Origin of the sequence: Streptomyces sp. MH60, from assembly GCF_002939385.1 — a bacterium.
GTDB lineage: Bacteria > Actinomycetota > Actinomycetes > Streptomycetales > Streptomycetaceae > Streptomyces.
This window is the reverse complement of sequence record NZ_MULI01000041.1, coordinates 1-56,080: the sequence shown is the minus strand read 5'-3', so window position 1 is coordinate 56,080 and position 56,080 is coordinate 1. Positions and strand designations below refer to the sequence as shown.

Genomic DNA, 56,080 nt, shown 5'->3' with positions numbered 1-56,080 from the left:
GAGACGGCCGGGTCGATCCAGCCCCACTTGACGCCGAGCAGCAGCTGGAGCAGCAGGCCGGTGACGAAGGTGGGGACGGAGATGACGACGAGGGTCAGGAGCAGCACCCCGGTGTCGACGGGGCGGCCGCGGCGCAGGCCGGTGACGACGCCGAGGATGATCCCCACGATGATCTCGAAGAGGATCGCGACGATGGTGAGCCGGATGGTGACCGGGAACGCCGTGCCCATCAGCTCGGTGACCGGCTGGCCGTTGAAGGCGGTGCCGAAGTCGCCGGTGAAGACGTTGCCCATGTAGGTGACGTACTGCCGCCACACGGGCTGGTCGAGGCCGAACTCGTGCCGCAGCTGCGCGGCCGTCGCCGGGTCGCACTCCCGGTCGCCGCACAGGCCCGCGATGGGGTCGCCCATCACGTTGACCATCAGGAAGATCAGCAGCGTGGCCCCGATGAAGACCGGGATCATCTGGAGCAGCCGCCGGACGACATAGCGTCCCATGGCGCCCCCTCAGCCGACCTTGATCTCGTTGTAGACCGGGACGCTGAACGGGTTGAGCGCCACGTCGGAGAGCCGGTCCGAGTAGCCCGCGCTGCCGTTCTGGTACCAGAGCGGGATGGCCGCCATGTTGTCCCGGACGACCCCCTCGGCCTGCTGGAAGGTCTTGACGGCCGCGGCGGTGTCGGTCTGGCCGTTGGCCTTGTCGACGAGCCCGTCGAACTCCTTGTTGGACCACTTGCCGTCGTTGGAGGAGGCGTTGGTGTAGTAGAGCGGCTGGAGGAAGTTCTGGATGAGCGGGTAGTCCATCTGCCAGCCGGCGCGGAAGGGACCGCTCATCTTCTTGCCGGTGATCTGGTTGCGGAAGTCGGCGAAGGTGCCGACCGGGTTGCCGGCGCAGGCGCGGTCGTTGTCCAGGGCGTTGTTGATGGAGTTGCAGACCGCGTCGACCCACTGCTTGTGGGAGCCGGTGTCGGCGTTGTACGTGATCTTGACCTGGCCGCCGGGGAGTCCGCCGCCCTCCTTGATCAGCTTCTTGGCCTGGTCGGCGTTGTACTCGCAGGCGTCCCCGCACAGGCCCGGCTTGTAGCCGCCGTCCTCGCCGAGGACCGGTGAGGTCCAGTCGGTGGCCGGGGTGCGGGTCTTCTGGAAGATCGTGTCGGTGATCTGCTTGCGGTCGATCGCCATGGACAGGCCGGTGCGGACCTTGTCGGAGCCGGACTTGTTCCAGTCGTCGTCGTAGAACGGGAAGGCGAGGGTCTGGATGATGCCGGCCGGGGTGTTGATGTACCGGTCGCCGAGGTCGTTCTTGACGTTCTTGAGCTGGGAGGCCGGGACGTCGTCGACGAGGTCGAGGTTGCCCGCGATCAGGTCGGTGTAGGCGGTGTTGTTGTCGGTGTAGACCTTGAGGTCCACGCCGCCGTTCTGCGCCTTGTCGGGCCCGGGGTAGTCGTCCCACTTGCGCAGGGACATCTGGGAGCCGCGGGTGTAGTTGTCGACCTGGTAGGGGCCGTTGCCGACCGGCTTCTTCAGCCAGGCGTCGTGGTCGTCGAAGAATGCCTTGGGCAGCGGCGCGAAGGCGTTGTAGCCGAGGGTGTCGGGGAAGCTGGAGAACTTCTGGCCGAGCTTGACGGTGAAGGTGCGCGGTCCTGTCACCTTCAGCCCGGAGAGCGTGTCGGCGCTCTGTGAGCCGCTCTCGGGGTGCACCTTGTCGTAGCCGTCGATGTACGCGAAGAAGTACGCGTTGCGCTGGTTGTTCTTCAGGCTCGCGCCGTAGTTCCAGGCGTCCACGAAGGACTGGGCGGTGACCTTCTCGCCGTTGCTGAAGGTCCAGCCGTCCTTGACGGTGACCGTGTAGTTCTGCGAGTCGGAGGTGTCGATCTTCTCGGCGAGCATGTCCTTCGCCTCGCCGGTCTTCGGGTCGTACTTCTTCAGCCCCCGGAAGATCATGTCGAGCACCTTGCCGCCCTGCACCTCGTTGGTGTTGGCCGGCTCCAGCGGGTTCTGGGGGTCGCCCCAGGAGGAGCTGAGCACGCCGCCGCCGTTCCCGCCGCCGCCCCCGTCCCCGCCTCCGCCGCCGCAGGCCGTCGCCGCGAGGGCTGCCGCCGCCGCGCAAGCGGCCCATTTGGCGTGCCTGGCTCCGCGCATGGAGTGCCTCCTCGTGCCCTGACTCGTCCGCTGGTCCGTTCCGGTCCAGCCTCAGGGGGCGTACTCGGGGGCGCACACCCGTCCGGTCCATACGGGTTGCCGGTGTCCTCCGGACGGGTGCGGGAGGTCCGGCGGCATGCGGAAGGGCGGCGGCGGGAGTCCTCCTCCCGCCGCCGCCCTTCCCCGACCGCCTCTGGGTGCCGGTCAGCCCTTGGAGACCGCCGCGCCGCCGTCGGCGTCGTCCTCCAACGCCTTCAGGCCCGGGTCCAGGACGATGTCCTCGGCCCTGGCCTCCGTCGAGCCCTCCTCCGGGAAGTGGCAGGCCGTCAGGTGGCCCTCACGGCTGCCGGAGAGCTGCACGAGCGGCGGCTCCTCGGTGGCGCACTTGTCCTGCGCCTTCCAGCACCGGGTGCGGAACCGGCAGCCGGAGGGCGGCGAGATCGGCGAGGGAACGTCGCCTTCGAGCCGGATGCGCTCCTTCTTCTCGGCGTCGAGGTCGACCTCCGGCACCGCGGACAGCAGGGCGTGCGTGTACGGGTGGCGGGGGCGGTTGTAGAGCGAGTCGCGGTCCGCGATCTCCACGACCTTGCCCAGGTACATCACCGCGATGCGCTGCGAGAAGTGCCGCACGATCGCCAGGTCGTGGGCGATGAAGACGAACGCGATCCCCATCTCCCGCTGCACCTCCTGCAGCAGGTTCACCACCTGGGCCTGGATCGACACGTCGAGGGCCGAGACGGGCTCGTCGGCGACGATCAGCTTCGGCTCCAGGGCGACGGCGCGCGCGACACCGATGCGCTGGCGCTGGCCGCCGGAGAACTCGTGCGGGAAGCGGTTGTAGTGCTCCGGGTTGAGACCGACGATCTCCAGGAGTTCCCGGACGCGCCTCTCGCGGCCGCCGGGCGGGTTGATCCCGTTGATCTCCATCGGGCCCGAGATGATCGTGCCGACGGTCTGCCGCGGGTTCAGCGACGCGTACGGGTCCTGGAAGATCATCTGGATCTCGGACCTGATCGGCGCCAGCTGTCGCCGGTTGGCGCGGCTGATGTCCTGACCCTTGTACTCGATGGTCCCGTGGGTGGGTTCGTACAGGCGGGTCAGCAGCCGGCCGGTGGTCGACTTGCCGCAGCCGGACTCGCCGACGAGGCCGAGGCTCTCGCCCGGGTAGACCTCCAGGTCGACGCCGTCGACGGCCTTGACATGGCCGACGGTGCGCTTGATCGGGAAGCCGCCCTTGATCGGGAAGTGCTTCGCCAGACCGCGGACCTTGAGGAGCGGCCCGGTGTCACCGTCCCGCTGCTGCGGGAAGGTGTCGGCCACCGCTGTCTTCGTCTTGCTGTTGTCGCTCATGGTGATGCCCCAGTCGCCGGTTTCCGCTCAGCCCAGCCGGGGCTGAATCTTGTCGATGAACACCTGTTGCCGCTGGTCCCCCGTCAGGTGACAGGCGGCCGAGCGTCCCTGGCCGAGCATCGGGCGCTCGCCCGAGCAACGGCTGCCGGAGACCAGGTCGGTGAAGCCGCACCGCGGGTGGAAGGCGCATCCCGAGGGCGGGTTCATCAGCGAGGGCGGCGACCCCGGGATCGGCACCAGCGGCTCGTCGACGTCCGAGGTGAGGTTCGGCATCGAGCTCAGCAGGCCCCAGGTGTACGGGTGCTGCGGCGTCTTGAGCACCTCGCGCACCGTGCCGCGCTCGACGGCCCGGCCCGCGTACATGACCAGGATGTCGTCGGCCATGTTGCCGACCACGCCCAGGTCGTGGGTGATCATGATGATCGCGGAGCCGAACTCCTGCTGGAGGTCCTTGAGCAGGTCGAGGATCTGCGCCTGGACGGTCACGTCGAGCGCCGTGGTGGGCTCGTCCGCGATGAGCAGGTCGGGGTTGCACGAGAGGGCCATCGCGATCATGGCGCGCTGACGCATACCGCCGGAGAACTGGTGCGGGTAGTCGTCGACCCGCTGCTGCGGGTGCGGGATGCCGACCTTCTGCAGCAGGTCGATGGCGCGCACCCGGGCGTCCTTCTTGGACGCGCCGTTGTGCTTCATGAACGGCTCCGCGATCTGGCGGCCGACCGTGTAGTACGGCGACAGCGCGGTCAGCGCGTCCTGGAAGATCATCGCCATCTTCTTGCCGCGCAGCCTCTCCAGCTGCTTCTCACTGGCGTCGGTCAGCTCCTGGCCGTCCAGCGTGATCGATCCGTCGATCGCGGTCTTGCGGCGGTCGTGCAGGCCGAGGACGGCCAGGTTGGTCACCGACTTGCCGGAGCCGGACTCGCCCACGATGCCGAGGGTCTTGCCCCGCTCCAGGTCGAAGGAGAGCCCGTCCACCGCCTTGACGACGCCGCCCTCGGTGGAGAAGTGGACCTTGAGGTCGCGCACCGAGAGGAACGAGTCTCCCGCGGCGGCGGCCGGGGCCTCTTCGGGCTTGGTCTGAGTGGTCACGGTGGTTCTCCTAGGACAGGCGCACGCGCGGGTCGATGACGGCGTACAGGGCGTCCACGATCAGGTTGAAGACGATGATGAGTGCGGCACTGACCAGCATGACGCCCATCAGCATCGGCAGGTCCTTGTCAGTGACGGACTTCAGTGCGAGCCGGCCGATCCCGGCCAGGCCGAACGTCATCTCGGTCACCATGCCGCCGCCCATGAGGGCGGACAGGTCGATGCCGAGGATGGTCACGATGGGCACGAGGGAGCCGCGCCAGGCGTAGCGGAAGAACGTGTAGTTGCCCGACATGCCCTTGGCGCGGGCCGCCCTCACATGTTCTTCCTGGAGCTGCTCGATCATCGAGGAGCGGCTCATCCGGGTGTAGTTGGCGGTGAAGATGGTCGCCATCACGACCCAGGGGATCAGCAGGCCCATGAACCAGCCGCCGAGGTCCTCGGAGAAGGGCACGTACTTCGGCTTGTCCAGCCAGCCCGTCGAGTACACCAGCGGGATCATCACCAGCGGGCCGAGGAAGTAGATCTGCAGCGAGCTGATGACCAGCGAACCGGAGCTGAACGTCTTGTCGATCCAGGTGCCGCGGAACTTGGCGGCCAGGAGACCGGCGCCGAGGCCGAGGGTGAGGAAGACCAGCAGGCTGCCGAGGGTCAGCGAGATGGTCACCGGGAAGCGGTCGAGGATCGTGTCCCAGACGTTCTGGTTGTTGGCGAAGGAGACGCCGAAGCAGGGAGCGCTGCAGTGGCCGACGGCGAAGTCACGGCCGGCGAAGATGCCGATCAGGAAGTTCCAGTACTGCACCGGGACCGGCTTGTCGAGGCCCAGGTTCTGGTGAATGATCGCCAGCGCGTCCGGAGTGCAGTTCTTGCCACAGGCCAGCATGGCCGGGTCCTGCGGGATCGCGAAGAACATGAAGAAGGTGAAGGCACTGATCAACACCAGGATCAGCGCTGCGCCGAAGGTCCGGCGAATCAGGAATTGAAGCATGGCAGACAGCTGCTCTCAGGACTGCGGCAGTCGGATGGGGAGGTCTGGAGGGGATCAGGGCCCGGTGGGGGCGCTCCGCCGCGCGCCCCCACCGGTTTCCCGACCGAGCGGACTACTTCTTGAGGAAGATCCGGGTCACGTCCACGTAGCTCGAGTCCGAGCTGTAGCGGATGCCGCCGATGTTCGAACCGAAGATCTGGAAGACCTTGGTGTAGTAGATCGGGGCGGCCGGGTTGACTTCCTTGGAGATGTACTCGCTCAGCTCGGCCCAGGCCTTGGTGGCCTCCGCCGTGTCCGTGATCGTCTCGATGCGCTTGATCTCGGAGTTCACGTGCTCGTCGTTGATGTGCGAGTAGTTCGACGCGCCGTCCTGGATCTGCGTGCCGTCGTACGACGGCGGGATGACCGTGGAGGCGGACGGCCAGTCCTGGCCCCAGCCGGTCATGTACAGGTCGTAGCCGTTCTTGACCTTGCCGACCTGCTCGTACCAGGTGGCGGAGTCGATCTCCTTCTTCTGGACGTCCAGACCGATCTTCTCCAGGGCGTCGGCGATCAGGACGGCCTGCTTCTGGCGGGTCGGCGTGTTGCCGTAGGCGTAGACGAGGCTCTTGCCCTCGAAGCCACCCTCCTTGATCAGCTTCTTGGCGGCCGCGATGTCACCGTTCGGCTTCTTGAGCCGGTTGAACGGGTCGAACTTGTCGTTGTAGCCCGGGGTCGTGGGCGACATCAGCGAGTTGGCGACCTCACCGCCGTAGGCACCACCGTCGGCCTTGAAGACCGAGTCGGAGGGCAGCGCCAGGGTGATCGCGTCACGGAGCTTCTTGTCCTTGATGCGGTCCATGTTGAAGTTCAGCTGCCACACGTACGGGGCGTAGCCCTGGATCGTGCGGTTCTTCATCGCGTCCTTGTCGCCCACCACCTTCTGCAGCTGCGTGGTGGCGACCTGACCCGTGAACATCATGGCGTTCTTGGCCTCGCCCTGGTCGGCGAGGAGGGTCTTGGTCTGGTCCTCGTCGTCGTGGTTCATCGAGATGTTGAACCCGTCGACGTACTGGTGGCGCACCGAGTCGGACTTCGGGTCCCACTGGGTGTTCTTGACCAGCTTCATGGACTTGCCCGGCTTGAAGTCGGCGATCTTGTACGGGCCGACGGCGACGGGGGCGTTGTCGTACTTCTCCTTGGTGTCCGTCTCCTCGGGCACGACGCTGTAACCGGGCATGGTCAGCATCTGCGGGACGTCGGGACGCGCCTTCTTGAAGTGCATGACGATCGTCTTGTCGTCCGGCGTCTCCAGGACGGAGTCGGGCAGGTGCTTGCCCTTGTCCGGGCCCGCGTAGGCGTCGCGGTAGGTGGTGCCGTCACCGGACAGCCACTGCTGCAGGTAGGTCGGGCCGTCGGTGATGTAGTTGGCGTACAGGCGCTCGATCGTGTGGCGGATGTCCGCCGAGTTGATCGGGTTGCCGTTCGCGTCCTTCAGGTTGTCCTTGAGGGTGTACGTCCAGGTCTTGCCGCCGTCGGACGCCTTGCCCGCGTCGGTGGCGAGGTCGCCCACGACGGTCAGGTTGCCGTTCTCGTCCTCGTCGTACTGGGTCAGACCGCGGAAGATGAGGCGGCTGAGCAGCTTGCCGTCCGAGACGTAGATCTGCCCCGGGTCCAGGTGGGAGAAGTCCGCCTCCTGGTACACGGTCGCGACGCCGCCCGGCTTGGCGCCGGGGACCTCGGGGGCCGGGCCGGTGGACGCCTGCGCGTCACCGATCTGCACCGGCTTCGACTGCGACTTGGCGTCTTCCTTCTTCTTGCTGTTGTCCTTGGCGGAGCTGCCGCCGTCGCCGCCGCCGCAGGCGGTGAGGGTGAGGGCGCCGGCTGCGACCGCGACTATGGCGGCCGTGGCGGTGCGGTTGCGGAGAATGCTCATAGGGACGAATCCACCTGCCTGTGAGTAGTGAGCACTGCTGGTACGTGGCCGGGGCCGGGCTGAGCGGCACCGAACCGGCCGGGCGAGGATGTGGGGGGTTCCCCTGGCCTCAGCGGTTTCCCTTGGGGTCGAAGGCGTCCCGGATCGAGTCACCGAGGAGGTTGAAGGCCACCATGAAGACCACCATGGCGACGCCGGGGAAGAGCATGTAGTAGGGGTCCTGCTCGACGATGTCCGCGCCGATGGCGAACATCCGCCCCCAGTCCGGCGTGGGCTCGACGTACCCCACGCCCACGAAGGACAGGAACGCGATGCTGAGGATGGTGCTCGGCAGCGTGAGCGTCGCCTGTACCAGCGTCGGAGTGACGATGTTGGGCAGCAGTTCCTTGCGGAGGATGCGCCAGGGCGAGGCCCCGGAGATGCGGGCCGCCTCGATGAACTCCCGGTCGCGCAGGGACATCGTGGCGCCCCGGACGATCCGGGCCATGCTCATCCAGCCCAGGAAGGACAGCACGATGATGATCGCGGAGGCGCGCACATAGGTGGGCGTCTCCTTGTCCGGGGCGACGAACACCGTGGTGATGACGGGCATCGCGGCGACGAAGAAGAGCTGGCTGGGCAGCGCCATGAAGAAGTCGGTGACCCGGCCGAGCCAGTAGTCGATCTTCCCGCCGAAGTAGCCGCCGGCCAGGCCGATCAGGACGCCCAGCACCGTCATGATGAGGGTCGCCGCCAGCGCGGTGGCCATCGAGTTGCGCATGCCGTACAGCAGCTGGGTGAACACGTCGCGGCCCAGGCCCGGTTCGATGCCGAACCAGAAGTCGCCGTCGATGCCGCCGAAGGGCGCGGCGGGCATGGTGAACATGTCCAGGAGGTCGGGGTTCTCCTGCCCGTACAGGGTATACGGGTCCTTGCCGTAGACCTTCGAGATCAGTGGCGCCGCCGCGGCGACCACGAAGAAGAACAGGACGATGCAGGCAGAGATCACACCGGCCCGGTCGCGCTTGAAGCGCGCCCACATCAACTGGCCGGGCTTGCGCCCTTCCGGCTCCTTGGGCTTCGGGGCGTCGCCCTGCGGCGCGCTCTCTTTGTCCAAGACGGAAGAGGCTTCAGCACCCTCAATCTCGATTGGACTCGTCATGATTCGTCCATTTCACAGGTAGGAGGTCGTCGGGAGTGCACGCGGCCGACGGCCTTCGCACGGCGTACGTCTTCCGCAGCGCGCGAGGGGAACAACGACGGAGGGGCGACACCGCCCCGGGAGAACCCTGGCTCGCGGTCGGCGGCTGCCGACCGACGGCACACGACGTCAAGGAAGTTCGCGACGCCGGGCCGCTGCCGCATCAACCGTGACGGCACTGAACGCACCCGCGGGGCCTACACCTGCCATCGGGGACGACGCGACCCATATGGCGCTTGTGGCACCTCGCATGGGTTCCTCCTCATGAATCCGCTGGTTCACCGCAAAGAGGAGCACACGACACATTCCGGCCATCGGCCGGTGATGAGATCGCCTGGCACCCTCACGCTCGCGAGCCTGCGCCCCGTCAGCGCGTGACCCGTTTATCCGAGCTCTACGCGCCTAACTATCTGCCATCCTCCGGGGAACGAACCACAGGTTCGAGGTCTCGGTTCGATCACAGATAGGGGCCAGATCTTTCAAAATCCGGACAAAGGGTTTGGTGCGAGATCGCTGCGAAACGGACTTGTTACACATCTAACGGTGGTGACCGTCCGTATAACGGACGTCCGCGCGGCAGAAATTGATTGCGCGTAACGTGCGGTGGGTGCAAGCTGACCCGCAGGTATGTCCCGCGCCCGGCACGTCCGTCGGCGCCGGCCGCCGGACCCCCGGACGGGACCGCCCGCCGGCACTCCGGGCGGAGTGCTTCCGCGCAGGTTAGTGCGGGCCTGCCCACGCTGCCCTGCCCCGCCGGGAAATCGAGGGTTTTCCCTACCCCCGCGCCCCACCCGCGTCGGCATCACGCCAAACGGCACCGGACCCCACGTGAGCCGTGGTGTCCGGTGCCGTCCGTCGTGCGGTGGGTCAGCCGTGCTTGGCGCGGCTGGCGGCACGGGCGCGCTCGCGGGCGTCCAGGTTCACCTTGCGGATCCGGACGGCCTCCGGGGTCACCTCGACGCACTCGTCGTCGCGGCAGAACTCCAGGGACTGCTCCAGCGACAGCTTGCGCGGCGGGACGATCGCCTCGAAGGAGTCGGCCGAGGAGGAGCGCATGTTGGTGAGCTTCTTCTCCTTGGTGATGTTCACGTCCATGTCGTCGGCGCGGGAGTTCTCGCCGACGATCATGCCCTCGTACACCTCGGTGCCGGGGTCCGTGAAGAGCACGCCGCGCTCCTGGAGGTTGGTCATCGCGAACGCGGTGACGGCACCGGAGCGGTCGGCGACCAGCGAGCCGTTGTTGCGGGTCGTCAGGGTGCCGAACCAGGGCTCGTGGCCCTCGTGGATGGAGTGGGCGATGCCGGTGCCGCGGGTCTGGGTGAGGAACTCCGTCCGGAATCCGATCAGGCCGCGCGAGGGGACCACGAACTCCATGCGGACCCAGCCCGAGCCGTGGTTGGACATGTTGTCCATCCGGCCCTTGCGCACGCCCATGAGCTGCGTGACGGCGCCCATGTGCTCCTCGGGCACGTCGATCGTCATGCGCTCGACGGGCTCGTACGTCTTGCCGTCGACCTCCTTGGTGACGACCTGCGGCTTGCCGATGGTCAGCTCGAAGCCCTCGCGGCGCATCTGCTCGACCAGGATGGCCAGCGCCAGCTCACCGCGGCCCTGCACCTCCCAGGCGTCCGGGCGCTCGGTGTCCAGGACGCGCAGCGAGACGTTGCCGATCAGCTCGCGGTCCAGGCGGTCCTTGACCTGGCGGGCGGTGACCTTGCGGTCCTTGACGACCGCCTTGTTGTCCGCGCCCTTGCCGGTGGCGCCGCGGCCGACCAGCGGGGAGGTGTTGGTGCCGATGGTCATGGAGATCGCGGGCTCGTCCACCGTGATCAGCGGCAGCGGGACCGGGTTCTCCACATCGGCCAGGGTCTCGCCGATCATGATGTCCGGGATGCCGGCGACGGCGCAGATGTCACCGGGGCCGGCCTTCTCGGCGGGCTTGCGGGTGAGCGCCTCGGTCATCATCAGCTCGGAGATCCGCACGCTCTGCACGGACCCGTCGCGCTTCATCCAGGCGACGGTCTGGCCCTTCTTCAGCTCGCCCTGGTGCACGCGGAGCAGCGCGATACGGCCGAGGAAGTTGTCGGCGTCCAGGTTGGTCACGTGCGCCTGGAGCGGGGCGTCCTCGTCGTAGGTCGGCGCCGGGATGTAGTCCAGGATCGTCGAGAAGAACGGCTCCAGGCTGGTGGAGTCGGAGGGGACCGTGCCGTCCTCGGGCTTGGTGAGGGAGGCGACGCCGTCCCGGCCGCAGGCGTAGACGATCGGGAACTCGATCTGCTCCTCGTCGGCGTCCAGGTCGAGGAAGAGGTCGTAGGTCTCGTTGACGACCTCGTCGATCCGGGCGTCCGGGCGGTCCGTCTTGTTGATGCACAGGATGATCGGCAGCCGCTGGCTGAGCGCCTTGCGCAGCACGAAGCGGGTCTGCGGCAGCGGGCCCTCGGAGGCGTCCACGAGCAGCACGACACCGTCGACCATCGACAGACCGCGCTCGACCTCGCCGCCGAAGTCGGCGTGGCCGGGGGTGTCGATGATGTTGATGGTGATGACGTCCCCGCCATCCTTCGGGTGGTACTTCACCGCCGTGTTCTTCGCCAGGATCGTGATGCCCTTCTCACGCTCCAGGTCGTTCGAGTCCATCATGCGGTCGTCGACGCCTTCGAGCTGGTGCGCGGCGAAGGCGCCGGCCTGCTTGAGCATTCCGTCGACGATGGTGGTCTTGCCGTGGTCGACATGGGCGACGATGGCGACGTTGCGAATGTCGTGACGCGTTGTAGACGCGGCCATAAGTGGCTTACTCCCGGAGGGTGTGAGGACGGCCGTCGCGGACGTCCGTGTCACGCGGGCCTGCCGGGCGGTACATGCCACGGCCTCACCCAATGGTACGGGGCCCCGGGGACTGCGGCTTGCCAGGAGGGTTCAGGACGAGGGCGAGGCCGAGGACGGGGCGGTGGGCCGGGAGCCCTGGGCGCCCTTCTTGAGGAAGCCCATGTCCTCGTAGACCGGCGTCTCGAAGCCGAAGGCTCCCGCGTTGGCGAGGTTCTCGCGGGCCGCCACCAGCTGGGGGCGCTGGTAGAGGGGGACGGAGCCGGCCGCCGCCCAGATCCGCGAGTCGGCCTTGCGCAGCAGGTCCCGGGCCTCCTTCTGGTCCAGGGTGCCCATGGCCCGGTCGAAGAGCTGGTCGACCTGGTCGGTGCCGACCCGGGTGTAGTTCTGCGCGACGTTCAGGGAACCGTCGGCGGCCGGGACGGGCTTGGCGTAGATGGGGCGGGCGTCGGTGGCCGGGAAGGCGGAGGCGGGCCAGGAGTAGAGCGCCAGGTCGTACTCGCCGGCGGCGATGTGGTCCTTGAAGTAGCTCTCGTCCGGCACCTTGGTGACCTCGGTGCCGATGCCGATCTCCTTCAGCATGTCCGTGACGCGGTCGGCCACGGTGCGCAGAGTCTCGGAGCCGGGGCCGGAGGGGAGCACGAAGCGGAGGGTGAGCGCCTTGCCGTCCTTGGCGAGCGGGGCCGCCGCCGAGCCGGCCGGGGCCGCGGTGCCCTTGGGGGCGTAGGCGCCGGGCGCGCCGCCCTGCGCGGTGTTCTTGCCGCTGCTGTGCTTCTCGCCGCTCGCCTGGTCGGCGCCGTCCTTGGCGTCGTCGCCGCCGTCGTCGTTCTTGTCGTCCTCGCCGACGATGTAGGTGCCCTCGTCGTCGCCCTCGGACTGCTGCTCGTCCTTGTCGCCCTTGTCCTTCTTGTCCTTCTCGGCGCCGGCCGCCTCCTCGCCGTCCTTCTTCTTCACGGGGCCGCCGGGGACCCATCCGGCGTCCGCGAGCAGGGCCCGGGCCTCCTTGGCGTTCTGCTCGCCGAGCGCGCCGCTGCCGTCGGCGTAGGCGGGCTGGCCGGACAGGGCGAGGTGGCTGCCCACGGGCTCGGCGGGCAGGCCGAGCGGCTTCAGCACCGCCTTGGCCAGCTTCCCGCGGTCCAGGGCGCGGGCCACGGCCCTGCGGACGCGCTCGTCGGCGAGGGGGCCGTCGGACCCGTTGAGGGCGAGCTGGGTGTAGGCGGGCTCCAGCGACTTGCGGACCTCGAAGCCGCTCAGGGCCTGCTGACGGCGCCGGGCCTTCGCCTCCGCCTCCTGCCGCTCCTCGCGGGCGAGGACCTCCTCCTCGGCGGCCTCCTCGTCGGAGCCGTTGGCGATGGCCCAGGAGCGCAGCGCCTCGGCGGCGGACCTGCCCTGCGGGCCGAGGGCCGGGGTGCCCCCGGGGCCCATGAGCGGGGTGCCGGTGGCGGGGTCCCGGGGACCGGCGGCCAGGCTGACCTCGTCGGCGGTCTCCGGGTCGATCTCGGCGAGGTCGAGCTTGCCGGCGACCAGTGCGGCGACCCGCTCGTCGCGGGGGACGGCGCGCAGCACGATCTGGTCCAGCTTCGCCGGCTCGCCCCACCAGCGCGGGTTGCCGGTGAGGACGACCCGGTCGCCCTTGGTGTCGACCTTCTTGACCGCGAAGGGGCCGGCACTGACCTTGAGCGTCCGCCGCGCGCCGTCGTTGAAGGCGTCGGGGGTGCCCGTGACGTCCTTCGGGTACAGGGGCGTGAACAGGGCCTTCCAGTCGGCGTAGGGCCGGCTGAAGGTGACCTTGACCTCCAGGTCGTTCGCGCCGCGCTCGATCCTCTCGATGCGGTCGTAGCCGGCGTTGCGGGCGGTCCAGTAGGCGCTGTCCTTCCCGGCCAGGGCGCGCCACTGGGCGGCGAAGTCGGCGGCACCGATCTCCCGGCCGTCGCTCCAGACGGCCTGCTGGTTCAGCTTGTAGACGACGACCTGCTTGGGCTCGGTGTCGACGACCTCGGCCGACTCCAGGTAGTCGGGGTCGCGCACCGGGCTGCCGGTCTCGTCCATGCGGTACATCGAGGGCAGCACGGCCTGCGCGACGCGGGTCGTGGTGGCGTCGGCGTCCGACTGGAAGGCGTTCAGCGTGTCCGGCACGGAGTCCACGGCCCAGCGCAGGGTGCCGCCGTCGGAGATCCGGGCGCGGGCTGCGGCGGCGACGTCCTGCCCGGCGAGCGGCTTGCCCGACGGGTCCTCGGAGGTGCAGCCGGCCAGCGCGGGGACCGCGAGGACACCCGCGGTGAGGAAAGCGACCGAACGCGTGACCGCGCGGGGTCCGACGCCGACGTGGGACATCTCTGCTACCTCCGGAAGGCCGCGCTTGCGAGATTTGCGGTATTCAGGTTGATCATTTGTATCCGGACGGGGATGCGGCAACTGAAGGGGAAACGGTTCGGCGACGCTGGGAGACACGGCGACGACGGTGCGTAAGCTCACCCGTGCGGCTCAATGCCACCCGCGGTGCACCCACACGCCCCGGCCAATCGCTGCACATCCCTTCCCAGCGACTGGTGTGACGCGCGACACTCTCAGGCGCACCAGCGTCGCTCCCAAGCCCGGCCGCCCCTTGCCGTGTCCGACGGAAGTGAGGTCACGTCTTGTCCGTGCACGACGATCTGTCATCGGTGCAGCGCAGCCTCGACGAGCTGTCCCGGACGGTGACCCGGCTGGAACAGCAGCTGGGCAGCGGTGGCCTGGACGTCCGCCGGGTCCGCACCGACGCCGACCACCTGCGCGAGAGCCTCGCGCTGCTGCGGGCGGCGGCTGCCGCGCCGGACGCCCCCAGGCGCCCGGACCTCGTCCCGATCCCCGACACGCCGTACGACGGCTCGCTGTGGACGGACTCGGACGACGAGGGCCTCGGCGCCCGCGACCGCCGCGCTCCCTGAACCCGACCCGACCGACCGGAGTCGCCCAGTGGCAACTGGTACCGAACCTCCAGCCACCGAAGACCGCCCCCCGGGCGGTGGCGTCCACACCCCGACGCGCGCCGCCATCCGCGCCCCGCACCTGCGCACCGACCGCTGGTGGCTGGCACCCGCCGCCACCGCGGCGGGCCTGCTGGCCTTCATCGCCTACTCGACCTGGCGGGCCTTCGCGAACGCCGACTACTACGCGGCCCCGTACGTCTCGCCCTTCTACTCCCCCTGTCTGGCGGAGAACTGCGAGCCGATGCGCTCGGGGCCCAACTGGGAACTCCTCGGCACCTGGTGGGGCGTCTCCCCCGCGATCATCATCCTGATCTTCCCGCTCGGCTTCCGCCTGACCTGCTACTACTACCGCAAGGCCTACTACCGGGGCTTCTGGGCGTCCCCGCCGGCCTGCGCGGTGGCCGAGCCGCACAAGAAGTACACCGGCGAGACCCGCTTCCCGCTGATCCTCCAGAACGTCCACCGGTACTTCTTCTACGCGGCGCTGCTGGTCGCGGGCATCCTCACCTACGACACCGTGCTCGCCTTCCGCGACGAGCACTACGCGTGGGGCCACATGGGGCTCGGCACCCTGGTGTTCCTCGCCAACATCGCGCTGATCTGGGCGTACACCCTCTCCTGCCATTCCTGCCGGCACATCGTCGGCGGCAAGCTCAGGCACTTCTCGCGGCATCCGGTGCGCTACCGGATGTGGCAGCTGGTGGGCAGGCTCAACGCCCGGCACATGCAGCTCGCCTGGGCGTCGCTGGTGAGCGTGGCGCTCGCCGACTTCTACGTCTACCTGGTCGCGTCCGGGGTCTTCGACGATCCGCGCTTCTTCTGACGACTTCCGATGAGTGAGGCCTTTTGATGTCCGTGGTCGACCGGCAGGAATGGGACGTCGTCGTGGTGGGCGCGGGCGGCGCCGGGCTGCGTGCCGCGATCGAGGCCCGCGAACGGGGCGCCCGTACGGCCGTGATCTGCAAGTCGCTGTTCGGCAAGGCGCACACCGTGATGGCCGAGGGCGGCATCGCCGCCTCCATGGGCAACGTCAACTCCGGCGACAACTGGCAGGTCCACTTCCGCGACACCATGCGCGGCGGCAAGTTCCTCAACCAGTGGCGGATGGCCGAGCTGCACGCCCAGGAGGCGCCGCAGCGGGTGTGGGAACTGGAGACCTGGGGCGCGCTGTTCGACCGTACGAAGGACGGCCGGATCTCGCAGCGCAACTTCGGCGGCCACGAGTACCCGCGCCTCGCCCACGTCGGCGACCGTACGGGCCTGGAGCTGATCCGCACCCTCCAGCAGAAGATCGTCTCGCTCCAGCAGGAGGACTTCCGCGAGACCGGGGACCACGAGTCCCGGCTGAAGGTCTTCCAGGAGTGCACGGTCACCCGCGTGCTCAAGGAGGGCCGCGAGGTCTCGGGCGTCTTCGGCTACGAGCGCGAGAGCGGCCGCTTCTTCGTCCTTCAGGCGCCCTCGGTGGTGATCGCCACCGGCGGCATCGGCAAGTCGTTCAAGGTGACGTCGAACTCGTGGGAGTACACGGGCGACGGCCACGCCCTGGCGCTGCTGGCCGGGGCGCCTCTGCTGAACATGGAGTTCGTGCAGTTCCACCCGACGGGCATGGTCTGGCCGCCCTCGGTCAAGGGCATCCTGGTCACCGAGTCGGTGCGCGGCGACGGCGGGGTGCTGCGCAACTCCGAGGGCAAGCGGTTCATGTTCGACTACATCCCGGACGTCTTCAAGGAGAAGTACGCCGAGTCGGAGGCGGAGGGCGACCGCTGGTACGACGACCCGGACCACAACCGCCGCCCGCCCGAGCTGCTCCCCCGCGACGAGGTCGCCCGCGCGATCAACGCCGAGGTGAAGGAGGGCCGGGGCTCACCGCACGGCGGGGTCTTCCTCGACGTGTCCACCCGGATGTCCGCCGAGGTGATCCGGCGCCGGCTGCCGTCCATGTACCACCAGTTCAAGGAGCTGGCGGACGTGGACATCACGGCGGAGGCGATGGAGGTCGGGCCCACCTGCCACTACGTGATGGGCGGCATCGCCGTCGACTCCGACACCGCCGCCGCCCGCGGGGTGCCGGGGCTGTTCGCCGCCGGTGAGGTGGCCGGCGGTATGCACGGCTCCAACCGGCTGGGCGGCAACTCGCTGTCCGACCTGCTGGTGTTCGGGCGCCGGGCGGGACGGTACGCGGCCGAGTACGCGGCGGGGCGGGCGGACGGGGGCGCGCCCGCCCGGGTCGACGACGCGCAGGTCGACGCCGCCGCCGCGGAGGCGCTGCGGCCGTTCTCCGCCGAGACGCAGGAGCCCGGTGCCGGGCCGCCGGAGAACCCGTACACCCTCCACCAGGAACTCCAGCAGACCATGAACGACCTGGTGGGGATCATCCGTCGGGAGGCGGAGATGAAGCAGGCCCTGGAGAAGCTGGCCGAGCTGCGGGTGCGCGCCCGCCGGGCCGGGGTGGAGGGGCACCGGCAGTTCAACCCGGGCTGGCACCTCGCCCTGGACCTGCGCAACATGCTGCTGGTCAGCGAGTGCGTGGCGCGGGCCGCGCTGGAGCGCACCGAGTCGCGCGGCGGGCACACCCGGGAGGACCATCCGTCGATGGACCGGCGCTGGCGCCCGGCCAACCTGCTCTGCTCGCTGGCCGACCCGGCCGGCGACCTCGCGGCGACGGACCCGGAGCGCGGCCGGATCGCCCTGGAGCGGCAGACCACCGAGCCGATCCGGCCCGATCTGCTCGCCCTCTTCGACAAGGAGGAGCTGGTGAAGTACCTCGCCGACGACGAACTGGAGGGCCTGTCCGAATGAGCGGCTACGAGGCCCGCTTCAAGGTGTGGCGCGGTGACGCGGAGGGCGGCGGCCTGGCGGACTTCACGGTCGAGGTGAACGAGGGCGAGGTGGTGCTCGACATCATCCACCGCCTCCAGGCCACCCAGGCCCCCGACCTCGCGGTGCGCTGGAACTGCAAGGCGGGCAAGTGCGGTTCGTGCTCGGCGGAGATCAACGGGCGGCCCCGGCTGCTGTGCATGACCCGCATGTCCGTGTTCACCCGTGAGGAGACGGTCACCGTCACGCCGCTGCGCGCCTTCCCGGTGATCCGGGACCTGGTGACGGACGTCGGCTTCAACTACACCAAGGCCCGCGAGGTCCCGGCCTTCGTCCCGCCCGCCGACCTCGGGCCGGGCGAGTACCGGATGATGCAGGAGGACGTGGACCGCTCGCAGGAGTTCCGCAAGTGCATCGAGTGCTTCCTGTGCCAGGACACCTGCCATGTCGTGCGGGACCACGAGGAGAACAAGCCCGCCTTCGCGGGCCCCCGCTTCCTCATGCGCGTCGCCGAACTGGACATGCACCCGCTGGACGCCGCCGGTGACACCGGTCTGGACCGGTCGCGCACCGCCCAGGACGAACACGGCCTGGGCTACTGCAACATCACCAAGTGCTGCACGGAGGTGTGCCCCGAGGGCATCAGGATCACGGACAACGCGCTGATCCCCCTGAAGGAACGGGCCGTGGACCGCAAGTACGACCCGCTGGTGTGGCTGGGCTCGAAGATCGGGCGCCGGGGCAGGGACCGGTCCTAGATCCGACACGGCCTAGCGGACCCAGCCGTCCCGGTACTCCTTCCAGTTCGTGTCCGTCGCCGCGAAGTCGATGTACGGGGCGACGCCGAACAGCTCGCGGTCGGCGTCCGTCCGGGACAGGCCGAGGCGGACGCCGCGCACGGCGGCGGCGACGGTCTCGGCGTGACCCCAGTGGTCGAAGTTGCTCTCGTGGTAGAAGGGCAGGCCCATCAGCAGGTGGGTCGTGGGCGGGGTGACCTCCAGGGCGAGGGAGGTCTGCTGGGCCACGTAGCCGCCGTAGGTGCTCTGAAGCGGCTGCGCGGTGTCGTAGGACATCACGGCGATCTGGTCGACGCGGCGGGCGACCTGGCCGAAGAACTCCTGCGACCACCACTTGGGGTGCCGGGTGAAGAGGCCGAAGACGGAGTGCAGGGCCGGCAGCGGGTCGATCTGGTGGGCGGCGACGGAGAGTTGCGCGTCCCGGGCGCGGGTGACGGCGCGTACGTCGTCCAGGAGCGAGAGGTAGTTCCGGTCGTCCGAGTGCAGCGGTTCCAGGTCCAGGTGGACTCCGTCGTAGCCCGCGTCCAGGACCTGGCGGGCGGAGTCGACGACGGCGGCGCGGGTGTCGGCCCGCGCCAGGCGCATGCCGTCGGGGCCTTCGGTGGCGAGGACGTCGCCGAGGAAGGCCTGGACGCGGACACCGGGAAGTTCCCGGTGCACGCCGTCGATCAGCCAGCGGGCCTTGGGGTAGAGCGACTCGGGCAGCGTGCCGTCGTGCTCCATCGGGCCGGTGTGCACGTACAGGTCCCGGATGCCGGTGGTCTTGAGGTCGCGGGCCAGCGCGGTGAGGTCCGTGTCCTTCTTGCGGCCGTCGACCCAGGCGTGGCCGAGCCAGATCGCGTCGCGGTTCCTGGTGTACGTGCCGTCCGCGGGGTCGCCCGTGTAGTTGATGCGGAGGGCGGTCTCGGCGGTGAGGAGGGGGAGGAGCAGGACGAGGAGGACGGCGAGGGTGATGCGGCGGGTGCGGCGGAGCCGCTTCTTCTTGGGCCCCGGTGGGGGCCGATCGCCGTCGGCGGCTGCCGGGTCGGTCTCTTTCGGCTCCGTGTCCTCCACGGGTGTCCCCTCCCTGTGGCCCGGCCCCGGTCGCGGTGACCGGTTGCCGCGCATACGCTCCGAGCGTGGTGCCAGCGGGGACGACTCGAACCGGTGTTCCGGTTGCGGTCAGGGGTGCGTGACGATGATCTGCGCGGATCTGGTGCCGCCCCTGGTCACGGCCGGGGCGGCGCTGCTGCTGGCCGGGTACGGGCATGTGCGCCGCACCCGGCGGGCCCGGACGCGTACGACTCCGGGGCGGGTCAGAACAGGCTCAGCAGAGCCTCCGCCGGGTCGGTGAGCTGGGTGTCGGCGCCCGGCAGGGGCAGTTCGAACCAGACCGTCTTGCCGCGCGGCGTGCGGCGTGAGCCCCAGGCCGCGCTGAGCAGGCCGACCAGTTGCAGGCCGCGGCCGCCCTCGTCGGTGTCGCGGGCGCGGCGTCGGCGCGGCTGGACCAGGCCGGAGTCCCAGACCTCGCAGACCAGTGTGCGGTCGAGCAGGAGGCGGAGCCTGATCTCGCCCTCGCCGTAGCGGAGCGCGTTGGTGACGAGTTCGCTGACGAGCAGTTCCGTGGTGTCGACCAGCGGCTCCATGTCCCAGGCGAGCAGCTGGGCGCGGGCGTACTCGCGGGCCCGGCCGACGCTGCGCGGCTCCCGCGGCAGGGTCCAGTCGCCGACCGAGTCGCTGGGCAGACCCTGGACCCGGGCCATCAGCAGGGCGATGTCGTCCTCGCCGTGGTGGCTGTCGAGGGTGTGGAGGACCTGGTCGCAGACGTCCTCCAGGGGCTGGGAGGGGTCGGTGAGGGCGCCCACGAAGGCCTGGAGGCCCTCGTCGAGGGGGTGGTCGCGGCTCTCGACCAGGCCGTCGGTGTAGAGGGCAAGCAGGGCGCCCTCGGGCAGTTCGACCTCCACCTCCTCGAAGGGCTCCCCGCCGACGCCGAGCGGCAGGCCCGGCGGCACGTCCAGCATCAGCGCGGTCTCACCGGGCTCGACCAGGACGGGCGGCAGGTGGCCCGCGTTGGCGAAGGTGCAGCGCCGGGTCACCGAGTCGTAGACGGCGTACACGCAGGTCGCCAGGTAGACCTCGGACAGGTCGGCCTCGCGGGGGCGGCGGGCGGCCCGGGTGGCCTGCTGGACGCCCCCGGGAGCGCCGAGGCCGCGGGCGATCTCGTCCAGCTGGGAGAGCACCTCGGCCGGTTCGATGTCGAGCTGGGCCAGGGTGCGTACGGCGGTGCGCAGTTCGCCCATGGCGACGGCGGCGCGCAGACCGCGGCCCATGACGTCGCCGACGACCAGCGCGGTGCGGTGCCCGGGGAGTTCGATGACGTCGAACCAGTCGCCGCCGACCTCGCTGGCCCGGCCGGTGGCCGCGTTGCCGGGCAGGTAGCGGCAGGCGATGTCGAGGCCCGATGCCTCCGGGTCGCCGGGCGGGAGCAGCGAGCGTTGCAGTATCAGCGCGCGTTCGTGTTCGCGCCGGTAGAGGCGGGCGTTGTCGATGCAGACGGCGGCGCGCGCGGCCAGTTCCACGGCGAGGTCGCGGTCGCGGTCGCCGAACGGCTCGCTGCCCTTGGTGCGGGCGAACTGGACGAGGCCGACGACCGTGTCGTGGGCGACCATCGGCACGGCGAGCGTGGACTGCACCAGGCCGCCCTCCTCGGCGGGGACGGTGCGCGGCCGGGCGGTGCGCAGGGCGTCCGCGCAGGGCGAGTTGAACGGGTAGTGGTGGACGGCGCCGAGCTTGACCCGCTCGCCGGTGCCGAGGAACGGCGCGTCCGAGACGGCGCTGGAGAAGGCGACACGGCGCAGTTCCGCGCTGCCGTCGGCGAGTCCTGGCGGGGTCTGGTCGCCGACCAGCAGGCCCTGGTAGAGGTCGACGGTGGCCAGGTCGCAGAAGCCGGGGACGACGACGTCGAGGAGTTCGCGGGCGGTGGTCTCCAGGTCGAGGGAGTTGCCGATGCGGGCGCCGGCCTCGTTGAGGAGGGCGAGGTTGCGCCGGGCGGCGGCGGCCTCGCGGGCGGCCTGGCGGCGGGCGGTGATGTCGGTGCCGAGCCAGGCGACGCCGATGGGGCGGCCGGAACCGCTGTGCACGCGGTAGAGGTTGACGGACCAGTGGCGGCGTTCCTCCGTGCCCGGCACGAAGCCCGTGACGTGCATGTCCGTGATGGAGTCGCCGGTCTCCAGGACCCGGCGCAGGGTCGCGGAGACCCGGTCGGCCTCGGCGCGCGGCAGATAGTCGTGGACGCCCTTGCCGCGGTGGTCGTCGGGGGTGCCGCCGAAGGTGGCGGCGAACCGCTGGTTGGCACGGCGCACCCGCAGGTCGGGGTCGATCAGCAGGAACCCGAACGGAGACTGGCCGAATATGGCCTGCGACGCGGCGAGGTCGGTCTCGATGCTGCGCAGCACGCGGACGTCGACGACGATGCAGACGGCGGCCTTCTCCCCGTCCTCCGTGCGGGTCGGCATGACGTACACCTCGGCGAGCCCGCGCCGCCCGCTTCGGCCGCCCGGGGGCTGACCGGTCCCCTCGGCCTCGCCCGGTGCCCGGAAGGGGACCACGCCGGTCCACTCCCGCCCGTCGAGGATCTCGGTCATCTTGCGCTGGCCGCGCTCGCGCAGGTCGGGGTCGATGAAGGCCTCGATGGGATCGGTGCCCACGGCGTCCTCGGCCCGGATGCCAAGCAGTTGCTCCGCACGCAGGCTCCACTGGTCGACGAGTCCGTCGGGGCCGATGGAGAAGGAGGCGACCTTGATGTAGTCGTAGATGGAGCCGGGCGGGCTGCTCTGCCACACCGCGTCACCGAGTGGCGCGTCTGCCGACGGGTCCTCGGACTCCGTGGACTCCGTGGGCTCCTTGGCCCTCGCTGGTATCTCGCTCACGCGAACCGTCCCCTCCAGCTCACCGCGTCCGGCACCGGTCACCGGAGGCGGCTGCCCGCAGTATCCAGCACTACGGCGCCGCACGACACGGTGTTCACGATCACAGCACGGTCCCGATGGTTTTCGGTCCGGACCGTGACAACACTTCCAGTCTTCTAACCAGCGGACACGGCATCGAATCACGCAGTTCCACAACTGCCACTGGCCTGAACCGGTTGACGGCCGGAAGCAGGGGTGATGTGGGGACATTTCGGACGGCGGACCGGCGTGACGGCGACGGTGCGTCACGAGGCCGTCGCGCTAACGCGGCAGGGCGAGTTCGAACCACACGGTCTTGCCCGCCTCGCCGGGGCGGGTGCCCCAGCGCTGTGCGGCGGACGCCACCAGTTGCAGACCCCGGCCGTCCTCGTCGTCGGGACGGGCGGCGCGCTCGCGCGGCGGGTCCGGCAGCGGGTCGGAGACCTCCACCAGCAGGACGCCGGCCGCCCCGGCCGGGTCGCGCACCACCCGGACGCCGATGGGGCCGGTGGCGTGCCGCAGGGCGTTGGTGACCAGCTCGCTGACGAGCAGGGCGGCGATGTCCCCGACGCTGTCGAGCCGCCATTCGTCCAGGGTGCGGCGGACCAGGGAGCGGGCGGTCCGCACGGCGTCCGGCGCCGCGGGAAAGACCCACTCGGCACAGACACCCTCGCCGTCCCTCACGCCGATCACTTCCCCGGCCGACGACCCATCGCTGCCCGTTTTCATGGGGTTAATGGGCACATACCCTTTATCCGGGCTCAGTACCGTTCGCCGGGGTCCCCGCCTGGAGTCCCAAGTGGGCGAGCACCTGCTCGACGGCCGGTACGTCCTGGTCGAGCCAGGGCACGTCCCAGACCCGGGCGGGGGTCAGCCAGCGCAGTTCGTCGTGGTCCTCAAGGGGCTGGGGGGCGGCGGAGCCGGGGCGCAGGCGGGCGGTCCACACCTGGAGGACGAAGGGCGCCCTCAGGGGCCACTGGCCCGGGACGCGCTCACCGGGCTCGGCCGCCACCCCGAGTTCCTCGCGCAGTTCGCGCACGAGCGCCGCCTCGGGCGTCTCGCCCGCCTCGACCTTGCCGCCGGGCAGCTCCCACCGTCCGGCCAGTTCGGCGGGTGCGCTGCGGCGCGCGGCGAGCAGGCGCCCGCCGTCGACCAGGGCGGCGCCCACCACGATCCGTTCCGTCATGCGCCGGAGCCTACGGCTCAGTCCGCCGCGCCCGGTCCTGAGGTGCCGAGCTTCTCGACCCAGTAGAGCTGCTTGTGTCCGCGGCCGTCGAGGGTGTCCGCGATCTGCTGGGCCTCCGCCCGGGTCGCGTATCTGCCCACGCGGTAGCGATTGCCGTTGTCGTCCTGCCGGAAGACCAGCCAGGGAAGAGTGACCGTGCTGTCGTTCATCGCGCCCCTCCACCTCCCGTTCCCGCCGCCCACGGCACCCGCCGCGCCCCGCCCGCCAAGGAAACCGCAATCCGCATATGCCCGAGCCTACGCCCAACCTTCACGGAGCGAATACGGCTTTGCACAAAGAGGTACGCAACCAGCCAGAACGCAGGGGGCGCACGATGCGGAACGCGCCGTCTCCGCACACCGATGCCTCCGGTCACGGGCATGCCGTGGCGGGGCGAGGCGACCTGGGGGAACGACCGGATTGCGGCGCAGGCGCGCAGGGCGCCGCGGCATCGGACGGGTGTGCGGGCGGGGCGGCGGAGCGCGGGAGGCGCACGACAGGCGTGCGCCATCTCACACCGCGTCGCACCGCCTCACGCCGCGAAAGGGTGCGTCAGGGCGCGTGAACTCCCCGGGCCGGGGCCTTGCTTGACGGGCTACCTGACCGGCAGGTGGTACGCCACCCGGTAACGATCGGCCGGGACGACCACGTCGGCCGTCTCCACCGCGCGCCCGGAGGCGTAGAACGTGCGCTGGACGACCAGCACCACATGCCCCGGCACCCCTCCCAGGGCGAGCAGTTCCTCGGCGAGGCCGGGGCGGGCGCCGACCTCCTCGGTGACGTTGTCGACGACGACGTCGATGGCGGCCATCCGCTCGACGACGCCCATGCCGCCGAGCGGCCCCTCCTCGGGCAGCATCACGGGGGTGCGGCCGGTCAGGTCCAGCGGCTCCCAGGAGGTGGAGAGCATGACGGCCTCACCGGCCTCCCGGAAGACGTACCGCGTGCACATCACCCGGTCACCGGGCTTGATCCCCAGCCGCTCGGCGACGGCACCGCTCGCCTCGGCCTGTTCGCTGCGCGACTCCCAGGTGCCGTGCGCGTGGGCGTCGGCCTGCTCCTGGCGGAAGGGCGTGGCGCCGCCGGCCGGCCGGTACCCGGAGCGGGCGACGCGTCGCGGGACGGGCCGCTCGCGCACATAGGTGCCGGAACCGGAGCGGCCCTCGACGAGCCCCTCGGCCATCAGCACCTTGCGGGCCTCCAGCGCGACGGTGTCCGAGACGCCGTACTCCTCGCGGATCCGCGCCTGGGACGGGAGGCGGGTATGGGGCGGCAGCAGGCCGTCGGCGATCTTCTTGCGGAGATCACCCGCGACACGCAGATACGCCGGCTGCTCACCGAATGTCACTGGCCGCTCCCATCAGGTTGTACAGACAGCAACAGCGTGGCAACCGTAGGTTGGCCCAGGCAAGCAAAGGCCAAAGAATCACTCGATGTGATGACTTGTGTGGCCCGAGGGCTTTACGCAGGCACTTTCTCCCCACTGGGGCCGCTCTCACACCTCCACGCCGGGGTCGTCTCCCCCGCTCTCGCCACCGCCCTCGTAGTCCGGCGGTGTGGTGGCCAGGCCGAGGGCCTTGCGGGCGGTGACCGTGCTGTCGGCCACGACGAGGTCGTAGCCCTTGCCGTAGTGCTCGTAGTACGCGTCGAGGTCGGCGGCCTTCGCCGCCCGGCCCCACTCCCGCTGTGCCGCCCGCAGGTCCTCGGTCAACCCGGCGACCGGGCGCTCGGCGCCGGCGGGCCAGTCGTGGCCGTCCAGCATCGCGATCTCGCCCCTGAGCGCCTCCGAGACCTGCCCGGCCCAGACCCGGTAGCCCGCGAAGTCGTCCTCGACGGCCTCCGCCTCGGGCACCTCGTCCATGGCCCGGTTCAGGTAGCCCTCCGCGAGCAGGTAGGTGTGCTGGTCCGGGTCGAGCCGCGCGCCGTCGTTGCGCAGCGAGCCGGTCAGCGTGTCCCGCTCGTCCGTGTTCCCGAACAGGCAGGTGATCTCGCGGTCACCGGTCCGCCAGCTCCCGGAGGTCGGGGTCAGGTAGTACACGTCGACGTCGGCCGGCAGCGCCCACCGGTCCATCGCGTAGCCGTCCTGGAGGGCGTAGCACCGGTCGTCGGCGGCGCGTGTGATCTCCGCGTCGCCCGGGTAGGAACCGTCCGGCAGGTCGAACGCGGCGAACACCTCGCCGTCGTGCTCCTGCGTGCAGGGCACCTCGTCGACGTCGTACGTCACCCCCTGGAGGGAGCCGCCCGGGGTGGTGAAGCACTGGCCCTTCTCGAGGGAGTAGGCGGTGTCATCGCCGCGCGCGGCGTCCCGGAAGCCGTCCCAGAAGTCGCCGGCGGCGCCCGTGGAGAGCGTCAGCACCCACAGGGCCAGCCCCACCGAGGACAGCACGCACCCGGCCACCGCGAACCCCTTGCCGCGCTCGCCCCTCTTCCGGATCCGGGCCAGCGCGACCAGCCCCAGGACGAGCCCGACCGCCGGCACGAAGCACAGGACCCCGAGTACGAACGCGGCGATGGCGAGCCCGCTGACGGGAGCCTGCCGGGGGTACGGGGTGAGGGGATGGCCCCACTGCGGAGCGTACGGCCCCTGGGGGTACGGCCCTTGGGGGCCCGGCGGGGGCGGCATGGACACGGGTACCGTGCTCCTGTTCGAGAGGGGTGCGGCGACGGGTGCGGCCTCGCGCATCGTAAGCACGGTCCGCGCGGGGCGGGGGCGCGGGTCGCGCACGCACGCCGGGCCTCACTGCCTCCACCGCCGTCCGAGCACCGCGTCGGCGAGGCAAACACCGGCGAAGACGGCCGCCAGGACCGGTCTGCCGGAGGCCGCCAGGGCGGCGGCACCGGCGCCGAACCACAGCACTTCCAGGACGACCCGTCCGCCCCCTCGCGCCGGATACCGGGCGCGGGGCGCACCGAACGGCGCCCACGCCGTCATCATCACCACCGGCGCGCACTCCCAGGGCCACCTCGACCGGCCACGTGTCCCCGAGGGCCGTCTCGCGGTGTACACGCGGTCGAGGTCCGGGGGTGGGACCAAGGTGCCGCCCCTGTCCCTGTCGGCATGGCCCGAACAACACCGGAAAATCCCCCGCGCGGGAAATCCTCCGCGCAGGGGAATTCCCCCGTGCCTGGGCTCAGTCGTCGAAGGACGTGGCCCGGGTGTGCTTCTCCCACGCCTCGACGTCTTCGCGGACCTGGTCGAGGTGACCGAGGACCGCGCTGACGCCGTCGTCGCCCAGCGGCAGGCGCAGCGGGGTGTGCTCGGCCGCGAGGGCGGCCCGGATGACCGCCGCCGCCTTGGCGGGGTCGCCGGGCTGGCTGCCGTCGCCCGCGGCGACCGTCCCGCGGGTCTCGCCGACCTTGGCGTACACGCCGCTGTCCGCGCTGATCCCGGCGTTCCCGGCCTCGAACAGGCCGGTGCGGAAGGAGCCCGGCTCGACGATCAGCACCTTGATGCCGAAGTCCCGAACCTCGTCCGCGAGCCCCTCGGACATGCCCTCCAGCGCGAACTTCGTGCCGCTGTACGCCGAGAAGCCCGCGAAGGACATCTGCCCGCCCATGCTGCTCATCTGCACGATCGCGCCCGAGCGCCGCTCCCGCATGGACGGCAGCACCGCCCGCGTCAGCGCGGCCGGACCGAAGACGTGCACGTCGAACAGCGCGCGCAGCTCCTCCTCGGCGGTCTCCTCGAGGGCGCCGACGTGCGTGCGGCCCGCGTTGTTGACGAGTACGTCGATCCGCCCGTGCCGTGCCAGCACGTCCCGTACGGCGTCCCCGGCGGCGGCCGTGTCGGCGACGTCCAGGCGCAGCGCCTCCATCTGGTCCGGGTGCGCGGCCACGAGGTCGTCGAGCGCCTCGGGACGCCGTGCCGCGCCGACCACGACGTCGCCGTCGGCCAGGGCCGCCTCGGCGATCGCCCGCCCGAAACCGCTGCTCGCCCCGGTGATCAGCCACACCTTGTTCATTCCGACTCCCTCGCGTCCCTCGTCCGGGGCATCCGTTGCTCCGACACCAACCACCCTCGTCCACCGGCGGGTTGCCCGTCCAAGACCCACGGTGATAACCAACGGTTATGACGACGGACGTACATGTGCGGGAGCTGCGCTACTTCGCGACGGTGGCCGAGGAACTGCACTTCACGCGGGCGGCCGAGCGCCTGTACGTGTCGCAGCCCGCGTTGAGCAAGCAGATCCGGGCCCTGGAACGGCAGTTGGGGACCGAGCTGTTCCGCCGCGAGCATCAGGGCGTGACTCTCACCGAGGCGGGTACGGCGCTGCTGCCGCACGCCCGGCGGGTGCTGGCCGACTGGGCCGAGGGCGCGGCGGCGGTGGAGGCGACCCGTGCCGCGCGGCGCGGCACCCTGCGCGTCGGCATGAGCACCAGCCCCGGCCGCGGCGGTCTGCTGCCGGCGATCCGCTCCCGCTTCACGGCGGCCCACCCGGAGGCGGTGCTGCGGCTGCGGCAGACGAGTTGGGAGGACCCGACGGCGGGCCTGGCCGACGGCACGGCCGACGTCGCGTACGTGTGGCTGCCACTGCCCGACGCCGAGCGCTACGCCTGGACGGTGGTCGCCGAGGAGCCCCGCCTGGTCGCCCTCCCCGACACCCACCCCCTCGCCTCCCGGCGGGAAGTCGACTTCGCCGACCTGGCCGACGAGCCGTTCCTCGCCCTGCCCCCGGAGGCGGGGGTGCTGCGCGACTTCTGGCTGGCGCTGGACGAACGGCGGGCACTCGACGGGCCCGCCGCCCGCCCACCGCGCGTCGGCGCCGAGATCTCCGGCACGGAGGAGACGTACGAGGCCCTGGTCGCGGGGCTCGGCGTCTGCCTCGTGGCCACGGGCAACGCCCCGTTGATCACCCTGGGCGGCGTCACCACCCGCCCGGTCCGCGGCCTGGCCCCCAGCCGCTACGCCCTGGCCTGGCGCCGCGAGGACGAGCGGCGGACGCTGGTGCGCGGATACGCGGAGGCGTGCCGCCGGGTGACGGACCGCGCCTGACGGCGCCCCGGCTCCCCTCGCGGCCACCGCCGGGACGGGACGGCGGTCAGTCGCCCCCGCCGCCACCGGCACCACCGGCAGCGCCGCCGCGCACATGGGCCCGCACTCCTTGCAGCCCGAACAGCACGAGCAGTTCGACCGCGCCGCCGTCGGCGCTGCCCAGCCAGTGCGGCAGGGAGGTGTCGAACTCGGCCGCCTCGCCGGGCGCCAGCGTCAGGTCGCGCTCCCCGACCAGCAACCGCAGCCGGCCGCCGAGCACGTACAGCCACTCGAAGCCCTCGTGGGTCTGCGGGGTCGGTTCGAGCGGGGCCGGGCGGCTCGGGATGATCATCTTGAAGGCCTGGGTGCCGCCCGGCCGCCGGGACAACGGCACGAAGACCATTCCGTAGCGCCGGACCGGCTTCAGATGGATGCGGGGGTCGCCCGTGCGCGGGGCGCCGACGAGGTCGTCCAGGGGGACGTCGTAGATCCGGGCGAGCGGCAGCAGCAGTTCCAGGGTGGCGCGGCGCTGTCCGCTCTCCAGCCGGGACAGGGTGCTCTCCGACACGCCCGTCGCCGCCGAGAGGTGGGCGAGGGTGATGCCCCGCTCACGGCGCAGCGCGCGCAGTCGTGGACCCACCGCGTCGAGTACGTCGTCCGTTCCGGCGTCCATCGGGCCACCTTGTCATAACGGCAAGTTTTCGTGCCGGATCGGGCGGTCGCTGTCGACACTGGCCACGTCCGTCGCTCGCACCCGCCCCTGCCGGACCGAGCCGGCCGACAGCCGACCGAAAGCCGATGAAGGAGTTCCGATGAGCGCCACCGATGCGGTCACGTTCTGGGACGGCGTGTACGCCGCCCGCCCGGCGCCCGACACCCCGCGACCGAACGCCCGCCTCGTCGAGACGGTCACCGCGCTGCCGCCCGGTGACGCCCTGGACCTCGGGTGCGGCAGCGGCGGCGACGCGCTGTGGCTGGCCCGGCGGGGCTGGCGGGTCAGGGCCGTGGACATCTCCGGCGTGGCGGCCGAGCGGCTCGCCGGGCACGCCCGCGCGCACGGCCTCGGCGACCTGGTGGACGCCGTACGGCACGACCTGCGCGCGTCCTTCCCCGAGGGCCGGTTCGACCTGGTCTGCGCCCACTACCTGCACACCCCCTTCGGCCTGGACCGCGGGTCGGTCCTGCGTACGGCCGCGCACGCGCTGCGCCCGGGCGGGCGGCTGCTGGTCGTCGACCACGGCTCGACCGCGCCATGGTCGTGGGACCAGGACCCCGACGCGCGGTACCCCTCCCCGGAGGAGGTCGCGGCGGACCTCGCCCTGGACCCGGCGACCTGGCGGGTCGAGCGGGCCGAGGCCCCGCGCCGGACCGCGACCGGCCCGGACGGGCGCACCGCCGAGGTCGTCGACCACGTCCTGCTCGTCCGCCGCGCGAGCTGACCGGCCGTACCCCCGCGGCCCACCCGCCCTGCGCCCCCTGGAGGCCCGTCACCATGCCCACCACCCCCCGCACCCACCGCCGGGACACCCCGCCGCCACGGACCGGCGGCAGCGAGGCCGAGACCCTGCGCGGGTTCCTCGACTACCTGCGGACCTCGATCGCCGGCAAGGTCGAGGGCGCCCCGGAACCGCGGGTCCGCACGGCCGCGGTGCCGTCCGGCACCAACCTGCTCGGGCTGCTCAACCACCTGACCCACGTCGAGCGCGCGCTCTTCCTCGGGGCGGAGGTGCGGAGCTGGCCGGCCACCTTCCGGGCCGCGCCCGAGGACGGCGTGGCCGAGGTCGTCGCCCGCTACCGCGAGGCCGTCGAACGGGCGAACCGCGTACTCGACGGCTGCGCCGACCTCGGCGAACCGCTCCCCCGGTCCCGCCCGGGCCGCCCCACGCCCAGCGTCCGCTGGGCCCTGACCCACATGATCGAGGAGACCGGCCGCCACGCCGGCCACGCGGACATCCTGCGCGAGCTGATCGACGGGACGACGGGGCGCTGACGGGGGCCGGCCCCTCGCACTCCCCAACCACACGGGCAGCGCGGGACGTTGACAACAGCCACCGGGCGAGCGAACGCTGACCAGAGCACAGCGTGCCCCGCAGACCCAGTGCGCCACAGGCACCGCAGACACCACCACAGGCAACACACGCACCACAGGCACCATCGGGAGGAGGAGACGGCATGGCGAACACGATCGAGATCCGTCCGCTGGACAAGAGGGAGACCGCCGGCGACAGCGGTGGCCACGACGGCTCCTGACCGGCCGCGCCCGATGCACCGCTGTCCCACGGTCGCGGAAGTCACCGAGTCGGCGCGACGGCTGGTCGCCCGGTTCCCCGGGGCCTGCCGTCTGCGCCGCATCGGCACGTCCCGGGCCGGCCGGCCGATCCTGATGCTGTCCGTGGGCCACGGGCCGCGCCACGTCCTGGTGGTGGCCCGGCCGCACTCGGACGAGCCGGTCGGCGGCGCGACCGCGCTGGCGCTGGCGGAGCGGGTGGCCGACGGCGACCGACGGCCCGCGGCGACCGATCCCGACGCCGTCACCTGGGACATCGTCCTGTGTCTCGACCCGGACGGCGCGGCCCTGAGCGAGGGCCTGGAGGCGGCGACGGCCGGTCCCGGACCCGCTCTGGACCGCTACTTCCGTGCCGCCTTCCGCCCGGTCGCGGCGGAGCAGCCGGAGTGGGCGCCCATCGAGGGGCGGCGACTGCCCGAGAGCCGAGCCCTGTTCGACGTGATCGAGGAGTCGCGGCCCGTTCTCCAGTGCTCGCTGCACAGCGTCGACGTCGGCGGCACCTGGGTCCAGCTCACCCGCGACCTCCCCGGCCTCGCGGCACCCTTCCACGCCTTCGCCGCCACGGTCGGCGTCCCGGTCCAGCACGGCACGTACGACGCCCTGTACTGGGAGAACCCGGCCCCCGGCATCCACGTCCTGCCGCCGCCGGACAGCACCGCCCGGCCGGCGGCCGGGTCCGAGAACATCGGCCTGTCCACCTGGTGCGCGCCCCAGCGGTACGGCGGTGTCACGGCGATCGTCGAGGTCCCCCTGTGGGCCACCGGCACCGCCGACGACCTGTCCCCGCACCCGGACCCGGCCGGGGCCCTGCGCGCGCTGTCCGGGCTGGTGCGGGAGGGCGGCCGGCAGGTGACCGCAGTCTTCGACAAGGCCCGGGGCTTCCTTCCGCCGGCCGAGGACAGCCCGCCCAGACGCGTACTGGAGTGGATGGCCGACGACCTGTACGACCTGGTGGCCGACTCCTGGGCACCCCTGCTCCGGCAGGCGGACGAGGAGCCCCGCACCGGGACCTCACCCCGGCTGACGACGGCCGCGATCAGCGCCCTGGAGGTCGTCGCACGCCGCCAGCCCCTGCGCGCGGCGGGGCTCCTGCTGCGGCTCCTCCAGGCGGCCGACGCCCCGGCTGCGGCCGGACTCCGCCATGAGCTGGACGGGCTCTTCACCACCTGGTGCGCGGAGTTCGCGTCGTCCCTGCGGCTGCGCCGGGTGCCCGTGCCCGACCAGGTGGACCTCCAGGCCCGCACGGTGGTGGCGGCGGCGGAGTGCGCGCTGGAGCGCTGACGCGCCGGAGCAGTCCTGGACCGGCGGCGTCAGCTCCCCCATGCCCGCCGTTCCCGGCCGCGGGGGTCGTCGACCTGGGTCCACTCGGTGTCGATGCGCATGGTGGCCCGGCGGCCGGTGTCGTACGGGTCCCAGCCGGGGTCGCCGGTCCGGGCGAACCGGATCCAGGTCTCGTGGACGCGGGCGGCGAGGTCCGCGGGGGCCTTGTCGGGACCGAGCAGGGCGCCGGGGCCGTTGAGTTCGGGCCGGTCGGCGAGGTCGAAGACGAAGGGCAGCTCGACCGCGTGGGTGGCGCCGAGTTCTCCGCCCAGGGCGTGCGAGCGCCAGGCGAACTCGTAGGCGTAGGTGGCGGACCGCGGGTGGTGGGCGGCATGGCCTTCCGCCAGGGCGCGGCTGCCCGCGCCGAACAGGGCGTCGGCCATGACGGCGGAGCGCAGTTCCGCGAAGGACGCCCCGGGGCGGGACGCGCGGTACGTCTCGACGAGCCGCGCCGGATCGGGGTGCGAGCGGGCGGCGGCCTCGTCGACGTCGGCGGCGGTCGAGGTGGCGTACTTGCCCACCGGGACCAGGTAGAGGTTGCCCTCTTCGGTGTTGGTGCCGACGAGCAGGTCGACGTCGGCGGCACGGCCGGCGGCGACGGATACGGCGGGCTGGGTGTCCAGGACCAGGCTGAAGGGGCTGAGACCGATCAGCGGATCGCGGTGGGTCCCGGTCCGCAGGTCGATGCCGGCGAGCCCGCCGGCCGCCTCGACGAGCCGCTCGTCGGGGATGCCGGCGAAGGCGTCGACGGAGGGCTCGATGCCCAGGGCCTCGCCCGCGGCCCTGGTGACGCGGGCGGCCTGCTCGGGCGTGAACGCGCCCAGGCCGCTGCCGCTCTGCACGATCGCGCGGCGGAACAGGCCGGCGGCCTCGGGGGTGGCGAGGACGCCGCCGACGGTGGTCGCCCCGGCCGACTGGCCGAAGAGGGTGACGTTGTGCGGATCGCCGCCGAAGGCGGAGACGTTCTCCCGCACCCAGCGCAGCGCGGCGACGACGTCGAGCAGACCGCGGTTGGCGGGCGCCCCGGGGAGGTCGAGGAACCCGGCGATCCCGAGCCGGTAGTTGAGGGTGACCAGGACGACGCCGTCACGGGCGAACGCGGAGCCGTCGTACAGAGTGGCGCGCGTCGATCCGGCGACGAAGCCGCCGCCGTGGACGAACACCATGACGGGAAGTCCGCCCCCTCCGGCGGCGGGCGCGAAGACGTTGACGGTGAGGTAGTCCTCGCCGCGGCTCCAGCCGGTGCCGAAGTAGGGGGTCATGTCGATGTCGCCGAGCCTGCGTGCGGACTGCGGGGCGGTGGGCCCCGGCACGGTGGCGTCCCGCACGCCCGCCCACGGCTCGTGCGGCCGCGGCGGGGCGAACCGGCCGGCGCCGCGGGGCGGGGCGGCGTACGGGATGTTCAGGAAGGTGAGGGTGCCGCCCCCGCGCAGGCCGCGAACGGTGCCCTGCGCGGTGGTCACGACGGGGTCGGGGTGGTGGTTCATGTCGCGTGTCCTTCCGCGGGCCTCAGGCCTGCTCGGTGTACTTGGAGAAGGGCGCCCAGCCCTTGACGGCGAACTTGCCGCCCTCGCGGACGACTTCGGCGGCGCCGTGGCCGCCGAGGTGCGCGGGGAAGACCAGGGCGTTGCCGTCGGCCGCCGAGCCCAGGAGCTTGTGGCGGGTGGCGCGGGCTTCGGCGGGGTCCTCGCAGAAGCAGCTGTTGGCGTCGGGTTCGTGGATCTGGATCGGGCTGTGCATCAGGTCGCCGACGAACAGGGCCCGGTCGGAGCCGGACTCCAGCCGCAGCACCGATGAGCCGGGGGTGTGGCCGGGGGCGAGGTCGAGACGCAGGTTGGCGTCGATCCGGTGGCTGCCCTCCCACAGCCGGGTGAGGCCGGCCGCGTGCACGGGGGCGACGCTGTCCTCGAAGACGTTCTGGTTGCCGCGGCCCAGCCGGGTCCTGATCTCGTTGGCGGGGTTCCAGTAGTCGAAGTCCGCCTTCGCCATGAGGTAGGTGGCGTTGGGGAACGTCGGTACCCAGGTCCGGCCGTCGAGGTAGGTGTTCCAACCGACGTGGTCGACGTGCAGGTGCGTGTTGATCACGATGTCGACGTCCTCGGGGCGTACCCCGGCGCGGGCGAGATTGCCCAGGAAGTCGGTGTCCAGACGGCTCCACACCGGTGCGTACGGCCGGTCCTTGTGGTTGCCGACGCCGGTGTCGACGAGGATGGTCCGGCCCTCGCTGCGCAGCACCCAGGTCTGGATCGCCGTGTTGACGCCCCGGGTCCCGGCGTCCAGGAAGTCGGGCACCAGCCAGGAACGGTGCGTGTCCCACGCCTGGGCCGGGCTCTCCGGGACGAACTCCTCGGGCGTCAGGCCGACGGGACCGTAGTACTCCCGGACTCGGGTCACGGTGACATCGCCGAGGGCGAGGGTGTCCATGGTGGTCTCTCCAGTTCGATCGCTTCCGCGTGCTCGGCGCTCCCCCGTGAACACGCCTGTTCCGCAAGCGTGCGCCGCGCTGCCGGGCCGCGGTATGCGTCACGTGACTGCACCTGGCCTGCGCGATCAGGAATGCCGCGGGAGAGGTGCGCGTTGAAACGGTCTCCGGGATACGGCCTGCGGCATACGGCGGGCTGTGCGAGATCTCAGTTTCTGGAGCGGCCGTGGGGAATGGTGGAGGCGCTCGGGCGGGCCGCGGCCCGGCTGGAGGTCCCGCTCCGAGGGTGCTGGGCCGGGAAACCGAGACCGCGGCCGTCATGAGGCGCGTCGCCGCCGACCGGTCCCACAGCGCGGTGCTGGTCGTCGAGGGCGAACCGGGGGTCGGCAAGAGTGTCCTGCTGGACCTCGCCGTGCGCCGAACGCGCGACGCCGGCCACCGGGTGCTGCGAGCGGTCGGCAGCGAGTCCGAGGCCCGTCTCGCGTTCGCCGGTCTGCACCAGCTGCTCCGCCCGGTGCTCGGCGATCTGGACGGCCTGCCGGCCCGGCAGCGTTCCTCGCTCCGGATCGCGCTGGGACTGGCCGACCCCACCCATCACGCCGAACACCCCGAGCACGCCGAACACCCCGAGCACGCCGAGACCCCCGACACCCTGCTCGTCGGCCTGGCGGTGCTGACCCTGCTGTCGGAGCTGGCGGAACCGGCACCGCTGCTCGTGGTGGTCGACGACGCCCAGTGGATCGACCGCGCGTCGCTGGACGTCCTCTCCTTCGTGGCCCGGCGGATGGACAGCGAGCCCGTGACGCTGCTGATGGGCGTGCGTGCCGCGGCCGTGCTGCCCGGCTTCGACCAGGGCTACGAGCGCCTGGAGATCGGGCCCTTGAGCGGTGACGCGGCGAACCGGCTCCTGGATGAGCAGCCGAAGCGGCCCACCGGCCGTACCCGGGTCCGGATCCTGCGGGAGGCGGCGGGCAATCCGCTGGCCCTGGTCGAACTCGCCCGTGCCTCCGCCGCGGGCCGCCAGCCGCGGGGCAGCGCGATGGAGGGCCCGCTGCCCGTCACCGACCGGCTGGAAGCGATCTTCGCGCGGCACATGCGGCACCTGCCGGAAGCCACCCGCCGCGCCCTACTGCTGCTCGCCGCCGCGGACGCGTCGGACGCGCCGGTGGCCGCGCACGGCCTGCCCGAGGCGGACGACACGATGTGGGTGCCCGCCGAACGGGCCGGTCTCGTACGACGGCACAGCACCGGGATCTCCTTCCGGCACCCGCTCGTCCGCTCGGCGGTCTACCACGCCGCGCCCTTCGAAGAACGCAGGCGGGCCCATCTCGCCCTGGCCCGGCTGCTGGGCGAGGAGCCCGACCGCCGCGCCTGGCACCTCGCCGCCGCCACCGAGCGGCCCGACGAGCAGGTGTCGGCGCTCCTCCTGGAGACAGCGGGCCGGGCCAGGCGCCGGGGCGGCCACGCGGCCGCTGCCGCCGCCCTGGAGCGCGCCGCGGAACTCAGCCCGCGCCGCGCGGACCGGGCACGGCTGCTGGCCGACGCCGCGGACCTGGCCGTCTACACCGGTCAGCTCGGCTGGGTGGAACACCTGGCCGAGGAGGTCCGCAAGCACAGTGACGACCCGGCGCCGACCAGCCGGGCCGCGCTGGCGAGGGGGCGGCTCATGACCATGGGTCCGCACCACACGGCCGCCTTCGCGCTGCTGTCGCGCATCGCCGAGGAGGCCGCGGACTCCCGGTCGCCCCGCCCGCTGGACGCGCTCGCGGCGGCAGCCGTGGTCCGCTACTACTCGGGCGAGGAGTCCCAGCGGCAGCGCATCGAGGACCTCCTCGCCGAGGTGCCGGACTGCCCCGCGGGCGGTGCGCTGCGTGCCTGGACACTGGCCGTCTCCGATCCCGACGGCGCGGGAGCCTGCTTCGCCCCGGCGCTGCCCCGGCTGATCGCCGAGGCCAAGGACGACGCCGGATCCCTGACCGCGCTCGCCGTCGTCGCCTGGCTCCTCGGCCAGACCCCGCTCGCCGCCAGGACCTTCGACGAGGCGTTCGGCCGTTGGCAGGCCCACGGCCCGCTGCCGGCCGGGCTGGCCTGCGCCGCCGGCTGGGCCTATCTGGAGCAGGGCCGCTGGGCCGAGGCCCGCTCGGTGGCCGCCGAGATCGCGGAGGTGGCCTCGCAGGCCGGACTGGCCCACGCCGAGGCGTGCGCACGAGCCCTCGACGCGACCGTGCTGGCGCTGCTCGGTGAGCCGGCCGAGGCACGCGGGAACGCCGAGCGGGCGCTGGCCCTCGTCGATCCCCTGGAAAGCCGTTCCGTCGCGGTCTTCGCCCGCCGCGCCCTGGGGCTGGCGGCGGTGGCCGAGGGCGACTACGACACCGCGTACGCGCAGTTCCGCGCCGCCTTCACCGAGGACGGCGACCCGGTCCACTACCACGTCTCCCCCACCGTCCTGGCCGACCTGGCCGCGGCGGCCGTCCGCCGGGGACAGCGCGCATCCGCCGCGGAACTGCTGGAGCGGTCGGTGCGGCGCCTGGGTACCGGCCCGTCGGCGCGTGTCTCCGCCCTGGCCGAGCGGGGCCGCGCCCTGCTCGCCGAACCGGAGCACGCCGAACGGCACTACCGGGCGGCGCTGGCGGACGAAGCGGGCGAGCACCGGCCCTTCGAGCGGGCACAGACCCGGCTGGACTACGGCGAGTGGCTGCGCCGGCAGCGTCGTATCGCGGAGGCCCGCCCGCTGCTGACCGGCGCACTCGACACGTTTCGGCGGCTCGGCGCCCGACCGTGGATCGAACGCGCCAAGGCGGAACTGCGAGCCGCCGGCATCGAGCCGAACGGCGCCGCCCCCCGCGCGCTCACCGAACTCACCCCCCAACAGCAACAGATCGTCCAGCTCGCGGCCCGCGGACTGACCAACCGTGAGATCGGGGAGAAGCTGTTCCTCTCCCCCCGCACGGTCGGCTCACACCTCTACCGCGTCTTCCCCAAACTGGGCATCACCGCCCGCTCCCAACTACGCGACGTGACCGACGGCACCGGGACGGGCGCCGCCTCGGCGCAGCGGCGTCAGCTCACCGGCCAGGGCTGAGGCCGGGATAGACTCCCGGCGCCCGACGGTGCCCGGCAGGACGCTGCGGAGCAGGCCCGCTCTCCCCGGTAAGGACCAGGCATGACCGTCGCTGAACAGCACCCCGGCACCGACGGGGCCAGCATCCAACGGCTGCGCCGCCGCCTGGAACGGCTGATCGGGGTCGCCGCCACCGAAGGGAACGAACTGGTCGCGCTGCGCAACGGCGACGAGATCTTCCCCGCCATGCTGGGCGCGATCCGGGCGGCCGAGGACACGATCGACATGATGACGTTCGTGTACTGGCGCGGGCAGATAGCCCGCGACTTCGCCGCCGCCCTCGCCGACCGGGCCCGGGCCGGGGTACGGGTCCGGCTGCTGCTGGACGGCTTCGGCGCCAAGGAGATCGAGCAGGACCTGCTGGATGCCATGGAGGCTGCGGGCGTACAGATCGCCTGGTTCCGCAAACCGCTCTGGCTGTCGCCGTTCAAGCAGAACCACCGCTGCCACCGCAAGGCCCTCGTCGTCGACGAGCACACCGCCTTCACCGGAGGCGTCGGCATCGCCGAGGAGTGGTGCGGCGACGCCCGCGGCCCCGGTGAGTGGCGCGACACCCACGTCCAGGTGCGCGGCCCGGCCGTGGACGGCGTCGCCGCCGCCTTCGCCCAGAACTGGGCCGAGTGCCACGACGCGTTGTACGACGACCGGGACCGGTTCTCCGAACACACCCAGCCCGGCACCTCCATCGTCCAGGTGGTGCGCGGCTCGGCCAGCTTCGGCTGGCAGGACCTGCAGACCCTCATCCGCGTCATGCTCACCTCCGCCGAACACCGCTTCCGCCTGGCCACCGCCTACTTCGCCCCGGACGACTACTTCATCGACCTGCTCTGCGCCACCGCCCGGCGCGGCGTGACGGTGGAGATCCTGCTCCCCGGCCCGCACACCGACCAGCGGGCCTGCCAACTGGCCGGCCAGTACCACTACGCCCGTCTGCTGGACGCCGGGGTGTCGATCCGCCAGTACGAACCGACCATGCTGCACGCCAAGATCATCACCGTGGACGGGCTGGCCGCCCTGATCGGGTCCACCAACTTCAACCGGCGCTCCATGGACCACGACGAGGAGATCATGCTCGCCGTCCTGGACCAGGAGTTCACCACCGGCCTGGACCGGGACTTCGACGCCGACCTGGAACGCAGCACCGCCATCGAACCGACCCGCTGGAAGCGCCGCGCCGTCCTGCAACGCCTCCGGGAGACGGCCGTCCTGCCCCTGCGCCGGTTCCTGTGAACTGACAGAGCGGCCCACGCGGAACCGAACCGCGAGTGAGGCGCTCGCGCCTCCGGGCAGGCGTGGCTCGGCGCATGGCCCTCCGCATCCAGGGCAGCCGACAGACACGTCGGAGATTCTGGAGTCCCATCATGATGATCGTAGGAATTGTCGCCGTGTGCGTCGTGCTCGCCGTCCTCGCTTTCCTCGTACCGCGCCTCTCCCACCACCCGCAACGCGGGACGCAGCGCACACTCGGCGCCGGGTCCCGAGCCGGAGGGAAGGCCCCCGGCATCCTCGGTCGCGCTTTCAGCAAACCCTTCCGGAGCAGCTCCAAGGCCGTTGGCCGCAGCGGTTCGGCCGGCCGACGGGCCCGCGGCCACATGCCGTTCTGAGCAGCATCACCACTGAGCCCGACACCCAGCCCCAAGCCCCGCAGGTCCTAGGCACGTTGGCCAGGTGGCCGACATGACCGATCAGGCGCGCTGCACGACGGCAACAACCAGGGCTGAACGCCGCCGAGTTGACCTCCCGTGAGGCCCCCGCACCGCACGGCGGCGCGGGGGCCGGGAGCCCCGAGGCTGCGAAATCCCTGGCACACGGCAGGGCCTGCAAGGAGACTGCGCGGGTGAGCGACTCCTACCCTTGTCCCTGCTGCGGGCACCGCGTGCTGGACGCGATGCCCGGCTCGTACGAGATCTGCCCCGTCTGCTTCTGGGAGGACGACGGGGTCCAGTTCCGCTGGCCCACCATGAGCGGTGGCGCGAACAAGGTCTCCCTGATCGAGGCCCAGCGGAACTACCAGCACTTCGGCGCCTGCGACGAGCACGGCCGACGGTACGTCCGCCCGCCGGCCGAGGACGAGCCGCTCGACCCCGCCTGGCGCCCCATCGACCTGACGCGCGACTCCTTCGAGGACTGGGCCGCCGAGGACCGCGCTCCGTGGCCCGACGACCGCTCGGTGCTCTGCTGGTGGCTGCCCACCTTCTGGCGCCGGGGCCGCTCCCCGTCATGACCTCTCAGCTCGACGGCAAGGCCGTCGAGTCCTACGACACCCGCGCGGAGCTGATCTGGATCGGTGCCGACGCCATACCCGCCGTCATCAACGGCCTGCCGTCCCTCGGCGGCTTCGGTCAGCTGACCGCCATCGAGCCCTTCGAAGAGGTGGGCGATCCCCGCTGCGGCCCCGCTGGACCGCGCCTTGGGAGCACCTGGTCGAGGAGTCCCGCACCTGGTCCCTACCGGAAGCCTCAGAAGCCCCGACCGGCAGCAACGTCTTCGTTGCCCCCCACCCGAATCAACCGGACCGACCTGTACACGGAGAGGTGACCGATGCCGTTCCAACACCCGAGGAAGTCGGCTACGGCCATGTGATCGAGAGCTAGGTGACGAGGGCGTACGGGGGCCACCCGCGCTACCTCGTACTGAACGGCGGACGGTTCCTGGGCCCCCGGTGGTGGCACACCACCCGCTTCACCCGACACCTGCTCAATGACGCCGCCATGATCACCGACGGGGAACTGGAAGCCCTCCTCGGCTACGAGTGGCGCTCGCGCCTCCTCGCCGCATGGCTGATCGGCGTCGACCACCGCGATCGGTTCCGCGAACGCATCGGCGACGTGCTCCACCGGATCGAGCGGGAGCCTTCCCTTGCCGCCGATGCCCAGCCGCAGGTCGACAAAGCGGCGTAGTCGCTTCCCCCTGCGCGCTGACCGAAGTCAGCACGCTGCGGGCTCCGTGCGGACCACAAAGGCCGTCCAACCCACTCCGTCGCAGGTCAGACGGCCCTTCGCCGGACGTATCAGACGTTGAAGCGGAACTCCACCACGTCCCCGTCCTGCATCACGTAGTCCTTGCCCTCCATGCGCGCCTTGCCCTTGGCGCGGGCCTCGGTCACCGAGCCGGTGGTGACCAGGTCGTCGAAGGAGATGACCTCCGCCTTGATGAAGCCCTTCTGGAAGTCGGTGTGGATGACACCGGCGGCCTCGGGGGCGGTGGCGCCCTTCTTGATGGTCCAGGCGCGGGATTCCTTGGGGCCGGCCGTCAGGTAGGTCTGCAGGCCGAGGGTGCGGAAGCCGACGTGGGCGAGGGTGGCGAGGCCGGGCTCCTCCTGGCCGACGGACTGGAGGAGTTCGAGAGCCTCCTCCTCGTCCAGCTCGGCGAGGTCCGCCTCCAGCTTGGCGTTGAGGAAGATCGCCTCGGCGGGGGCGACCAGGGCGCGCTGCTCGTCTTTGAAGCCGTCGTCGGTCAGCTCGTCCTCGTCGACGTTGAAGACGTAGAGGAAGGGCTTCGTCGTGAGGAGGTGGAGGTCGTGGAGGAGTTCCGCGCGCTCGGTGCCCTGGAGGATGCCCTGGGAGAAGAGGGTGTCGCCCTTCTCCAGGATCTCCTTGGCCTCCTCGACGGCCTTGACCTTGGGAGCGATGTCCTTCTTGATGCGCGACTCCTTCTGGAGGCGCGGGAGGACCTTCTCGATGGTCTGGAGGTCGGCGAGGATCAGCTCGGTGTTGATCGTCTCGATGTCGTCCTTCGGCGAGACCTTGCCGTCGACGTGCACGACGTTCTCGTCCTTGAAGGCGCGGATGACCTGGCAGATCGCGTCGGACTCGCGGATGTTGGCCAGGAACTTGTTGCCCAGACCCTCGCCCTCGCTCGCGCCGCGCACGATGCCCGCGATGTCGACGAAGTCGACCGTCGCCGGGAGGATCTTCTCGGAGGAGAAGATCTCGGCCAGCTTCGCCAGGCGGGGGTCGGGGACGCCGACCACGCCGACGTTGGGCTCGATCGTGGCGAACGGGTAGTTGGCCGCGAGCACGTCGTTCTTGGTCAGGGCGTTGAACAGGGTCGACTTGCCGACATTCGGCAGACCGACGATTCCGATCGTGAGCGACACGTTGCGACTTCCCGTACGTGAGATGCGGAGGGGCGGGTGGGATGGGGCAGGCCGGACAGGGGCCGATCCACCAGTCTACGGGGTGTGCCGCGCCGGACCCGCTCGGAGTCGAACGCTTGGCCAAGGAGCGCCCGACGGCGTGTCTGTCGGCCTATTCGGCACATAAACCGACCTAAGTTGGTCCAGTGGAGCAACACAGGACGCGACCTGCGCAGTACGGACCGCGACGAAGCCGGGCGCCGCTGCCCGCACAGGGCCGGGGCGGTGCCGCTGCCGCGCGGCCGCCGGCGGGCCGGGTGGTCGGGCGGCCGGCAGATCGGCCCGTGGACCCGGCGCGCCCCGCTCCGGGAGCGGGTTCACCGGTGGCCAGGGTTGTGCGGGCCGTGCGCGGGATGCCCAATCCGCGGTTGACGGGGCTCGGCAGCGGTCTGTTCTGCGCGGCCGTGATGACCCTGCTGGGCTTCCTGGACGAGCTGCTGTTCGGCGCGTCCCTGACCGTGTACGGGGTGCTGTTCGTGCCGGTGAGCCTGCTCACCGCGCTCTGGGTGCGCCGGGGCGACCTGCTGACCGCCCCCGTGGTGGTGCCGATCGCCTTCGCCGTGGGCCTGGTGCCCGTGGCGGAGAGCGGGGACGGTCCCGCCGGACGGCTGATGGGACTCGTCACCGCACTGGCCACCGAGGCCGGGTGGCTGTACGGCGGGACGCTGGTCGCCGGGTCGGCCGTGATCGTCCGCCGGATCCGGCTGGTGCGGCGCCGGGCGGCCGCCCGGAACCGGACCCCGGCCGCGTGACGGGACCCCAGCAGCGGACGGGGCCCCAGCAGCGTGACGCCCCCCGCCGCGTGACGGCGCCTTCGCAGCCGGCCCTCGCTCCTCCGGGCCCCTCGCCGCCGCCCCGCTCAGCCCGCCGCGCGCATCGCCGCGCCCACGATCCCCGCGTTGTTCTGGAGCTGGGCGGGGACGATCTCCGCCCGGACGCCCTCGATGTGGGGCAGGAACTTCTGGGACTTGCGGCTGACGCCGCCGCCGATGATGAACAGCTCCGGCGAGAACAGCATCTCGACGTGGACGAGGTACTTCTCGACCCGTTGCGCCCAGTGCTCCCACGACATGTCGTGATCGTCCTTGACCTTGCTGGAGGCCCGCTTCTCCGCGTCGTGACCGTCCAGCTCCAGATGGCCCAGCTCGGTGTTGGGGACCAGGACCCCGTCGCTGAAGACCGCGCTGCCGATGCCGGTGCCGAAGGTGAGCAGGATGACCGTGCCCTTGCGGCCGCGCCCGGCGCCGAAGTGCATCTCGGCGACGCCCGCCGCGTCCGCGTCGTTGACCACCGTCACGTCCAGCCCGCCCAGCCGCTCGCTGAACAGGGCGCGCGCGTCGGTGTCGATCCAGCCCTTGTCGACGTTGGCCGCGGTGCGTACCGTCGCGCCGCCCGTCACCACACCCGGGAAGGTGAGGCCGACCGGGCCGGTCCAGCCGAAGTGCTCGACGACCTGCCTGACCCCGTCGGCCACGCCGTCGGGGGTCGCCGGGTGCGGGGTCAGCACCTTGCAGCGCTCCTGGGCCAGGTCGCCCCTGTCGAGGTCCACAGGGGCGCCCTTGATCCCGGATCCGCCGATGTCCACGCCGAAGATCTGCATGGCCCTACGTTACGACGGACGACTGACGGTCACGCCCCGGGTGTACCCGCGGCACCTGCGGTACCCGCGGCCCCCGAGCCGCCCCGCTCCGCCACCAGGGAAGCCGCCTCCTCGCGCAGGTCGCGGCGCAGCTCCTTGGGCAGCGAGAAGGTGATCGACTCCTCGGCGGCCTTGACGATCTCCACGTCCTCGAAGCCGCGCCGCGAGAGCCACTCCAGGACCTGCTCGACCAGGACGTCGGGGACGGAGGCGCCGGAGGTGACGCCGACCGTGCTGACGCCGTCCAGCCAGGACTCCTCGATCTCGTCGGCGAAGTCCACCAGGTACGCCTCGCGGGAGCCGGCCTGCTTGGCGACCTCGACCAGACGCTTGGAGTTGGAGGAGTTGCGCGAGCCGACGACGATCACCAGCTCGGCCTCGGCGCCCATCTGCTTCACCGCGAGCTGGCGGTTCTGCGTGGCGTAGCAGATGTCGTCGCTCGGCGGGGAGATGAGCTGCGGGAACTTGTCCTGGAGCGCGTCGACCGTTTCCATCGTCTCGTCGACGGAGAGGGTGGTCTGGGAGAGCCAGACCACCTTCGACGGGTCGCGGACCTCGACCTTCGCGACGTCCTCGGGCCCGTCGACGAGCTGGATGTGGTCGGGGGCCTCGCCGGAGGTGCCGATGACCTCCTCGTGGCCCTCGTGGCCGATCAGCAGGATGTCGTAGTCGTCGTTCGCGAAGCGGACGGCTTCCTTGTGGACCTTGGTGACGAGCGGGCAGGTGGCGTCGATGGTGGCGAGGCGGCCGCGCTCGGCCTCCTCGTGGACGACGGGCGCCACACCGTGCGCGGAGAACATCACGATGTTCCCCGGGGGGACCTCCTCCGTCCGCTCGACGAAGATCGCGCCCTTCTTCTCCAGGGTCTGGACGACGTACTTGTTGTGAACGATCTCGTGCCGGACGTACACCGGAGCCCCGTACTGCTCCAGGGCTTTCTCGACGGCGATCACGGCGCGGTCCACACCCGCGCAGTAGCCACGGGGGGCGGCGAGCAGGACACGGCGGCCAGGCGAAGCAGTCATGGCACCCATCGTAAGGCCGCGTTCGGCGGGTCAGAGATCGCGTGGGTGCGGCGTTGCCGGGGAGACTGGCGGGAACGTTCCGAGGCAGAGTCCGAAGGAGAACCGGGGCGGGAACCGAGGCACTGGCGGAGGCACGATGGCGCAGACCGGTACGACGGCCCCGGGGGCCGGTGAGGAACACCAGCTGAGGCGCAGTCTGGGCTTCAGGGACCTGGTCGTCTACGGCCTGCTGTTCATCGCGCCGATGGCGCCGGTCGGCGTGTTCGGCACGCTGGACGCCAAGTCGCACGGCGCGGTGGCCCTCGTCTACGTCGTCGCCACGATCGCGATGGCGTTCACCGCGTTCAGCTACGCGCAGATGGTGCGGGTGGTCCCCCAGGCGGGGTCGGTGTTCGCCTACGCGCGCGCGGGGCTCGGCAACGGGGCCGGGTTCATCGCCGGGTGGATGGCGATGCTGGACTACGTCCTCATCCCGGCGGTGGCGTATCTCTTCTCCGGCATCGCGATGGAGGCGCTGGTCCCCGAGGTGTCGCGGTGGGTGTGGACGGCGATCGCGGTGGTCGTCACGACGCTGCTGAACGTGTGGGGGGTGCGGGCGGCGGCCCGGGTGGGCTTCCTGGTGCTCGCCATGGAGATCGTCGTACTGATCGTCTTCGTGGCCACGGCGATCGTGGTCCTGGCGCAGGACGGGGCCGAGCGCGACTGGCTGTCGCCGCTGTCGGGGGACGGCACCCAGGGGGCGTTCGCGCTGTCGGCGGTGGTCGGCGCGGTGTCGGTGGCGGTGCTGTCGTACCTGGGCTTCGACGCGATCGCCACGTTCGCGGAGGAGGTCACCGGCGGCTCGGCGAAGGTCGCGCGGGCGCTGCTGTTCTGCCTGGCGCTGGCGGGCGTGCTGTTCGTGGCGCAGACGTACCTGGTGGCGCTCCTGGAGCCGGTGTCGTCGGCCCAGCTGGCGGCGGAGCCGGAGCGGCAGGGGTCGGCGTTCTACGACGCCGTGGACGCGTCGGTGGGCACGTGGCTGCACGATCTGGTGGCGGTGAGCAAGGCGATCGGCGCGGCGTTCGCGGCGCTGGCCGGGCAGGCGGCGGCCGGGCGGCTGCTGTTCGCGATGGGCCGGGACCGGCGGCTGCCAGGCGTGCTGGCGCGGACGGACGCCGGGGTGCCGCGCGTGGCCCTGCTCGTGTCGGCGGTGATCACGATGGCGGCCGCGGTGTGGGCGGCGCGCCGGGACGACGGTCTCGACCACCTGGTCTCGGTGGTGGACGTCGGCGCGCTGACCGCGTTCACGCTGCTCCACGCGAGCGTGGTGGGCTGGTTCGTCGTCCGGCGCGGCGCGGGCCGGGTGAGCTGGTGGCGGCATCTGCTGGTGCCGGCGCTCGGCGCGGCGATCACCGTCGCGGTGATCGTGGAGGCGTCGTCGACCGCGCAGGTGGTCGGGGCGATCTGGCTGGCGGTGGGTCTGGTGGTGCTGGCGGTGCAGTGGAGGGGACGGCGGGACACGGACCGGGCGGGCGTGTGACGGGGGCGGTCTCTACGGGCCCCGTTGTCGGACCCGGCCGTTACGCTCGGGCGCATGGCTGCCAACTCGTCCCCCGAAAGTCCGCTGCCCGTGGGCGAGGTCTCCCGGCTGATCGGGGGCTGGATCGACCGGCTCGGCGCGGTCTGGGTCGAGGGGCAGATCACCCAGTTGTCGCGCAGGCCGGGCGCCGGCGTGGTGTTTCTGACGCTGCGCGACCCGTCGTACGACATCTCCGTGAGCGTGACCTGTTACCGGCAGGTGTTCGACGCCGTGGCGGACGTGGTCGGCGAGGGGGCGCGGGTGGTCGTGCACGCCAAGCCCGAGTGGTACGCGCCGCGGGGGCAGCTGTCGCTGCGGGCCGCCGAGATCAAGCCGGTGGGCGTCGGTGAGCTGCTCGCCCGTCTGGAGCAGCTGAAGAAGGCCCTCGCGCGCGAGGGGCTGTTCGCGGCCGAGCGCAAGAAGCCGCTGCCGTTCCTGCCGCAGCTGGTCGGTCTGGTGTGCGGGCGGGCGTCGGCGGCCGAGCGGGACGTCCTGGAGAACGCCCGGCACCGCTGGCCCGCCGTCCGCTTCGAGGTGCGCAACGTCCCGGTGCAGGGCGTGCACGCGGTGCCGCAGGTGGTGCAGGCGGTGAAGGAGCTGGACGCACTGGACGACGTGGACGTGATCGTCGTCGCGCGCGGCGGTGGCAGCGTGGAGGACCTGCTGCCGTTCTCCGACGAGCAGCTGGTGCGGGCGGTGGCCGCCTGCCGTACGCCGGTCGTCTCGGCGATCGGCCACGAACCGGACAGTCCCCTGCTCGACCTGGTCGCCGACCTGCGCGCGTCCACACCGACCGACGCCGCGAAGAAGGTCGTGCCGGACGTCGGCGAGGAGTACGAGCGGGTACGGCTGCTGCGGGACCGCGCGCGGCGGTGTGTGGCGGCGTTCGTCGACCGCGAGGAGCGGGGCCTGGCCCACGCGCTGGCCCGGCCGTCGATACAGGATCCGCACCGGATGACCGAGGAGCGGGCCGAGCAGGTGACGGCCCTGCTGGACCGGGGCCGCCGTTCGCTGCGGCACCACCTCGACCGGGCCGACTCCGAGCTGACCCACACGCACGCGCGCGTGGTGGCCCTCTCCCCCGCCGCGACCCTCAAGCGCGGGTACGCGGTGCTCCAGCGGTCCGACGGCCACGCGGTCCGCGACCCCGGCGAGGTGGAGCCGGGCGAGACGCTGCGCGCCCGGGTCTCCGAGGGCGATTTCTCCGTACGAGTCGACGCATAGGGTGGGTGGATGACCAGCGAGGTGGAGCAGCCGACGGCGATGTCCGAGGCGCTCGGGTACGAGCAGGCGCGGGACGAGCTGATCGAGGTCGTCCGGCGGCTGGAGGCCGGCGGTACGACGCTGGAGGAGTCCCTCGCCCTGTGGGAGCGGGGCGAGGAGCTGGCGAAGGTCTGCCGCCGCCGGCTGGACGGCGCCCGGGCCCGCCTGGACGCGGCGCTGGCCGAGGAGGCGGGAACGGAGGACGGGTCCGACGAGCGCGACGGCCCGGCCGCCTAGCCCTCCTTCGCCGTGTCCTCGGCCAGGGTGTGGGCGACGAGCGCGTTGGCGTGCCCGTGGCCCAGGCCGTGCTCGGTCTTGAGCCAGGCGACCAGTTCCATGTGCCGGGTGAGCGGCGAGGTGCGGATGAGGTCCTTCCACTCGGCGACCGGGCGGCCGTACTTCTTCTCGATGGACGGGAAGTAGGAGGCGGGGCCCTTCACGGCGGCGGTCATGTCGTTGTGCTCCCTGGTTCCAGTGGCGGTGTACTGCCGTGTAGGACCGTGACCGCCCGGCGAAGTCGTCGCCACTTCCATGTGATCCACACCACTCGGCCGGCCTCTCTGTGAAGCGGATCACCACCGTTCCCTTTTGGTTGAAACTTGAACTTCTTCGGCGTAGTGTCATCCGCGTCAAAGGCCCCCGGCCCCCACGCCGCGCGGAGCCGACGCACCCCCGGAGAAAGATCACGCATGTCTCTCGTTCTTGACCCCGCCGCCCAGGACCTGCTGTTCCGCGAGGCCCGCACGGCGAACACCTTCACCGACGAGCCGGTGACCGACGAGCAGGTGCAGGCGATCTACGACCTGGTCAAGTACGGCCCGACCGCCTTCAACCAGTCGCCGCTGCGCATCACGCTGGTCCGCTCCGCCGAGGCCCGCGAGCGTCTGGTCACGCACATGGCGGAAGGCAACCGGCCCAAGACGGCCGCCGCCCCGCTGGTCGCGATCCTGTCCGCGGACAACGAGTTCCACGAGGAGCTGCCGGAGCTCTTCCCGCACTTCCCGCAGGCCAAGGACGCCTTCTTCAGCGAGCGTCCGGTCCGCGAGGGCGCGGCCACCCTGAACGCCGCCCTCCAGGCCGCCTACTTCATCGTCGGCGTCCGCGCCGCGGGGCTGGCCGCCGGACCGATGACCGGTTTCGACTTCGAGGGCGTGCGCAAGGAGTTCCTGGACGACGACCACACCCCGCTGATGGTCGTCAACATCGGCCGTCCGGGCCCGGACGCCTGGTTCCCGCGCTCCCCGCGCCTCGCCTACGACCAGGTCGTCACCACGGTCTGAGGCACGCGGCACCGCACGCACGACGAAGCCCCCGGCACCTCGCCGGGGGCTTCGTCATGGCTCGTGGGCGGCCGGGCCGCGGGACCCGGTGGCCTGTGGTCGGGGGCCTGTGGCCGGTCAGGTCAGCTTCAGCGCCGCCGCCATCTTGCCGAGCTGCTCGAACGACCCGGTGCCGGCCACGACCGTCGTCGCGCCCTTCATGTCGTCGGTGCCGTGCAGGACCAGCGCGTCGTACCGGCCGCCCGTGTACCGGGTCCAGGTCCGGCCGCCGATCTCCTCGGTCCGCTCGGTCGCCTGCGCGCCCCGGCTGGCGTCGCGGATGAAGGTGGACGCCTTCTTCGTGGACTGCTCGATCGTCACGTACTCGCCGTCCGGGGCCCGGAAGCCCAGGTGCCAGGCGTCGGAGTCGTCACCGCGGAAGCGGACGGAGGTCGGCTTCCACTCCTCGGACAGCCCCTCGGGCGCGGCCACCGGGTACGACGCGGCGCGCTGCGCGGTCAGCAACTCGACCCGGTAGTCGACCCGCTTGACGTCCGGTTCGCCGTCGTCGTGCGGAATGAACATCCAGATCACGCCCGCCGCCAACACGATGACCCCCAGGGAGAGGATCATGTCCCGGGCCGACTTCTGCTTGCCTTTCATACCTGCCACGCCCCCTATCGTCGCAGGTGCCTGATCCGCTCATACGTGGGGTCCCCTGCTCATTTTGTCGGACTGACGATAGAGTCATGGCCATACCCTCATCCGGCCGTCGTCGTATCAGAAAGGTGCGTTCCGATGACCGAGCATCATCTCCCGTCCGAGCTGGACGTCCCCTCAGAGGCCCCCGACCGCAACCTCGCCATGGAGCTGGTGCGGGTCACCGAGGCCGCGGCGATGGCCGCCGGCCGCTGGGTCGGGCGCGGTGACAAGAACGGCGCCGACGGTGCCGCGGTGCGCGCCATGCGGACCCTCGTCCACACCGTCTCGATGAACGGCGTCGTCGTCATCGGCGAGGGCGAGAAGGACGAGGCCCCGATGCTCTTCAACGGGGAGCGGGTCGGCGACGGGACCGGGGCCGAGGTCGACATCGCCGTCGACCCGATCGACGGCACCACGCTGACCGCCAACGGCATGACCAACGCGATCGCGGTGCTGGCCGCCGCCGAGCGCGGTTCCATGTTCGACCCGTCCGCGGTCTTCTACATGGACAAGCTGGTCACGGGCCCGGAGGCGGCCGACTTCGTCGACATCAACGCGCCCGTCGCCGTGAACATCCGCCGGATCGCCAAGGCCAAGCGGCGCACGCCGGAGGACGTCACCGTCGTCATCCTCGACCGGCCGCGGCACCAGGGGCTCATCAAGGAGGTCCGGGAGACCGGCGCCCGGATCAAGCTGATCTCCGACGGCGACGTGGCCGGCTCCATCCTGGCGCTGCGCGAGGGCACGGGCATCGACCTGCTGCTCGGCATCGGCGGCACGCCGGAGGGCATCATCTCGGCCTGCGCCGTGAAGTGCCTGGGCGGCACCATCCAGGGCAAGCTGTGGCCCAAGGACGACGAGGAACGGCAGCGGGCGGTCGCCGCCGGGCACGACCTGGACCGGGTGCTGACCACCGACGACCTGGTCTCCGGGGACAACGTCTTCTTCGTCGCGACCGGCATCACCGACGGCGAGCTGCTGCGGGGGGTGCGGTACCGGTCGGAGACGGCGACGACCGACTCGATCGTGATGCGGTCGAAGTCGGGAACGGTGCGGCGGATCGACTCCGAGCATCGGCTGAGCAAGCTGCGGGCGTACAGCGCGGTTGATTTCGACCGGGCGAAGTGACTCCGTCGGTTTCGCGGGGCGCCTATTGAGCTGGGGTGCCTGTCGCGTGGCGGGTGCGGGTGCGTCGTGGCTTGTCGCGCCCACGCGGCGGAGCCGCAGATCGGACACAGCCCCGCACCCCTTGGTTGACTGCGCTCCCCGGCGTCGAAAGGGCACCCTCTGTGCGGAGAGGGTGCCCTTTCGGGTGTCTGGGTTCTAACCGGCCGCCGCTATGCGGCCCGTCGTGCGGGCGGCGTTCTTGAGTTCGACGTCGCGGCGGCGGCGCCGGGCCAGGACCACGCGGCGTTCGGCGGCGGTGAGGCCGCCCCAGACGCCGTAGGGCTCGGGCTGCAGCAGGGCGTGCTCGCGGCACTCGACCATGACCGGACAGCGCGCGCAGACGCGCTTGGCGGCCTCCTCGCGGGAGAGGCGGGCGGCGGTCGGTTCCTTGGAGGGGGCGAAGAACAGTCCGGCCTCGTCGCGCCGGCACACCGCCTCGGTGTGCCAGGGAGCGTCTTGGTCCCTGTCCCGCACGGGCACCCGCTGGGCCGGAACGGCAGCTACCTGCAGGGACGAATGCGGCGGTTGCAGCACGGGTCTACTCCTGACGACGGCTTCGCTAGCGAGAGACGATGCGTCAAGGCTTACCCGTTGTACGCGCGCCTATGCACTGGGTTCCCCACCGCTGCCGGTGCCGGGGCTACAGGTGCTTGCGCAAACCCTTCTCGACCCGGCGGTGCACCCGGTCGAGGATGTCCGCGACGACCTTGCCGCGCTTGGGGCGGGCCTCGACGCTGCCCAGTACGGCCCAGCCGTCCACGTAGATGACGGGGGCCTCGGCCTCGCTGGAGTCGAGGGTGTGGACCTCGAAACTGCCGAGCACGCTGCCGCCCGCGCCGCGCACCGACACGTTCTCCGGGACCCGCACGTCGACGCTGCCGAAGACGGCGAACGCCTTGATGACGACCTGCTGGTACTCGAAGACCGCCTCGCTGAGGTCGATCTCGACGCTGCCGAAGACCGCGTAGGCGTGGATGCGGCGGTTCGCCCGCCAGCGGCCCTTGCGGACGGCGCTGCTGAAGACCGCCACCACGTTCTCGTCGGGCTCTGCCGGGATGGCGCCGGCGGTGGGACGGTGGGGGGCGGCCGGGGCCGTGGTGTCCCGGGCGCGGTGGGCGGCGGGCAGGTCCCGGACGAAGACGTCCAGCTCGCCGACGGTCTTGGCGGCCAGCACGCCCTCGACGCGCTCGGCGTGCTCCTCGGCGGTGAGCCGTCCCTCGGCGAGGGCTTCGCGCAGCATGTCGGCGACGCGGTCGCGGTCGGCGTCCGAGGCGCGCAGCTCGGAGGTGCGCGGTGCGGCTGGGGCGTGCTTCTGAAGGTCCACGGCAGTAGCGTACCGAAACGCGATAGATCGCGACTAGCCCTGTGGACAACCTTGTCGCGAACCGGAACTTCCTACTGAGCCTTACCTCACAAGCTCGGCGCCCTCGGCAGGTTTTACGCTGGTTGGCGCTGCCAACGGAGGCCAGCCGTCGTTGCTGAGGAATCCAGCCGCGCGTGATGTCGAGTGAGGAATGGGCGAGATGCCTGAGTTCGCGTACACCGATCTGCTCCCCCAGGGCGAGGACACCACTCCGTACCGGCTGGTGACCGCCGAGGGTGTCTCCACCTTCGAGGCCGACGGGCGGACGTTCCTCAAGGTGGAGCCGGAGGCGCTGCGCAAGCTGGCCGAGGAGGCCATCCACGACATCCAGCACTACCTGCGCCCGGCCCACCTGGCGCAGCTGCGCCGCATCATCGACGACCCGGAGGCGTCCGGCAACGACAAGTTCGTCGCCCTCGACCTGCTGAAGAACGCGAACATCGCGGCGGCGGGCGTGCTCCCGATGTGCCAGGACACCGGCACGGCGATCGTCATGGGCAAGCGCGGGCAGAACGTGCTCACGGCGGGCGGCGACGAGGAGGCCCTGAGCCGGGGCATCTACGACGCGTACAAGAACCTGAACCTGCGCTACTCGCAGATGGCTCCGCTCACCATGTGGGAGGAGAAGAACACCGGCTCCAACCTCCCGGCGCAGATCGAGCTGTACGCGACCGACGGCGGCGCCTACAAGTTCCTCTTCATGGCGAAGGGCGGCGGCTCGGCCAACAAGTCGTTCCTCTACCAGGAGACGAAGGCCGTCCTGAACGAGTCCTCCATGATGAAGTTCCTGGAGGAGAAGATCCGCTCGCTCGGCACGGCCGCCTGCCCGCCGTACCACCTGGCGATCGTCGTCGGCGGCACGTCGGCAGAGTACGCGCTGAAGACCGCGAAGTACGCCTCCGCGCACTACCTGGACGAGATCCCGGCCGAGGGCTCGGAGCTGGGGCACGGCTTCCGGGACAAGGAGCTGGAGGAGAAGGTCTTCGAGCTGACCCAGAAGATCGGCATCGGCGCGCAGTTCGGCGGCAAGTACTTCTGCCACGACGTGCGCGTGGTGCGCCTCCCCCGGCACGGCGCGTCCTGCCCGGTCGCCATCGCCGTGTCCTGCTCGGCCGACCGGCAGGCGGTCGCGAAGATCACCGCCGAGGGCGTCTTCCTGGAGCAGCTGGAGACCGACCCGGCGCGCTTCCTGCCGGAGACGACGGACGAGCACCTGGCGGAGGAGGGGGACGTCGTCAGGATCGACCTCAACCGGCCGATGGACGACATCCTCGCGGAGCTGACGAAGCACCCGGTCAAGACCCGGCTGTCGCTGACCGGCCCGCTCGTGGTGGCCCGCGACATCGCGCACGCCAAGATCAAGGAGCGGCTGGACGCGGGCGAGGAGATGCCGCAGTACCTCAAGGACCACCCGGTGTACTACGCCGGTCCGGCGAAGACGCCCGAGGGGTACGCGTCCGGATCCTTCGGCCCGACCACCGCCGGGCGCATGGACTCCTACGTGGAGCAGTTCCAGGCGGCGGGCGGCTCCAGGGTGATGCTGGCCAAGGGCAACCGGAGCAAGCAGGTCACCGACGCGTGCGACACGCACGGCGGCTTCTACCTGGGCTCGATCGGCGGTCCCGCGGCCCGGCTCGCGCAGGACTGCATCAAGAAGGTGGAGGTCGTCGAGTACGAGGAGCTCGGCATGGAGGCGGTCTGGAAGATCGAGGTCGAGGACTTCCCGGCGTTCATCGTGGTGGACGACAAGGGCAACGACTTCTTCCAGGACCCGGCGCCGGCGCCGACGTTCACGACGATTCCGGTGCGGGGGCCGGGGCTGGCGTAGCCCGTCCCTCCGGCGTTCGAGGAGCGGTTCCGGGGGGCGAATCCCACCCTCCCCCGGAACATCCGCCCCGCCCCGCACGCTGTACCCGGTATGAGCGACTACCGCATCGAGCACGACTCCATGGGCGAGGTCCGCGTCCCCGCCCACGCCAAGTGGCGCGCCCAGACGCAGCGCGCCGTCGAGAACTTCCCCGTCTCCGGGCAGCGCATCGAGCGCGCGCACATCGAGGCGCTCGCGCGGATCAAGGGCGCGGCGGCCAAGGTCAACGCGGAGCTGGGGGTGCTCGACGAGGACGTCGCCGCCGCGATCCGGGAGGCGGCCGCCGAGGTGGCCGAGGGGAAGTGGGACGATCACTTCCCCGTCGACGTGTTCCAGACCGGGTCCGGCACCTCGTCCAACATGAACACCAACGAGGTCATCGCGACCCTGGCCGGTGAGCGCCTCGGCCGCGACGTGCACCCCAACGACCACGTCAACGCCTCCCAGTCGTCCAACGACGTCTTCCCGTCCTCGATCCACATCGCGGCGACCGCCGCCGTCACCCGCGACCTGATCCCGGCCCTCGACCACCTCGCCGGCGCCCTGGAGCGCAAGGCGCAGGAGTTCGCCGACGTGGTGAAGTCCGGGCGGACGCACCTCATGGACGCCACGCCCGTCACGCTGGGCCAGGAGTTCGGCGGGTACGCGGCCCAGGTGCGGTACGGCATCGAGCGGCTCCAGGCGTCACTCCCCCGGCTCGCCGAGCTGCCGCTGGGCGGCACCGCGGTCGGCACCGGCATCAACACCCCGCCCGGCTTCTCCGCCGCCGTCATCGCGGAGGTGGCCCGCGCGACCGGGCTGCCGCTGACCGAGGCGCGCGACCACTTCGAGGCGCAGGGCGCCCGGGACGGCATCGTCGAGACGAGCGGGCAGCTGCGGACCATCGGCGTCGGGCTGACGAAGATCGCCAACGACCTGCGGTGGATGGCGTCCGGGCCGCGCACCGGGCTCGCGGAGATCTCCCTCCCCGACCTCCAGCCCGGCTCGTCCATCATGCCCGGCAAGGTCAACCCGGTGATCCCGGAGGCGGTCCTGATGGTCGCCGCCCAGGTCACCGGCAACGACGCGACGGTCGCCGCCGCCGGGGCGGCCGGCAACTTCGAGCTGAACGTCATGCTGCCGGTCATCGCCAAGAACGTACTGGAGTCGGTGCGGCTGCTGGCCAACGTCTCCCGGCTGCTCGCCGACCGGACCGTGGACGGGGTCGTCGCGCACCCCGAGCGGGCCCGCGAGTACGCCGAGTCGTCGCCGTCCGTGGTCACGCCGCTCAACAAGTACATCGGGTACGAGGAGGCCGCCAAGGTGGCCAAGAAGGCGCTGGCCGAGCGGAAGACGATCCGTCAGGTCGTGCTGGAGGGCGGGTACGTCGAACGCGGCGACCTGACGCACCAGCAGCTGGACGAGGCGCTGGACGTGCTGCGGATGACCCGTCCGTGAGGAACCCCGGCACGGCCCGGGGGCGTACGCCGGCGCACGCTCTCGCGATCTCCGGGGCGTCGCTTGGCCATGGCACCTAATATCTCTCCATGGCAGACGGAGAAGTGGTGAGCGCGGCGGCGGAGCCGGGAGCGGACGGTCCGGCGGGCCCGGTGGAGCACTGGGCGCCCGGCAGCCACATCCTGTGGCGGTACCGGGAGAACGGCGGACCGCACCCGCACATCGCACGCCCCGTCACCGTCGTACGGGACGACGCCGAGCTGCTCGCCGTGTGGCTGGCGCCCGGCACCGAGTGCGTGAAGCCGGTCCTCGCCGACGGTACGCCCGTGCACCTGGAACCGCTGGCCACGCGCTACACCAAGCCGCGCGCCGTGCAGCGCGACCGGTGGTTCGGCACGGGGGTGCTGAAACTGGCGCGCCCCGGCGAGGCCTGGTCGGTGTGGCTGTTCTGGGATCCGGGCTGGCGGTTCAAGAACTGGTACGTGAACCTGGAGGAGCCGCTGACCCGTTGGGAGGGCGGGGTGGACTCGGAGGACCATTTCCTGGACATCTCGGTGCACCCGGACCGCACCTGGCACTGGCGGGACGAGGACGAGTTCGCGCAGGCCCAGCGGGACCGGCTGGTCGACCCGGCGTTGGCCGGGCGGGTGCGCCGGGCGGGGCGGGCCGCAATCGCGGAGATCCGGGCCTGGGGGTCGCCGTTCGCCGACGGCTGGGAGCACTGGCGGCCCGATCCGGCGTGGCCGGTACCGTCCCTGCCGGGGGACTGGGATCGCACGCCCGCGCACGTCTCCTCATGAGACCCTTGATGTGCCCCCCGGCAACAAACGTAGGATCGTCCTCCGCAATGAGCGCGGCAGCGGCAACCGGCGGAGTGTGCGCTGTGCTTGACCGATCGTCACCGAGGGGCGGCAGGACGTGAGCGAGGGGTACGAGGGCAACACGCAGACGGACCGCAGACGGTCCGCCGGTGACACAGGAACAGCCTCTGACCACGCGGGAACCCCGTTCCTTGGGCACGGATTGCGGGTATCGGGATTTCTGCGGGACGAACTGCACGCGCCGCGCGCAGTCCCGGACGGATGGATTCGACACGCGTGACGGAGCACCCGACCTCCTTCGACCGCCCCTCGCCGGGCGCCGACCCCGCGGATCCCCGCGGGGCGCTCCTGCGTACCCCCGTGCCGCCGCGCGCCTCCGGGTCCGCGTTACCGGTCCAGGGGCACGCCGGTCAGACGCCGCCCGCCGCGGGCGAGGACGCCCCGGCGGCCTTCGAGCACTCCCAGCCGGGCGCCGAGCAGGCCGCCGAGCCCGACGCAC

51 protein-coding genes and 1 pseudogene (1 of these 52 cut by a window edge) are annotated in these 56,080 nt (G+C 71.5%); 24 read left to right on the top strand and 28 right to left on the bottom strand.

Going from position 1 to position 56,080, the window contains the following annotated elements; all coding sequences use genetic code 11:
- The 9 genes from BZZ08_RS23595 to BZZ08_RS23555 form a co-directional block, all read right to left on the bottom strand.
- A protein-coding gene (locus BZZ08_RS23595; protein WP_104634252.1) for an ABC transporter permease crosses the window boundary here: on the bottom strand, positions 1–497 show its 5' portion. It extends 427 nt beyond the left edge of the window; 497 of the gene's 924 nt are visible here — the first part of the coding sequence; the start codon lies at positions 495–497; its stop codon lies beyond the left edge, outside the window.
- Between the two features lie 9 nt (positions 498–506).
- Positions 507–2,141: a peptide ABC transporter substrate-binding protein gene (locus tag BZZ08_RS23590; protein ID WP_104634251.1), complete on the bottom strand. Its 1,635-nt coding sequence runs from the start codon at positions 2,139–2,141 to the stop codon at positions 507–509.
- Between the two features lie 204 nt (positions 2,142–2,345).
- The gene (locus BZZ08_RS23585; protein ID WP_104634250.1) at positions 2,346–3,491 is read right to left on the bottom strand and encodes an ABC transporter ATP-binding protein; all 1,146 of its coding nucleotides are present in this window, start codon (positions 3,489–3,491) and stop codon (positions 2,346–2,348) included.
- Between the two features lie 27 nt (positions 3,492–3,518).
- Entirely contained in the window at positions 3,519–4,580 is a 1,062-nt protein-coding gene (locus tag BZZ08_RS23580; RefSeq protein WP_104634249.1) for an ABC transporter ATP-binding protein, read from the bottom strand.
- 10 nt (positions 4,581–4,590) lie between these two features.
- Complete coding sequence (locus tag BZZ08_RS23575; RefSeq protein ID WP_052840862.1) at positions 4,591–5,568, bottom strand: ABC transporter permease; 978 nt, start codon at positions 5,566–5,568, stop codon at positions 4,591–4,593.
- 112 nt (positions 5,569–5,680) lie between these two features.
- A complete protein-coding gene (locus BZZ08_RS23570; protein ID WP_104634248.1) occupies positions 5,681–7,483 on the bottom strand; it encodes an ABC transporter substrate-binding protein in 1,803 nt (600 codons plus the stop codon).
- Positions 7,484–7,592: 109 nt separating this feature from the next.
- Positions 7,593–8,624, bottom strand: coding sequence for an ABC transporter permease (locus BZZ08_RS23565; protein WP_104634247.1), 1,032 nt, complete (start codon positions 8,622–8,624; stop codon positions 7,593–7,595).
- Positions 8,625–9,530: 906 nt separating this feature from the next.
- Complete coding sequence (gene typA, locus BZZ08_RS23560) at positions 9,531–11,447, bottom strand: translational GTPase TypA (RefSeq protein WP_104634246.1); 1,917 nt, start codon at positions 11,445–11,447, stop codon at positions 9,531–9,533.
- A 132-nt stretch (positions 11,448–11,579) separates the two neighbouring features.
- Positions 11,580–13,820 (bottom strand): ABC transporter family substrate-binding protein, encoded by a 2,241-nt coding sequence (locus tag BZZ08_RS23555; protein ID WP_104634245.1) that lies wholly within the window; start codon positions 13,818–13,820, stop codon positions 11,580–11,582.
- Positions 13,821–14,122: 302 nt separating this feature from the next.
- Between BZZ08_RS23555 and BZZ08_RS23545 the strand changes: the two genes are divergently transcribed.
- From BZZ08_RS23545 to BZZ08_RS23530, 4 genes are read left to right on the top strand one after another with little or no spacing between them, the layout of a single operon-like run.
- Positions 14,123–14,413 (top strand): hypothetical protein, encoded by a 291-nt coding sequence (locus tag BZZ08_RS23545; protein WP_104634244.1) that lies wholly within the window; start codon positions 14,123–14,125, stop codon positions 14,411–14,413.
- Between the two features lie 28 nt (positions 14,414–14,441).
- Positions 14,442–15,278, top strand: a complete 837-nt coding sequence (locus BZZ08_RS23540) for a hypothetical protein (protein ID WP_104634243.1) — start codon at positions 14,442–14,444, stop codon at positions 15,276–15,278.
- 26 nt (positions 15,279–15,304) lie between these two features.
- Positions 15,305–17,254 carry a fumarate reductase/succinate dehydrogenase flavoprotein subunit gene (locus BZZ08_RS23535; RefSeq protein WP_104634242.1) on the top strand — a complete coding sequence of 650 codons (1,950 nt, stop codon included), beginning with the start codon at positions 15,305–15,307 and terminating at the stop codon, positions 17,252–17,254.
- Positions 17,251–18,030, top strand: a complete 780-nt coding sequence (locus BZZ08_RS23530) for a succinate dehydrogenase/fumarate reductase iron-sulfur subunit (protein ID WP_104634241.1) — start codon at positions 17,251–17,253, stop codon at positions 18,028–18,030. The genes BZZ08_RS23535 and BZZ08_RS23530 overlap by 4 nt, the downstream gene beginning before the upstream one ends.
- Before the next feature lie 12 nt (positions 18,031–18,042).
- On the opposite strand, the gene BZZ08_RS23525 is transcribed toward BZZ08_RS23530, so the two are convergent.
- The 9 genes from BZZ08_RS23525 to BZZ08_RS23485 all read right to left on the bottom strand — a co-directional run bounded on the left by BZZ08_RS23525 (position 18,043) and on the right by BZZ08_RS23485 (position 27,182).
- Complete coding sequence (locus tag BZZ08_RS23525) at positions 18,043–19,176, bottom strand: glycosyl hydrolase family 18 protein (RefSeq protein ID WP_446750270.1); 1,134 nt, start codon at positions 19,174–19,176, stop codon at positions 18,043–18,045.
- 188 nt (positions 19,177–19,364) lie between these two features.
- The gene (locus BZZ08_RS23520; RefSeq protein ID WP_104634240.1) at positions 19,365–21,977 is read right to left on the bottom strand and encodes a SpoIIE family protein phosphatase; all 2,613 of its coding nucleotides are present in this window, start codon (positions 21,975–21,977) and stop codon (positions 19,365–19,367) included.
- A gap of 300 nt (positions 21,978–22,277) precedes the next feature.
- Positions 22,278–22,724, bottom strand: coding sequence for an ATP-binding protein (locus BZZ08_RS23515; RefSeq protein WP_104634239.1), 447 nt, complete (start codon positions 22,722–22,724; stop codon positions 22,278–22,280).
- A 22-nt stretch (positions 22,725–22,746) separates the two neighbouring features.
- The gene (locus BZZ08_RS23510) at positions 22,747–23,181 is read right to left on the bottom strand and encodes a (deoxy)nucleoside triphosphate pyrophosphohydrolase (RefSeq protein ID WP_104634238.1); all 435 of its coding nucleotides are present in this window, start codon (positions 23,179–23,181) and stop codon (positions 22,747–22,749) included.
- 17 nt (positions 23,182–23,198) lie between these two features.
- On the bottom strand, positions 23,199–23,390 hold the full coding sequence (locus tag BZZ08_RS23505) for an SPOR domain-containing protein (protein WP_104634237.1): 192 nt from the start codon (positions 23,388–23,390) through the stop codon (positions 23,199–23,201).
- A 425-nt stretch (positions 23,391–23,815) separates the two neighbouring features.
- Complete coding sequence (locus BZZ08_RS23500) at positions 23,816–24,568, bottom strand: GntR family transcriptional regulator (protein ID WP_104634236.1); 753 nt, start codon at positions 24,566–24,568, stop codon at positions 23,816–23,818.
- 147 nt (positions 24,569–24,715) lie between these two features.
- Entirely contained in the window at positions 24,716–25,849 is a 1,134-nt protein-coding gene (locus BZZ08_RS23495; protein ID WP_104634235.1) for a DUF4190 domain-containing protein, read from the bottom strand.
- Positions 25,850–25,957: 108 nt separating this feature from the next.
- Positions 25,958–26,152 carry a DUF2568 domain-containing protein gene (locus tag BZZ08_RS23490; protein ID WP_241965549.1) on the bottom strand — a complete coding sequence of 65 codons (195 nt, stop codon included), beginning with the start codon at positions 26,150–26,152 and terminating at the stop codon, positions 25,958–25,960.
- A 199-nt stretch (positions 26,153–26,351) separates the two neighbouring features.
- Entirely contained in the window at positions 26,352–27,182 is an 831-nt protein-coding gene (locus tag BZZ08_RS23485; protein WP_104634234.1) for an oxidoreductase, read from the bottom strand.
- A 107-nt stretch (positions 27,183–27,289) separates the two neighbouring features.
- Between BZZ08_RS23485 and BZZ08_RS23480 the strand changes: the two genes are divergently transcribed.
- Positions 27,290–28,213, top strand: a complete 924-nt coding sequence (locus tag BZZ08_RS23480) for a LysR family transcriptional regulator (protein WP_104634233.1) — start codon at positions 27,290–27,292, stop codon at positions 28,211–28,213.
- 46 nt (positions 28,214–28,259) lie between these two features.
- Here BZZ08_RS23480 and BZZ08_RS23475 read toward each other — a convergent pair whose 3' ends face one another.
- On the bottom strand, positions 28,260–28,865 hold the full coding sequence (locus tag BZZ08_RS23475; protein WP_104634232.1) for a helix-turn-helix domain-containing protein: 606 nt from the start codon (positions 28,863–28,865) through the stop codon (positions 28,260–28,262).
- A 139-nt stretch (positions 28,866–29,004) separates the two neighbouring features.
- Here BZZ08_RS23475 and BZZ08_RS23470 point away from each other — a divergent pair, with 139 nt between their 5' ends.
- From BZZ08_RS23470 to BZZ08_RS23460, 3 genes are all read left to right on the top strand, one after another.
- Complete coding sequence (locus BZZ08_RS23470; RefSeq protein WP_104634231.1) at positions 29,005–29,631, top strand: class I SAM-dependent methyltransferase; 627 nt, start codon at positions 29,005–29,007, stop codon at positions 29,629–29,631.
- Positions 29,632–29,684: 53 nt separating this feature from the next.
- Complete coding sequence (locus BZZ08_RS23465; RefSeq protein WP_104634230.1) at positions 29,685–30,182, top strand: DinB family protein; 498 nt, start codon at positions 29,685–29,687, stop codon at positions 30,180–30,182.
- Between the two features lie 273 nt (positions 30,183–30,455).
- Positions 30,456–31,760: a M14 family zinc carboxypeptidase gene (locus BZZ08_RS23460; protein WP_104634229.1), complete on the top strand. Its 1,305-nt coding sequence runs from the start codon at positions 30,456–30,458 to the stop codon at positions 31,758–31,760.
- 29 nt (positions 31,761–31,789) lie between these two features.
- Here the strand turns inward: BZZ08_RS23460 and BZZ08_RS23455 are convergent, their stop codons facing one another.
- Both BZZ08_RS23455 and BZZ08_RS23450 read right to left on the bottom strand, forming a co-directional pair.
- Entirely contained in the window at positions 31,790–33,286 is a 1,497-nt protein-coding gene (locus BZZ08_RS23455; protein WP_104634228.1) for a carboxylesterase/lipase family protein, read from the bottom strand.
- A 22-nt stretch (positions 33,287–33,308) separates the two neighbouring features.
- Positions 33,309–34,223: an MBL fold metallo-hydrolase gene (locus BZZ08_RS23450; protein WP_104634227.1), complete on the bottom strand. Its 915-nt coding sequence runs from the start codon at positions 34,221–34,223 to the stop codon at positions 33,309–33,311.
- 317 nt (positions 34,224–34,540) lie between these two features.
- On the opposite strand from BZZ08_RS23450, the gene BZZ08_RS23445 reads away from it, so the two are divergent.
- From BZZ08_RS23445 to BZZ08_RS23420, 6 genes are all read left to right on the top strand, one after another.
- A complete protein-coding gene (locus BZZ08_RS23445) occupies positions 34,541–37,303 on the top strand; it encodes a helix-turn-helix transcriptional regulator (RefSeq protein ID WP_241965547.1) in 2,763 nt (920 codons plus the stop codon).
- An 81-nt stretch (positions 37,304–37,384) separates the two neighbouring features.
- A complete protein-coding gene (locus BZZ08_RS23440) occupies positions 37,385–38,572 on the top strand; it encodes a phospholipase D-like domain-containing protein (protein ID WP_104634226.1) in 1,188 nt (395 codons plus the stop codon).
- A gap of 131 nt (positions 38,573–38,703) precedes the next feature.
- Complete coding sequence (locus BZZ08_RS23435; RefSeq protein WP_104634225.1) at positions 38,704–38,946, top strand: DUF6411 family protein; 243 nt, start codon at positions 38,704–38,706, stop codon at positions 38,944–38,946.
- 233 nt (positions 38,947–39,179) lie between these two features.
- Positions 39,180–39,566 (top strand): CPCC family cysteine-rich protein, encoded by a 387-nt coding sequence (locus BZZ08_RS23430; RefSeq protein WP_104634224.1) that lies wholly within the window; start codon positions 39,180–39,182, stop codon positions 39,564–39,566.
- On the top strand, positions 39,563–39,880 hold the full coding sequence (locus BZZ08_RS23425) for a hypothetical protein (protein WP_241965546.1): 318 nt from the start codon (positions 39,563–39,565) through the stop codon (positions 39,878–39,880). The genes BZZ08_RS23430 and BZZ08_RS23425 overlap by 4 nt, the downstream gene beginning before the upstream one ends.
- A gap of 56 nt (positions 39,881–39,936) precedes the next feature.
- Positions 39,937–40,242, top strand: a complete 306-nt coding sequence (locus BZZ08_RS23420; RefSeq protein ID WP_241965545.1) for a DUF6000 family protein — start codon at positions 39,937–39,939, stop codon at positions 40,240–40,242.
- A 110-nt stretch (positions 40,243–40,352) separates the two neighbouring features.
- Here the strand turns inward: BZZ08_RS23420 and ychF are convergent, their stop codons facing one another.
- Entirely contained in the window at positions 40,353–41,441 is a 1,089-nt protein-coding gene (gene ychF, locus BZZ08_RS23415; RefSeq protein WP_104634223.1) for a redox-regulated ATPase YchF, read from the bottom strand.
- 185 nt (positions 41,442–41,626) lie between these two features.
- Here ychF and BZZ08_RS23410 point away from each other — a divergent pair, with 185 nt between their 5' ends.
- Positions 41,627–42,232, top strand: coding sequence for a DUF6542 domain-containing protein (locus BZZ08_RS23410; protein WP_104634222.1), 606 nt, complete (start codon positions 41,627–41,629; stop codon positions 42,230–42,232).
- Between the two features lie 107 nt (positions 42,233–42,339).
- Here the strand turns inward: BZZ08_RS23410 and ppgK are convergent, their stop codons facing one another.
- Positions 42,340–43,080 (bottom strand): polyphosphate--glucose phosphotransferase, encoded by a 741-nt coding sequence (gene ppgK, locus BZZ08_RS23405; RefSeq protein WP_104634221.1) that lies wholly within the window; start codon positions 43,078–43,080, stop codon positions 42,340–42,342.
- Between the two features lie 29 nt (positions 43,081–43,109).
- Positions 43,110–44,153 (bottom strand): 4-hydroxy-3-methylbut-2-enyl diphosphate reductase, encoded by a 1,044-nt coding sequence (locus BZZ08_RS23400; RefSeq protein ID WP_104634220.1) that lies wholly within the window; start codon positions 44,151–44,153, stop codon positions 43,110–43,112.
- Between the two features lie 127 nt (positions 44,154–44,280).
- Between BZZ08_RS23400 and BZZ08_RS23395 the strand changes: the two genes are divergently transcribed.
- From BZZ08_RS23395 to BZZ08_RS23385, 3 genes are read left to right on the top strand one after another with little or no spacing between them, the layout of a single operon-like run.
- A complete protein-coding gene (locus tag BZZ08_RS23395; RefSeq protein ID WP_104634219.1) occupies positions 44,281–45,663 on the top strand; it encodes an APC family permease in 1,383 nt (460 codons plus the stop codon).
- A gap of 54 nt (positions 45,664–45,717) precedes the next feature.
- A complete protein-coding gene (gene xseA, locus BZZ08_RS23390) occupies positions 45,718–46,926 on the top strand; it encodes an exodeoxyribonuclease VII large subunit (protein WP_104634218.1) in 1,209 nt (402 codons plus the stop codon).
- Positions 46,927–46,935: 9 nt separating this feature from the next.
- The gene (locus tag BZZ08_RS23385) at positions 46,936–47,202 is read left to right on the top strand and encodes an exodeoxyribonuclease VII small subunit (protein WP_104634217.1); all 267 of its coding nucleotides are present in this window, start codon (positions 46,936–46,938) and stop codon (positions 47,200–47,202) included.
- On the opposite strand, the gene BZZ08_RS23380 is transcribed toward BZZ08_RS23385, so the two are convergent.
- Positions 47,199–47,417: a DUF4287 domain-containing protein gene (locus BZZ08_RS23380; RefSeq protein WP_104634216.1), complete on the bottom strand. Its 219-nt coding sequence runs from the start codon at positions 47,415–47,417 to the stop codon at positions 47,199–47,201. The genes BZZ08_RS23385 and BZZ08_RS23380 overlap by 4 nt on opposite strands.
- 237 nt (positions 47,418–47,654) lie before the next feature.
- On the opposite strand from BZZ08_RS23380, the gene BZZ08_RS23375 reads away from it, so the two are divergent.
- Positions 47,655–48,245, top strand: a complete 591-nt coding sequence (locus BZZ08_RS23375) for a malonic semialdehyde reductase (protein WP_104634215.1) — start codon at positions 47,655–47,657, stop codon at positions 48,243–48,245.
- 117 nt (positions 48,246–48,362) lie between these two features.
- Here the strand turns inward: BZZ08_RS23375 and BZZ08_RS23370 are convergent, their stop codons facing one another.
- Positions 48,363–48,887, bottom strand: coding sequence for a DUF4245 domain-containing protein (locus tag BZZ08_RS23370; RefSeq protein ID WP_104634214.1), 525 nt, complete (start codon positions 48,885–48,887; stop codon positions 48,363–48,365).
- 135 nt (positions 48,888–49,022) lie between these two features.
- Here BZZ08_RS23370 and glpX point away from each other — a divergent pair, with 135 nt between their 5' ends.
- A complete protein-coding gene (gene glpX, locus BZZ08_RS23365) occupies positions 49,023–50,054 on the top strand; it encodes a class II fructose-bisphosphatase (RefSeq protein ID WP_104634213.1) in 1,032 nt (343 codons plus the stop codon).
- Between the two features lie 195 nt (positions 50,055–50,249).
- Here the strand turns inward: glpX and BZZ08_RS23360 are convergent, their stop codons facing one another.
- Together BZZ08_RS23360 and BZZ08_RS23355 are read right to left on the bottom strand one after the other, a co-directional pair.
- On the bottom strand, positions 50,250–50,627 hold the full coding sequence (locus BZZ08_RS23360) for a WhiB family transcriptional regulator (protein WP_003973931.1): 378 nt from the start codon (positions 50,625–50,627) through the stop codon (positions 50,250–50,252).
- A gap of 106 nt (positions 50,628–50,733) precedes the next feature.
- Complete coding sequence (locus BZZ08_RS23355) at positions 50,734–51,417, bottom strand: DUF1707 SHOCT-like domain-containing protein (RefSeq protein ID WP_104634212.1); 684 nt, start codon at positions 51,415–51,417, stop codon at positions 50,734–50,736.
- 199 nt (positions 51,418–51,616) lie between these two features.
- On the opposite strand from BZZ08_RS23355, the gene BZZ08_RS23350 reads away from it, so the two are divergent.
- From BZZ08_RS23350 to BZZ08_RS23335, 4 genes and pseudogenes are all read left to right on the top strand, one after another.
- Complete coding sequence (locus tag BZZ08_RS23350; protein ID WP_198601650.1) at positions 51,617–53,284, top strand: fumarate hydratase; 1,668 nt, start codon at positions 51,617–51,619, stop codon at positions 53,282–53,284.
- 90 nt (positions 53,285–53,374) lie between these two features.
- Complete coding sequence (locus BZZ08_RS23345; protein WP_104634210.1) at positions 53,375–54,760, top strand: class II fumarate hydratase; 1,386 nt, start codon at positions 53,375–53,377, stop codon at positions 54,758–54,760.
- Between the two features lie 89 nt (positions 54,761–54,849).
- Positions 54,850–55,560: a cytidylyl-2-hydroxypropylphosphonate hydrolase gene (gene fomD / locus BZZ08_RS23340; protein WP_104634209.1), complete on the top strand. Its 711-nt coding sequence runs from the start codon at positions 54,850–54,852 to the stop codon at positions 55,558–55,560.
- Positions 55,561–55,842: 282 nt separating this feature from the next.
- Positions 55,843–56,080 (top strand): annotated as a pseudogene (locus tag BZZ08_RS23335) (serine/threonine protein phosphatase); the annotation flags it as partial.

What these genes read in the sequence shown, in the direction of transcription:
- BZZ08_RS23590 (WP_104634251.1), bottom strand. Translation starts at nt 2,141, where the DNA reads ATGCGCGGAGCCAGGCACGCCAAATGGGCCGCTTGCGCGGCGGCGGCA.
- BZZ08_RS23585 (WP_104634250.1), bottom strand. Translation starts at nt 3,491, where the DNA reads ATGAGCGACAACAGCAAGACGAAGACAGCGGTGGCCGACACCTTCCCG.
- BZZ08_RS23575 (WP_052840862.1), bottom strand. Translation starts at nt 5,568, where the DNA reads ATGCTTCAATTCCTGATTCGCCGGACCTTCGGCGCAGCGCTGATCCTG.
- BZZ08_RS23570 (WP_104634248.1), bottom strand. Translation starts at nt 7,483, where the DNA reads ATGAGCATTCTCCGCAACCGCACCGCCACGGCCGCCATAGTCGCGGTC.
- BZZ08_RS23565 (WP_104634247.1), bottom strand. Translation starts at nt 8,624, where the DNA reads ATGACGAGTCCAATCGAGATTGAGGGTGCTGAAGCCTCTTCCGTCTTG.
- typA (WP_104634246.1), bottom strand. Translation starts at nt 11,447, where the DNA reads ATGGCCGCGTCTACAACGCGTCACGACATTCGCAACGTCGCCATCGTC.
- BZZ08_RS23555 (WP_104634245.1), bottom strand. Translation starts at nt 13,820, where the DNA reads ATGTCCCACGTCGGCGTCGGACCCCGCGCGGTCACGCGTTCGGTCGCT.
- BZZ08_RS23535 (WP_104634242.1), top strand. Translation starts at nt 15,305, where the DNA reads ATGTCCGTGGTCGACCGGCAGGAATGGGACGTCGTCGTGGTGGGCGCG.
- BZZ08_RS23530 (WP_104634241.1), top strand. Translation starts at nt 17,251, where the DNA reads ATGAGCGGCTACGAGGCCCGCTTCAAGGTGTGGCGCGGTGACGCGGAG.
- BZZ08_RS23525 (WP_446750270.1), bottom strand. Translation starts at nt 19,176, where the DNA reads ATGCGCGGCAACCGGTCACCGCGACCGGGGCCGGGCCACAGGGAGGGG.
- BZZ08_RS23515 (WP_104634239.1), bottom strand. Translation starts at nt 22,724, where the DNA reads ATGAAAACGGGCAGCGATGGGTCGTCGGCCGGGGAAGTGATCGGCGTG.
- BZZ08_RS23510 (WP_104634238.1), bottom strand. Translation starts at nt 23,181, where the DNA reads ATGACGGAACGGATCGTGGTGGGCGCCGCCCTGGTCGACGGCGGGCGC.
- BZZ08_RS23505 (WP_104634237.1), bottom strand. Translation starts at nt 23,390, where the DNA reads ATGAACGACAGCACGGTCACTCTTCCCTGGCTGGTCTTCCGGCAGGAC.
- BZZ08_RS23490 (WP_241965549.1), bottom strand. Translation starts at nt 26,152, where the DNA reads ATGACGGCGTGGGCGCCGTTCGGTGCGCCCCGCGCCCGGTATCCGGCG.
- BZZ08_RS23485 (WP_104634234.1), bottom strand. Translation starts at nt 27,182, where the DNA reads ATGAACAAGGTGTGGCTGATCACCGGGGCGAGCAGCGGTTTCGGGCGG.
- BZZ08_RS23480 (WP_104634233.1), top strand. Translation starts at nt 27,290, where the DNA reads ATGACGACGGACGTACATGTGCGGGAGCTGCGCTACTTCGCGACGGTG.
- BZZ08_RS23475 (WP_104634232.1), bottom strand. Translation starts at nt 28,865, where the DNA reads ATGGACGCCGGAACGGACGACGTACTCGACGCGGTGGGTCCACGACTG.
- BZZ08_RS23470 (WP_104634231.1), top strand. Translation starts at nt 29,005, where the DNA reads ATGAGCGCCACCGATGCGGTCACGTTCTGGGACGGCGTGTACGCCGCC.
- BZZ08_RS23465 (WP_104634230.1), top strand. Translation starts at nt 29,685, where the DNA reads ATGCCCACCACCCCCCGCACCCACCGCCGGGACACCCCGCCGCCACGG.
- BZZ08_RS23460 (WP_104634229.1), top strand. Translation starts at nt 30,456, where the DNA reads ATGCACCGCTGTCCCACGGTCGCGGAAGTCACCGAGTCGGCGCGACGG.
- BZZ08_RS23455 (WP_104634228.1), bottom strand. Translation starts at nt 33,286, where the DNA reads ATGAACCACCACCCCGACCCCGTCGTGACCACCGCGCAGGGCACCGTT.
- BZZ08_RS23450 (WP_104634227.1), bottom strand. Translation starts at nt 34,223, where the DNA reads ATGGACACCCTCGCCCTCGGCGATGTCACCGTGACCCGAGTCCGGGAG.
- BZZ08_RS23445 (WP_241965547.1), top strand. Translation starts at nt 34,541, where the DNA reads ATGAGGCGCGTCGCCGCCGACCGGTCCCACAGCGCGGTGCTGGTCGTC.
- BZZ08_RS23440 (WP_104634226.1), top strand. Translation starts at nt 37,385, where the DNA reads ATGACCGTCGCTGAACAGCACCCCGGCACCGACGGGGCCAGCATCCAA.
- BZZ08_RS23435 (WP_104634225.1), top strand. Translation starts at nt 38,704, where the DNA reads ATGATGATCGTAGGAATTGTCGCCGTGTGCGTCGTGCTCGCCGTCCTC.
- BZZ08_RS23425 (WP_241965546.1), top strand. Translation starts at nt 39,563, where the DNA reads ATGACCTCTCAGCTCGACGGCAAGGCCGTCGAGTCCTACGACACCCGC.
- ppgK (WP_104634221.1), bottom strand. Translation starts at nt 43,080, where the DNA reads ATGCAGATCTTCGGCGTGGACATCGGCGGATCCGGGATCAAGGGCGCC.
- BZZ08_RS23400 (WP_104634220.1), bottom strand. Translation starts at nt 44,153, where the DNA reads ATGGGTGCCATGACTGCTTCGCCTGGCCGCCGTGTCCTGCTCGCCGCC.
- BZZ08_RS23395 (WP_104634219.1), top strand. Translation starts at nt 44,281, where the DNA reads ATGGCGCAGACCGGTACGACGGCCCCGGGGGCCGGTGAGGAACACCAG.
- xseA (WP_104634218.1), top strand. Translation starts at nt 45,718, where the DNA reads ATGGCTGCCAACTCGTCCCCCGAAAGTCCGCTGCCCGTGGGCGAGGTC.
- BZZ08_RS23385 (WP_104634217.1), top strand. Translation starts at nt 46,936, where the DNA reads ATGACCAGCGAGGTGGAGCAGCCGACGGCGATGTCCGAGGCGCTCGGG.
- BZZ08_RS23380 (WP_104634216.1), bottom strand. Translation starts at nt 47,417, where the DNA reads ATGACCGCCGCCGTGAAGGGCCCCGCCTCCTACTTCCCGTCCATCGAG.
- BZZ08_RS23375 (WP_104634215.1), top strand. Translation starts at nt 47,655, where the DNA reads ATGTCTCTCGTTCTTGACCCCGCCGCCCAGGACCTGCTGTTCCGCGAG.
- BZZ08_RS23370 (WP_104634214.1), bottom strand. Translation starts at nt 48,887, where the DNA reads ATGAAAGGCAAGCAGAAGTCGGCCCGGGACATGATCCTCTCCCTGGGG.
- glpX (WP_104634213.1), top strand. Translation starts at nt 49,023, where the DNA reads ATGACCGAGCATCATCTCCCGTCCGAGCTGGACGTCCCCTCAGAGGCC.
- BZZ08_RS23350 (WP_198601650.1), top strand. Translation starts at nt 51,617, where the DNA reads ATGCCTGAGTTCGCGTACACCGATCTGCTCCCCCAGGGCGAGGACACC.
- BZZ08_RS23345 (WP_104634210.1), top strand. Translation starts at nt 53,375, where the DNA reads ATGAGCGACTACCGCATCGAGCACGACTCCATGGGCGAGGTCCGCGTC.
- fomD (WP_104634209.1), top strand. Translation starts at nt 54,850, where the DNA reads ATGGCAGACGGAGAAGTGGTGAGCGCGGCGGCGGAGCCGGGAGCGGAC.